Genomic DNA, 57,671 nt, shown 5'->3' with positions numbered 1-57,671 from the left:
TCGGACCAGACCGTTCGCCTGAAAAGACGCCGATCATGAGCAGCACCAGTGCACCGACCGCGAGGATGAGCTCCGGGATGGAAAGATGCAGGCTTGCGAGAATTGTGTCAGCAGTCATGTCGAATAAGTCCCGTCATCAATTCATCGACAGCGCAACATTCTGCGCGGCGTGCAGGGCTGCGGTGTAGTTGTTCACGAGCAGGTCCACCGAAGCGGCCGTCGCATCGAAGATCGGAGCCGGATAGACGCCGAAGAGGATCGTCAGTGCAATCAGCGGATAGAGGATCAGCTGTTCGCGTGGCGACAGATCCAGCAGCTTCTTCAGGTTTTCCTTTTCCAGCGCGCCGAAGATGACGCGGCGGTAAAGCCAAAGCGCGTAAGCGGCCGAAAGAATGACACCGGTGGCGGCAAACAACGCAACCCAGGTGTTGGCGCGGAAGACGCCGATCAGGGTCAGGAATTCGCCGACGAAGCCGGAGGTGCCGGGCAGACCAACATTGGCCATGGTGAAGATCATCATCGCGACCGCGTATTTCGGCATGTTGTTGACCAGGCCGCCATAGGCCGCGATTTCGCGGGTATGGGTACGGTCATAGATCACGCCGACGCAGAGGAAGAGTGCGCCCGAGACGATGCCGTGAGACAGCATCTGGAAGATCGCGCCCTGAACGCCCTGCTGGTTGGCCGCGAAGATGCCCATGGTGACATAGCCCATGTGCGCGACCGAGGAGTAGGCGATCAGCTTCTTGATGTCTTCCTGCATCAGCGCCACCAGCGAGGTGTAGATGATGGCGATGACCGACATGGCGAAGACGAGCGGTGCGAAATATTCCGACGCGTTCGGGAACATGCCGAGCGAGAAGCGGATGAGACCGTAGCCGCCGAGCTTCAGAAGAATACCGGCCAGGATGACCGAGCCCGCCGTCGGCGCCTGAACGTGTGCGTCGGGCAACCAAGTATGCACTGGCCACATCGGCATTTTCACCGCGAAAGAGGCGAAGAAGGCAAGCCATAGCCATGTCTGCATCTGCGGCGGGAACTTGTAGGCGAGCAGCGCCGGAATATCCGTGGTGCCGGCCTGCCAGTACATCGCCATGATGGCGAGCAACATCAGCACCGAGCCGAGCAGCGTATAAAGGAAGAACTTGTAGCTGGCGTAAACGCGATCCTTGCCGCCCCAGACGCCGATGATCAAGAACATCGGGATGAGGCCGGCTTCGAAGAAGACGTAGAACAACACGATATCCAGCGACACGAAGACGCCGATCATCATCGTCTCGAGGACGAGGAAGGCGATCATGTAGTCCTTCAGGCGCTTCTCGACCGAGAGCCAGCTTGCCAGCACGCAGAAGGGCATCAGGAAGGTCGACAGGATGACGAACAGCATGGAGATGCCGTCGACACCAAGGTGATAGCTGATGCCGGTGCCGAGCCAGCCATGCTTCTCGATCATCTGGAAGCCCGGATTGGCGTTGTCGAAGCCAATCCAGATGAACAGAGAAACGATGAAGGTGAAAACCGTCGTCAGCAGCGATACGTTCAGGATATTGCGCCGGCCATTGGGTCCGTCATCCCGCATGAACAGCAGGATGAGAACGCCGACCAGCGGCAGGAACGTGACCGTTGAAAGAATAGGCCAATCGGTCATCAAAGGGCACTCCCGAGCATCATCCAGGTAACGAGGGCTGCAATACCGAGCAGCATCGCGAAGGCATAGTGATAGAGGTAACCGGTCTGCAGGCGAACGACGCGGTTGGTAACATCAGTGACGCGGGCCGCAATACCGTTCGGACCATACGTATCGATGACCCCGACATCGCCCTTCTTCCAAAGGAAGCGACCTAGCGCCTTGGCGGAACGAACGAAGAGGAAGTCATAGAGCTCGTCGAAGTACCACTTGTTCAGGAGGAACTCATAGAGCGCGCGATGCTGCTTGGCGAGCGCCTTCGGCGTCTCCGGCGACTTGATGTACATGTACCAGGCGGTCACGAAACCAACCACCATTGCAATGAACGGGCTGAGCTCGACCCAATGCGGAGCATGCTCCATCTCTTCGAGGATCTTGTTGTCCGGTAGTATGAAGAGCGCGTGCTTCCAGAACTCCTCGTAGTCATGGCCAACGAAGTAGTCGTGGAAATACCAGCCGGCAAAGACGGCGCCGAGCGCCAGCAGATAGAGCGGAACCAGCATGACATTCGGCGATTCATGCACGTGATGCATGACCTCGTGCGAAGCGCGGGGCTTGCCGAAGAAGGTCATGAAAATCAAGCGCCAGGAATAGAAGCTGGTGAACAGCGCCGCGATGACCAGCAGCGTAAAGGCAAAACCGGAAGCCGCATTGTGCGACGTATACGAAGCCTCGATGATCGCATCCTTGGAGAAGAAGCCGGCAAAGCCGATCGGCGTGAAAGGAATGCCGACGCCGGTGATCGCCAGCGTGCCGATGATCATCATCCAGTAGGTCTTCTTGATGTGCGAACGAAGGCCACCCATGTGACGCATGTCCTGCTCGCCATCGACGGCATGGATAACCGAGCCGGCGCAGAGGAACAGCAGAGCCTTGAAGAAAGCATGCGTGAACAGATGGAAAATGGCAGCACCGTAGGCGCCGACGCCCAGCGCCACGAACATGTAGCCGAGCTGCGAACAGGTCGAGTAAGCGATGACGCGCTTGATATCGTTCTGCACGAGGCCGACGGTCGCCGCGAAAAAGGCGGTGATCGCGCCGATGATGGTGACAAAGGTCAGGGCATCCGGCGAGAGTTCAAAGATCGGCGACATGCGGGCGACAAGGAAGACGCCGGCGGTGACCATGGTCGCGGCATGGATGAGCGCCGACACCGGGGTCGGGCCTTCCATGGCGTCCGGCAGCCAGGTGTGCAGCAGGAACTGCGCCGACTTACCCATGGCACCCATGAAGAGCAGCAGGCAGACGCCGGTGAGTGCATGCCCACGATCAAGATGCATGCCGAAGAGGTTCAGTACGATATCGCCCGGCTGACCGCCCTGCCCCGCGGCAAAGGCCTGGGCATTGCCGAAGATGACGTCGAAATTGATCGAGCCGAAGAGAACGAAGACGCCGGCAATACCGAGCACGAAACCAAAGTCGCCAACGCGGTTGACGATGAAGGCCTTCATCGCAGCGGCAGATGCCGACGGCTTCTTGAACCAGAAGCCGATGAGCAGATAGGAGGCGAGACCGACGCCTTCCCAGCCGAAGAACATCTGGGCGAGGTTGTCGGAGGTCACCAGCATCAGCATGGCGAAGGTGAAGAGCGAGAGATAGGCGAAGAAGCGCGGACGATGCGGATCGTGATGCATGTATCCGATCGAATAGACGTGAACGAGGGTAGACACCGAGTTCACGACGATCAGCATCACCGAGGTCAGCGTATCAATGCGCAGCGCCCAGGCGACATCGATGCCGCCGGACTGGATCCAGCGCAGCACGTCGACCTTGATCGGGCCGTCGACGTGACCGAGCGCCACGGTGAAGAAGGCGACCCAGGACAGGATCGCGGCGATGATCATCAAGCCGGTAGTGACGTATTCCGACGCCTTGGCACCGATGCCGCGGCCGAACAGGCCGGCGATAACAGCGCCAATCAGGGGAAGAAAGACGATAGCCTTATATAACAACATAGCTGTATCAGCCCTTCATCACGTTGACGTCTTCGACGGCGATGGAGCCGCGGTTACGGTAGAAGACGACGAGAATTGCCAGACCGATGGCAGCCTCAGCAGCAGCGACGGTCAGAATGAACAGAGCGAAGACCTGGCCGACGATGTCGTTGAGGAACGACGAGAAGGCGACCATGTTGATGTTGACCGCGAGCAGAATGAGCTCGACCGACATCAGGATGATGATCACGTTCTTGCGGTTCAGGAAGATACCGAAGACGCCGAGCACGAAAAGAATGGCGCTGACCGTGAGGTAGTGGGAAAGTCCGATGACCATGTTCTTGTTCCTTTAACCCTCGTGCCTCGCCTCAGACGCCCTGCCCCGGCTTGACCTTGACCACCTCGACGGCGGTCGCGGGCGTGCGGGCGACCTGTTGGGAAATATTCTGGCGCTTGATGTGCGTGCGATGCCTCAGCGTCAGAACGATGGCGCCGATCATCGCGACCAGCAGCACAAGGCCGGCGATCTCGAAGAAATAAACGTAGTGAGTATAGAGTACGTCGCCGAGTGCGGCGGTGTTCGTCCGTTCCGTCAAAGCCGGGATGGGCATTGCGACCGACTTGGCGATCTCAGGCGAAATCACGCTGCCACCGACGACGACGATCAGCTCTGCGGCCAGGATGATGCCGATCAACGCGCCGATCGGGGCATATTCCAGAATGCCGGCCCTGAGCTCCGAGAAGTCGATGTCGAGCATCATGACGACGAAGAGGAAGAGAACCGCAACGGCGCCGACATACACGACCAGCAAGATCATCGCCAGGAATTCTGCCCCCAACAGGAGGAAGAGGCCAGCGGCATTAAAGAAAACCAGGATGAGGAACAGGACCGAATGGACCGGATTCCGCGCCGAGATAACCATGAACGCCGACGCCACCGCGATGAAGGCGAAGATATAGAAAAAAGAGCCTGCAGACCCATGTTGGTGCCTTTTTCGTCTTCCCCGGGCAGCCGGGAGTGTCTCTGCCCGATGGGACCTGGCCGGACACATGTCCGGCACAAAGCCCCGGTCTCTATTCAACCACGACGGCGACTATTTAAGCCGTCCGTCACGGCATATTCAAAAGTCCGCTTAGCGGTACGGCGAGTCGATCGCGATATTGCGTGCGATTTCGCGTTCCCAACGGTCGCCATTCTCCAGAAGCCGCGCCTTATCGAAATAAAGCTCTTCGCGGGTTTCGGTGGCGAATTCGAAGTTCGGCCCTTCGACGATGGCGTCGACCGGGCAGGCTTCCTGGCAGAAGCCGCAATAGATGCACTTCACCATATCGATATCGTAACGCACCGTGCGGCGCGTGCCGTCATTGCGGCGCGGCCCGGCTTCGATGGTGATGGCCTGGGCAGGACAGATCGCTTCGCAGAGCTTGCAGGCGATGCAGCGCTCTTCGCCGTTCGGATAACGGCGCAAGGCATGTTCGCCACGGAAGCGCGGGCTGACCGGTCCCTTTTCGAAGGGATAATTGATCGTCGCCTTCTGTTTGAAGAAGTAACGCATCGACAGAAAGAATGCGCCGACGAATTCCTTGAGGAACACCGAGCTGACGGCGTTGGAAAATCCGGCCATCTTCAACCTCCAAATCTGCTTGAAGCGAGGAGCGACATCATCATGCCCATCCCATCAGCTTCAGCACGAATGCAACGATAACGACCATGGCGAGCGACAGCGGCAGGAACACCTTCCAGCCGAGGCGCATGAGCTGGTCGTAGCGGTAGCGCGGCACGAAAGCCTTGACCATCGCGAACATGAAGAAGACGAGGCACGACTTCAGCATGAACCAGATGATGCCCGGAACCCAGCTCAGGATCCAGATATCGACCGGAGGCAACCAGCCGCCGAGGAAAAGGATCGTGGTCAGCGAGCACATCAGAACGACGGCGGCATATTCGCCGAGCATGAACATCATGTACGGCGCGGAACCGTATTCGACCATGAAACCGGCAACCAGTTCCGACTCCGCTTCCGGAAGGTCGAAAGGCGGACGGTTCGTTTCAGCCAGCGCCGAAATGAAGAACACGATGAACATCGGGAACAGCGACAGCCAGTGCCAGTCGAGGAACGAGGCCGGCAGGCCGAGCTTGGTGCCGAGGCCGGTCTGCTGCGACATGACGATATCCGTCATGTTGAGCGAACCGACGCAAAGCAGTACGGTGACGATGACGAGGCCGATCGAAACTTCGTAGGACACCATCTGCGCGGCGGAACGCAGCGCGCCGAGGAACGGATACTTCGAGTTCGAAGCCCAGCCGCCCATGATGATGCCGTACACTTCGAGCGACGAGATCGCCAGAATGTAGAGAATGCCGACATTGATGTTGGCGATAACCCAGCCGTTCGCCACCGGCACGACGGCCCAGGTGGAGAGCGCCAGCACCACGGAAACCAGTGGTGCCAGCAGGAACACGGCCTTGTTGGCGCCGGCCGGGATGATCGGCTCCTTGACCATGAACTTCAAAAGGTCGGCGAAGGACTGGAACAGGCCGAAGGGACCGACGACGTTCGGACCGCGACGCAGCTGAACGGCCGCCCAGATCTTGCGGTCGGCAAGAAGGATATAGGCGATGAAAACCAGCAGGCAGACCATAAGCAGCAGGGACTGACCGATCATAATCAGCGCCGGCCAAAGATAGGTCGAAACGAATGAATCCATGGTCCTCTGCCCTTACTCTGCCGCAGCCTGGAAATTGTTGCGGGCCAATGCGGAGCACTCGGCCATAACAGCCGAGGCACGCGCTATCGGGTTCGTCAAATAGAAGTCTTTGATCGGCGAAGCAAACGCGGATTTGCCCATCGCGCCGGCTTTTTTCGCAAGTGCGACAATTTGAGCGCTATCGCCTTCGGCGATCTCGTCAATACCAGCGAAATGCGGGAAAGCGGCATAGAGCTTGACGCGCAATTCTCTCAGCGAATCAAAGGGAAGCTTCTTGCCGAGTACGTCGGAAAGGGCACGGATGACGGCCCAGTCCTCACGGGCATCGCCTGGAGCGAAGCCGGCGCGGTTGCCGACCTGGACACGGCCTTCGGTGTTGACCCAGGTGCCCGACTTTTCGGTGTAGGTGGCTGCCGGCAGGATGACGTCGGCATTATGCGCACCGTTGTCGCCGTGCGAGCCGATGTAGACGGTGAACTTCGAGCCCTTGCGGCTGAAATCGAGTTCATCGGCGCCGAGCAGGAAGAGTACGTCCATCGAGGCAAGCATCTGAGCTGCGTTGACGCCCTTTTCGCCCGGCACAAAGCCGAGATCGAGGCCACCGACGCGGGAGGCTGCGGTGTGCAACACGGCGAAGCCGTTCCAGTCATCCTTGACCACGCCGACGGCAGCGGCGAGCTTGGCGGCATTCGCCAGCACAGCTGCACCATCTTCGCGGATGAGCGCGCCCTGGCCGATGATGATCATCGGCTTTTGCGCGGTCTTCAGAACTTCGGCGAAGCTGTGCGAACCGTTGACAATATCGGCAAGCGTTTCGGGGCCAGCGCCGAGATATTCGAAGGGGTAACGCAGGTCTGTATGTTCGCCGATCACACCGATCGGGAACTTGCCACGACGCCAGCGCTTGCGGATGCGCGAGTTCAGCACGGCCGCTTCGAAGCGCGGGTTGGCGCCGACGATCAGCAGCGCATCGGCGGCTTCGATGCCTTCGATGCTCGGGTTGAAGATGTAGCTTGCGCGGCCCAGCGACGGATCAAGCGCCGTCCCGTCCTGGCGACAGTCGAGATTTTCCGATCCCAGCGATTTCAGCAGTTCGGAGAGAGCATACATTTCCTCGACGGAAGCAAGATCGCCGGCAATCGCACCGATCTTGTCGCCGCTGGTGGTGGCAACCGCGGACTTGATGGCGGCGAAAGCGTCGCCCCAGGTCGAAACCTGCAGACGGCCGTCCTTACGGACATAAGGCTTGTCGAGACGCTGCGTCTTCAGGCCGTCCCAGATGAAGCGGGTCTTGTCGGAGATCCATTCTTCATTGATCTGCTCGTTGACGCGCGGCAGAACGCGCATGACTTCGCGGCCACGTGTATCGACGCGGATGGCCGAGCCGAGTGCGTCCATGACGTCGACCGATTCGGTCTTGTTCAATTCCCACGGACGAGCCGTGAAGGCGAAGGGCTTCGAGGTCAGCGCGCCGACCGGGCAAAGGTCGACGACGTTGCCCTGCAGCTCGGAGGTCATCGCCTGCTCGAGATAGGTGGTGATCTCGGCGTCTTCACCACGGCCGATCAGGCCGAGTTCGGAAATGCCGGCGACTTCGGTCGTAAAGCGGACGCAACGTGTGCAGTGGATGCAACGGTTCATCACGGTGCTGACGAGCGGGCCGATATACTTGTCTTCGACGGCGCGCTTGTCTTCCTGATAGCGCGAGCTGTCGATACCGAAGGCCATGGCCTGGTCCTGCAGGTCGCATTCGCCACCCTGGTCGCAGATCGGGCAATCCAGCGGATGGTTGATCAGCAGGAATTCCATCACGCCTTCGCGGGCCTTCTTGACCATCGGCGTATTGGTGAAGACTTCCGGAAGTTCGCCGTTCGGGCCGCCACGGATATCGCGCACGCCCATGGCGCAGGATGCCTGCGGCTTCGGCGGGCCACCCTTCACTTCGACGAGGCACATGCGGCAATTGCCGGCCACCGACAGTCGTTCATGGAAGCAGAAGCGCGGGACTTCGGCGCCGGCTTCCTCGCACGCCTGGATAAGCGTGTAGTGATCCGGGACTTCGATCTCGTTACCGTCAATCTTCAGTTTTACCATCGTCCACTCAGTCCTATGTCCCGTCTGCCGCCGAGCCTGGCCGCAGACAATTTCATGACCGCAACACCGTTTCGCCACCGGCACGGCATTTGAGCCGCGTGGCACCAGTCTTGCTCACAATCACCTTTGCCGAACCTTGTCCCCTGCCAAGATCCGCATTCCGGCGACACTATCACGGACCGCGCCCGCGCCATGTCCACCGCTCATTCTCACTCCACGGCTGGATCAGCCGTGGAAAACTCTCAAGCCCGGCCTTTCGGCTGGAGCGCCTTTGCCTGGCCGACCCAGTCGTCGCGGCGGATACGGCCATCGAAACCAAGTTCCGCGTCGATCCGCTCGACATCGGCGTCGCTCCAAGCGGCAATATCGGCAACCCGCAGAATGCCGCGTCCGTTCAGAACTTGCTCCAGCTTCGGACCGATGCCCGAAATCCGCTTCAGGTCATCCGTCTTCACCGCAACGTTGCGGCGACGCACTGGAGCCGCCGCTGGCTTTGCCTCGACCGGCGCTACGACAGCAATCTTGGCTTTGGCCTTGGCCGGAACCTTTGCTGGTGCAGCTTTCACTGCCGCCGGCTTCGGCTCGACCTTCTTCACGACAGCCGGCTTTGCAGCGGCAGGCTTGGCAGCAGGCGATGCCTTTACCGGCTTCGCTTCCCCTGCCCCGTCCTTCTTTGCTACCGGCTTTTCTTCGGTCGGCGCCACAACACGCTTGTTCGTCGCTTCGACCGCGCCCTGCAGCGCGCCGAAGAACGCACCGGCGATCTGCGACGTGAAACCGAAGCCGATGGCGGCGGCCGCGGCGAATGCCGCCGCGGGATGCGCCATCAACGGATGGATCGGCATGACAGGCGCGTTCCGCAGCATATCCGCGGCAATACGAGCGAGATCAGCCGATGCATCGGCCGCTCCGCTGTCCTGCCTGGTATCTGTGGTCTTCGCCATCGTCATCCCTACTCGGCTGCTTCCAGCACCGCGCCGTGACCGGTCGCATTGGCTGTGTACTGATCGATGCGCTTTTCGATTTCCGGACGGAAATTGCGGATCAGACCCTGTACCGGCCATGCGGCGGCATCGCCGAGCGCACAGATGGTATGGCCTTCGATCTGCTTCGTCACCTGGAACAGCATGTCGATCTCGCGCTTCTGCGCATTGCCCTTGGCCATGCGTTCCAGCACGCGCCACATCCAGCCGGTGCCTTCGCGGCACGGCGTGCACTGGCCGCAGCTTTCATGCTTGAAGAAGGCCGAGATACGGGCGATCGCCTTGATGACGTCGGTCGACTTGTCCATGACGATCGCAGCAGCCGTCCCGAAGGACGACTTGACTTCGCGCAGGCCGTCAAAATCCATCGGGCAGTCGATAATGTCAGCTGCCGGAACGATCGGGCACGACGCGCCGCCGGGAATGACTGCAAGCAGATTGTCCCAGCCGCCGCGAATGCCGCCGCCATGCTTGTCGACCAGCTCGCGGAAGGTGATGCCCATCGTTTCCTCGACCGTGCACGGACGATTGACGTGACCGGACAGCATGAACAGCTTCGTGCCGACATTGTTCGGACGGCCGAAGGAGGAGAACCAACCGGCGCCACGGCGCAGGATCGTCGGCGCAACGGCGATCGACTCGACGTTATTGACGGTGGTCGGGCAGCCGTAGAGGCCCATGTTGGCCGGGAATGGCGGCTTCAGGCGTGGCTGGCCCTTCTTGCCTTCCAGGCTTTCGAGCAGCGCGGTTTCTTCACCGCAGATATAAGCGCCGGCGCCATGATGAACGTAAACATCATAATCCCAGCCTAACTTGTTGTTTTTGCCCAGAAGTCCGGCATCATAACATTCATCGATCGCCGCCTGCAGCGCTTCGCGCTCGCGCATGTATTCGCCGCGAACGTAGATATAGGCGGTGTTGGCGCCCATGGCGAAACCGGCAATGACGCAGCCTTCGATCAGCGTATGCGGATCGTGACGCATGATGTCACGGTCCTTGCAGGTGCCCGGCTCGGACTCGTCGGCATTGACGACGAGGTAATGCGGACGGCCGTCATTTTCCTTCGGCATGAAGGACCATTTGAGACCGGTCGGGAAGCCTGCGCCGCCGCGACCGCGAAGGCCGGAAGCCTTCATCTCGTTGATGATCCAGTCACGACCCTTTTCGAGGATCTGCTTGGTGCCGTCCCAATGGCCGCGCGACATCGCGCCCTTCAGGGACTTGTCCTTGTGGCCGTAGATATTGGTAAAGATGCGATCTTGATCTTGTAACATGCTTCACCTCTTACCGCGGCTTCTTGCCGAAGACCTTGATATATTCCGCTTCGCCACCCTTAGCGAGTGCCTTGGCCTGATTGATCCAGTCGTCGCGCTCGATGCGGCCCTTGAAATTCAGATAGCCGTCGACCCATTCGCGTTCGGCCTTCTTCCACTTTGCGACCTGCGCGAAGGTAAAAATACCCAACTCGTGCAGGATGGCTTCGATCTTGGGACCGACGCCAGAAATCAGCTTCAGATCGTCCGGGGTCGCGGGCTTCTCGATGCCGGCCGGACGGTTCTTGTCGGTCAATGTCGGCTTCTGCCCGCTTTCGACATTACTGGTAGCCGGCTTGGCCGCAGCAGTTCCGGAAAGCGGCTGCGCTTCGGCTGCCTTGGCATTTTTGGCGGCGGCTGCCGGCGCTGTTGCCGGTGTCTTCAGCGCTGCGTTGGTTTCAGCGTCGGTGCTCTTTGGGCGAGCCGCTTCGGATGGCGGAACCGGAGCTGCATCGACCTTGGCGGAAGCCTTGCCGCTTGCGCTCTTTGCTTTCGGGGCCTCCGTCGTCAGCGACGTCAGGCCACCTTCCGGCGCGGAGAAGACGCGGTCGATCTGCGGACCGGTCGGGACTTTGCTGCCCTCGCCTGCGGAGAATGCATCGATGATCTCTTCGAGACGTTCAGGCGTCAGATCCTCATAGGTATCCTTGCCGATCACGACCATCGGTGCATTGACGCAGGCGCCCTGACATTCGACCTCTTCCCAGGAGAGCGTGCCGTCGGCGTTGCGTTCAAAGGCATGGCCATTGATCTTGCTCTTGCAGACCTTCACCAGCCCTTCGGCGCCGCGCAACATGCAGGGCGTCGTGCCGCAAACCTGGATATGCGCCTTCGTGCCAACCGGATTGAGCTGGAACTGCGTGTAGAAGGTCGCAACTTCAAGCGCACGGATGTGGGCCATATCCAGCATGTCGGCGATCGTCTCGATAGCCGCCCTGGTGACCCAGCCTTCCTGCTCCTGCGCACGCATCATCAGCGGGATAATCGCGGATTGCTGGCGACCCTCTGGATATTTCTTGATCGTCTTTTCCGCCCAGGTCGCATTTTCCTTGTTGAAGGCGAATGCGGCTGGCTGGAATTGATCTTCGGCTAGTCGACGAACGGACATCTTTCACGCCTTATCTCAGTTTATGGACCCACACCGCGTATCCGTCAGGGACAAGAATTCGCAGGCATAGGCCGACTGGTCTTTTTGCATAAACACAACAAACTTTCCGCCGTTCGGCACAGCGGCCTTGATTTCATACCCCTGAGACACGAGATCGGCCATGGTCGATTCCTTGCCCGGCGGGACTGCATTGTCACCCTTTGCACCATTCGCGCTTTTCGCATTCGAACCTTGCAAAGAGATGCTGGGCAACGTCTGCGTCTTGCCGGCTTGCTGGGCGGAAGCCCCGGAAGCGAAAAGAAGCACAGCAACGATGACCAGCCATTGCTGCATCAGCGATCCACCTCACCGAACACGATGTCGAGCGAACCGAGCACGGCCGCGACGTCGGCGAGCTGATGGCCGCGGCACATGAAATCCATGGCCTGCAGATGCGCATAGCCCGGGGCGCGGATCTTGCAGCGATACGGCTTGTTCGAACCGTCGGAGACGAGATAGACGCCGAACTCGCCCTTCGGCGCTTCGACGGCGCAATAAACCTCGCCGGCCGGTACGTGGTAGCCTTCGGTATAGAGCTTGAAATGGTGGATCAGCGCTTCCATCGAGCGCTTCATCTCGCCCCGCTTCGGCGGCACGACCTTGCCGTCGAGCGAAGAGACCGGACCGGTCTTGGCATCGCCGAGCAGACGGTTGACGCATTGCTTCATGATGCGGACGGATTCGCGCATCTCGATCATGCGGATCAGATACCGGTCGTAGCAATCGCCGTTCTTGCCGATCGGAATATCGAATTCCAGATCCGAATAGCATTCATAGGGTTGCGAGCGACGCAGGTCCCAGGCGGCGCCAGAGCCGCGGACCATGACGCCGGAGAAACCCCAGGCCCAACAGTCTTCCAGCGAGACGACGCCGATGTCGACGTTACGCTGCTTGAAGATGCGGTTGCCGGTCAGAAGCGAATCGATATCGTCGAGCGCCTTCAGGAAGGGATCGCACCAATCGCCGATATCCTGAACCAGCTTTTCCGGCAGATCCTGGTGAACGCCGCCCGGGCGGATATAGGCGGCATGCATGCGCGAGCCCGAGGCGCGCTCATAGAACACCATCAGCTTTTCGCGCTCTTCGAAGCCCCAGAGCGGCGGCGTCAGCGCGCCGACGTCCATGGCCTGCGTCGTGACGTTCAGGAGATGCGAAAGGATACGGCCGATTTCCGAATAGAGCACGCGGATCAGCTGGCCACGGATCGGGATATCGATGCCGAGCAGCTTTTCGACGGACAGCGCATAGGCGTGTTCCTGGTTCATCGGCGCCACGTAGTCGAGGCGATCGAAGTAAGGAACGGCCTGCAGATAGGTCTTCGTTTCGATCAGCTTTTCCGTGCCGCGATGCAGCAGGCCGATATGTGGATCGACGCGTTCCACAATTTCGCCGTCCAATTCGAGGACGAGACGCAAAACGCCGTGCGCAGCCGGGTGCTGCGGACCGAAATTGATGTTGAAGTTGCGGACGTTATGTTCTGTCATGGCGACGGGCTCGCGTTTTCAGGTATTCTCGAGAATGGCAGGCTCAACCCGCCACACACCATCAATTTACTGCTTCGCCTTTTCGTCGCCCGGCAGCACGTAGTCCGTGCCTTCCCAGGGAGACAGAAAGTCGAAGTTGCGGAATTCCTGCTTCAGCTCGACCGGCTCGTAGACGACGCGCTTGGCAGCATCGTCATAGCGAACTTCAACGAAGCCGGTGGTCGGGAAGTCCTTGCGCAGCGGGTGGCCTTCGAAACCGTAGTCGGTCAGGATGCGGCGCAGATCCGGATGGCCGGTGAAGAGAACGCCGTACATGTCCCAGGTTTCGCGCTCGAACCAGTCGGCACCCGGATAGACGCCGCAGGCCGAGGGAACAGGCTGATCTTCGGCGACCGGAACCTTGATGCGGATGCGCAGGTTCTTCTTCGGCGACAGCAGATGATAGACGACATCGAAACGATCAGGGCGCTGCGGCCAGTCGACGCCGCAAATATCCGTCATGTTGACGAAGCCGCATTTGGCGTCATCACGCAGGAAGGTCAGCAGCGCAATGATGTTTGCAGCGGTCGTCGTGACGTTCAGTTCGCCATACTTGATCTCGCTTGACGAAATCAGGGCGCCACGAACTTCCGTAAGATAGCTGGCGAGCTCATTCAGGGCTTCACTCATAATACCTTGTCCCCTGCCTTACCGTTCGATCGTGCCGGTGCGCCGGATTTTCTTCTGCAGCAGAAGCACGCCGTAAAGCAGCGCCTCTGCCGTGGGAGGACAGCCCGGTATATAGATATCGATCGGCACGATGCGGTCGCAGCCGCGCACAACCGAATAGGAATAGTGATAGTAGCCGCCGCCATTGGCGCAGGAACCCATCGAGATGACGTAACGCGGTTCCGGCATCTGGTCATAGACCTTGCGGAGCGCCGGAGCCATCTTGTTGGTCAGCGTGCCGGCAACGATCATGACGTCCGACTGGCGCGGCGAGGCGCGCGGCGCGAAACCGAAACGCTCGACGTCGTAACGCGGCATGGAAACCTGCATCATTTCGACGGCACAGCATGCAAGACCGAAAGTCATCCACATCAACGAGCCGGTACGGGCCCAGTTGATCAACTCATCGGTCGAGGTAACCAGAAAACCCTTGTCGGCGAGTTCATTGTTGATCTCGCCGAAGAACGGATCGTTGCTGCCAACCGGCTTGCCGGTCGCAGGATCAATGATCCCCTTCGGCTGCGGCGCGACAAGCGGCGTGTTGCTTTGGGCTACTCCCATTCCAGGGCTCCCTTTTTCCATTCATAAATAAAGCCGATGGTCAGCACACCCAGGAACACCATCATCGACCAGAACCCGAACCAGCCGATCGCACTAAAGGATACGGCCCACGGGAAGAGGAAGGCGACTTCCAGGTCAAAGATGATGAAGAGGATCGACACCAGGTAGAAGCGGATGTCGAATTTCATGCGGGCATCGTCGAATGCGTTGAAGCCGCATTCGTAGGCCGACAGCTTTTCCGAATCGGGCGCCTTGAAGGCGACGGCAAACGGCGTGATCAGCAATGCCACACCAATGACGATGGCAATACCAATGAAAATCGCTATCGGAATATAGGAACTGAGTAGTCCAGTCATCATGTCCATCCCTGCTTGCCATGAGCGCCGGGGCGGCGCCTCTGAGCAAATGCCCAGCAAGCGAAAGAGCGTTGCAACAAAGCCGTGGTTAGCGCAGCCAGAGCGCGGGCGCAAGCCTTTTGAATAGCTCGCTTCAAGCACTACCGAACGGGACTTATCAATGTGTTGCAACGATATCGCGACAAATAGGCGCAAAGGCGAAAAGGGCCTTTCGCACTCGCAACAAATAGATGATTGATTGTAGTCACTTGAAACGAATGGCGCGAGTGACGGGGCTCGAACCCGCGACCTCCGGCGTGACAGGCCGGCACTCTAACCGACTGAGCTACACCCGCGCATTGTTTGACCTTACGGCCCGGCAAAAGCCCGGAATTCATTCTTTGAAATGGCGCGAGTGACGGGGCTCGAACCCGCGACCTCCGGCGTGACAGGCCGGCACTCTAACCAACTGAGCTACACCCGCATTTCATTTCAAAGCGTTCCGGATGCTTTCGCACCCATCAAAGCGGCCTTGGCCGTTCGATGAGCGGCTAACTACGGGGTTCGTGTTTGGGTGTCAAGCAGGTTTGAATACAAATCCATGACAGAGCACGAATTGTTTTCGGAAGCGGCGGCGGCACGTTTCCGTTCCATCGATTTAGCATGGCAGGTTCGCGTCTCATGCATTTCAAAAACAGCCCATATGCCCCGCCCTCTCCCGGCATGCTTTCGAGAAAACACATATTGTTGATAACTTGCGCCGATACCGCGCGAGCAAAAAAATCAAAAAATCTTCACAAACACTCTTGCGGTTTTTCGTCGTTCCGCATAGATCACGGCCACCGAAACGCGGCGGGCAATTGCACCGCTTCGCTGAAGGGCGATTAGCTCAGTTGGTAGAGCGCCTCGTTTACACCGAGGATGTCGGCGGTTCGAGTCCGTCATCGCCCACCATTTTTCCAAAAAGAAGATGAATAGGCAAAGCGACTGGCTTGCCAATTGTTCGACACCCGTTCTCACTTCGGGAAGGGAACGCCTCTATGTCTTGCGCACGAATGGAACCGGGCACGCCGAGGCGTGCCGCTCAGTAGTTGCCCGTGATGACGATCGTCAAAAGTACCGCTGAAACAAGTACGAGAGCTGCGATGATCGCGAGCAGCTCCTTCAGCATAAACCGTTCCATCTTACTGCCATCCATGATGTTTGCTCCCGGCAAACCGCGTATTCGATCTTTGTCTTAACGCCGAATCGACGCGTTAAGTTTACTACGATTCCTTATGTAAGGTGCCGTTATGTCAATTTCAGGGTCGGCAGCCTCATCGGCGACTCACATAAGCAAGAGTGAGCCGTGCTGCTTTTCCGAAGCTGATCGGACCTTCTGCTCGAAAGACACCTAGGGAATATCGATCTTCACCGGCTTTTGCCGTGGTGGTGGGTCCATATAAGCCTCCGGCAAGTTGACGGTTCGTGCCAGGAGCCGGTCCACAATCGCCGCCGCTGCCGCGCGCGCACCGGCACGGGAGTAGAAATTCCCACGAACCTGGATGGAGGCGGCCAGCAATTTCAGAAATGCACCGCGAATATCGGCCGATGGCGCTGCGGGATGCACCCAGAAGAGGTCCAGCGGCTTCTGGTCGGTCAAACCTTCGATATCGTAGATGGCCGCTCCGAGAACCTTCACCGGCCTGTCGGCTTGCAGCGCCGAAAGTGCTGCCGTGGAATTGACCGTCACCATGCCACGGCTCGCCGCGATCAATTTTTCGAGATCGCCGCCGTCAATGAAATGGACGCGCAACGAAACGGCATGGGAAGCGCAGACGCCGTCGATATAGTGCTTCCAATCGACTAGCCCATTATCAAGTGGATGAAGCTTGACCACCAGATGCGTGTCGGGAGCCGCATGAGTGGCGAAGGATCGTATGATCTGCCTTATGGCATCCTGCTGCTGCTGGAAGAGAGAATGCGAGCGCAACTGATAATCCGTCTGAAGCTGCAAGGGGTAGACGAAGAAGCATGTCCCATCGGCGATCAGGCTCTCAATCGTCCGGTCGGCCTCCCTCGCGCGCCTGCCGCCCGACGGCAGGCGGCGGAGCCAACCCGCATATTCCACCAGCGGATGATAGAGCGCATGGCGCTGGTAGCCGGGATAAAGGAACCAGAGGAAGGCATTCGGGAGATTGTAGAGAAGATCATAGGCCGCCTCGGCAAGGAAGCTGTGGCTGAACCGGCGTGCCCAATCCGGCTCGGGCAGCCCCACTGCCGCTTGCAGAATATGTTGTGGATCAACGGGAAAGCGCGAATTGGACGACATTCCGTCCCGCTCAAGCGTCACCCAATCCGGCCGCAAATATCCCATCTCGACGATATTGATCTTGGCACCCCGCCTGCGCGCCTCTTCGATCGCCACCTGATGATAGGGGCGCTCCTCGCCGAGAAGAATCACGTCGGTGATCTTGTCCTCCTCGATTCGGCGGCAAACATAATCACGCCAGCCGGGGAAACCGCCGCGATAGTTGAACGTGCCGCGGCGATGCCAGAACATCCAGTCGCCGGGATTGAGGTTGATTCGGATGCAGCGGCAGCCTGCGGCCTCCAGCCCCCTCGCGATTTCGACAAAAAGCGGCGATGACGGCCCCTGCAAGAAGAGAAAGACGCGCGCCGTAGTCTCCGGCCCGTCATCAGTCCCCTGCCCGGAAGCCATCACTCCGGGACCTCCGTGCTGAGACCGGCATAGCGCAGCAAGGTGCCGATGAGGTTCCAGGGCGCCTCTTCCTGCGCCGGCATCGGCTTTTGCGAATGCGCCCGCGCCCGGCCGAGCGGAACGACGATGTAATCCGTGCGCGGATCCGGGAAGGGATCGGCGAAAGCCTTCAGCAGCGGCGCGTGATCGCCATAGAACAGCAGCCAGACAGGACGATCGAGCCTGTCGAGATGATGAGCGAGATTACCGAGCGCGTGGTCGGCGCGCATCAGCAATTCGCTATAAATCTCCACCGGATCCGTCAGATCGCCGCAGCGACCGGGCTCCCAGGGGCCATGATTCGCCATGGAGGCGACGAAGACGAAATTCTTTGCCGTGCCCTCTTCGTCGATCGCGCGAATCACGCTCTTCGTCAGCGCCAGATCGCTGACATAGGGTCCATCGCGATCAGGCCTGTGATCGAATTCGTCCAGCATTATCATCCGGTCGAAGCCGAGCTGCGGCATGGCTTTGTGGCGCAGGAAGAAGGTTCTGTCGTAGGGGTGGATGAACTGCGTCTTCCAGCCGACTTTCTTCAGCCGCGCCGGCCAGACGACATCCTTGTAGTGGCTGGCGCGCAGATAGGGATAGCTCGCGTCGATATGGACGTTTTCGGGCAACAGGCCGCTCAATACGGCGAATTCTGTGCGCAGCGTATAGCCGCCCTCGAAGACGCTGGTCATCCGCCCCCATTGCGCCGCCTGTTCCCGCAACCGGTCGAGATTGGGCAGCTTGACGCTCTCCACGCCGAAATGTCGAAGGTCGATGAAGGATTCGGATTGCCAGACGACGATCAGCGGCTCGTCGTCGCCATGCTCCCAAAGCTCGTGAAGGACGGAGATGAGGCGCTCCGACAGCTGCGTCACAATCGCCTCACGCTTGACGCCGACCCAGATGACGAAATGAAAGACGACAGATTCGAACGTGCCGAACCTGACCGTATCCTTCTTGACGTCGACCTTGCCCAGAACCTTCTGTGTGAAACGACAGACCGGATCGCTGACGATGCGGCTGAACAAGGCAAGCCAGGGACCGAAGGCGACGGCCAGCATCACGAGAACCCACAGGAAGCCGTTGCTGTCGGGCAGGATCGACGGCTCGAAATACATGTAAAGACCGCTGACACCGAACACATACGAAAGCGCGATGATCCAGAAGACGACGTTCAGGGAACTCGCGTAGAAAATTTCCTTGTATTTGAAAACGTCGACCACCAGGGCGATATCGGAAAAGACCAGGGGCTCGCGGATGAACTGGAATTTTGCGCGCGAAATGCCGGTGAAGATGACGAAAAAGCTAATCGCACCCTGCGCGCCATAAAGCGGGCGCCAGGAAATAGCGAAGAAACCAGCATAGACCAGAGCGATGACCGGAATTTTTGCAGCCCATTCAAAGGCTCGCCGCCTCAAGCTTCTCTCGGTACGATTTTGCCTGTTGATGGCGGCGGGCATCGCAAAGGGATCGGTCAGGAATATGACGACGCAGGAGAATGCGAAGCAGGCAACCGTCAGAAGAGCTGGAAAATCATGAAGTTTCAAAACTATATCGTCCAAATACCTGCCATCTGCCCCCGTTTCTTCCGAACATCGGAACGAACAAAGGCCCCAATCCAAATTTCATCATCTCTTGTGCGCCTCACGCCGGGCGCACCGCATTGTCGTATGGGTTGAGCAAACTCCGTGCTCACTTCCCGCGATCAAAGCCTCCATCGACCGCGTCTACAAGACTTACTTCTTGTCCTTGCCCAGTTATTTTTCTCATTTTGCGGGAAAACCACCACATCAGCGGCGGTTTTATCAACGGGCCGAAATAGGCGAGCGCCGTCAGTGACAATCCGAAATGGATTCGAGCCTTGCCACGATCGAGGCCTCGAACGATCCTCGCCGCCACCGCGTCGGCGCTCCAGGGTTTGACAGCGCCCATCATAAGCTCCGCTTCGGCGGGCCGCATCGACATCTCACGGCGATATTGCGGCGTAAGCGTATCCGGCGGAAAACAGATGGTGACGCGAACACCTGAGACACCCGCCTCAGCGCTCAAGGCTTCGGCAAAGCCGGCCAGCGCCGACTTGGAGGCGCAATAGGCGGTGTAGCCGTAAATGCCGATCAGCGCGGCACCCGAGGAGATCATCATGATCTTGCCGCCGCGACGCGCCTTCATGCCCTTGTAGACCGCGCGCACCACGTTCGCGGTGCCGAGGAGATTGGTCGTGATCTGTTCGTCGAAGGCCGCCGCCGGCATCGCGTCGAAAGCAGAGGGTTCGACAATCCCGGCCGAGGCGATAAGGATGTCGCAAGGGCCGAAGGTGCGTTCGCAGAGTCCGACGGCTTCCAAGGTCTGACTGGCGGATGCGACATCGACGGAGGCAATCTGGATGTGGGAAGGGTCGACGCTGGAGATGGCGGTCAGCTCGCCGCGTGCCTGGTCAAGACGCCCGGAGTGACGGGCGAGCAGGGAAACGCGTGTCCCCCTGGCAGCATAGAGCTTGGCTATCGCCAGACCGATCCCGCTTGAGCCTCCGGTGACGATAACATGCATGAAATGATCGCCTTGACGTTATGATGCGCCGGAGGTTTGGCGCGTCGGCAACAATTGCATCACCTTGTCCATGTCGATGGACCCTAGGCCGAAATTCCGATCCTGTAAATCTTTGAGTTTTCCGGTAGTTACGGCGACGGAATGACGAATTTGCTCTTCGGTGTGATCGCAGGTGATAAAGAAGCGCAGGCGCGCCATGCCCTCGGGCACGGCCGGATGAATGATGGGCAGAACATTGATGCCCTCACTCAGCAGATCGTTGGAAAGCTGTACGGCGCGCAACGAATCGCCGACGAGAACGGGAACGACCGAGAAGCCGAGGCTCAGGCCAGTATCGAGACCCGCCTGCCTGGCGCATTCCAGGAACAGATTACCGTTGTGCCGGAGCCGCGCGGCCCTCTCTGGCTCCGATTCCAGTATTTGCAGACCGGCGATAGCCGCTGCTGCCAGAACCGGTGCCAAGCCGACGCTGTAGACGAAGCCGCCCGCTTCTGCTTTCAGGACATCAGCGAGTGCGCTGCTGCCGGCGATATAGCCGCCACAGCTCGACGTCGTCTTGGAGAGCGTTCCCATCCAAATGTCGACATCGCGTGGATCGAGCCCGAAATGTTCGAAAGTGCCACGGCCGTTCGCGCCCAGGATGCCGAGCGCATGCGCTTCGTCCACCATCAGCCAGAAGCCATAACGCGCCTTCAGCTCCAGCAATGCCGGCAGGTCGGCGACATCGCCGTCCATGGAGTAGACACCTTCGACGACCACCAGGATACGACGAAAATCGGAAGACAGCGTCTTCAGGATGCTTTCGAGATTTTCGGCATCATTGTGCTTGAACAGACGCCGCGCCGCGCCGGAAAGCTTGACGCCGGCAAGCACGCTGTTGTGGATGAACTCGTCGTGAATGACGAGGTCCTGCGGGCCCATCAGGCAGCCGATCGTCGCGACATTGGTCAGGTAGCCGCTGACAAAACAGACGGCGGCATCGACGCCATAGAGCTTGGCAAGCCGCTGCTCCAACTCGATATGCACCGGCCGCTCTCCAGCGACGAGACGGCTCGCGGAAGCCGAGATGCCGAAGCGGTCGATGGCCTCCTTGGCGCCGGCCGTCACCAGCGGGTCGGTGTTGGTGCCCAGATAGTCGTAGGAGGCGAAGTTGATGAACTCGCGTCCGCCCATGCGGGTCGTAGCACCAGCGGCAACATCATGCGAGCGATAGAAGGGATTGGCGATACCCGCCATTTCGCCGGCAATCTTCTGCGTCATCACACGCTTGTATTCCGGTAAATCTTCAAAGCGCGTGGCTTGGCGCACCGGCTGCTGCGTCTGCTTGTTCAATCGTTCGGCCCGATTGCGTCCCGAGGATTCGCCGACGCGACGCATTTGCTCCAGCAGGCTGCTCTTCCGGTCGCCCGCGGGAGTATCGTCGTTGGCATCCTGCGTCATGACTGCGCGGCCTTCTTCTGTTGCGGAGAATGGCTCTGCACCAGACGGCTGACCACCTGATCCTCACCCACCGCTGAATTTGTCGCCTCCTCGCCGCTACGGTTCATGACGCGATCGCACAAGCGGCTGACGACATCACTCACCGTTGTCCCCTCCCCGACACCGCTCAAGGGAATGTCGAAGCCGGTCTTCTGCTGGAAGCTCATTCCAAGCTCCATCGCCATCAAACTGTCGAGGCCGATGTCCTTCAACACCTTGTCAGGCGTGATCGTATCTTCCGTCACCCGCAGGATCGCGGCGATTTCAGAGGCGACGAGCGTGTGGAGAGCGGCCTGCGCCTCGTCCTCGGACTTGCCTTTGATCAGTTCCCTGAGATCGATCGTATCGCCGTCGTTCAGGGTTTGATGGCTGCCCGCATGGCGCATCAGCGGCTCAAATAGTGACCGACCGGCGATCGGCAGCATACGGGCGGCGCTCCAATCGATTTCAGCGATCATGACGGCGGCGGCCTCGACCTTGCCGGTATCGGCAAGCATGTAGCGCTCGACCTGCTCCAGTGCAGTGCGTGCCTTCAAGGCGGCCTTGCCGATACGCTTGGACAGGAGTTCATTGACCTCGCCGTTGCGGGCCAGGAATCCCTTGTCGGCAATAGCGCCGAAGCCGACAGCGAGCGCCGGTAGCCCGGCAGCGCGGCGCGCGCGCGCCAAGCCTTCGAGATAGCCGTTCGCGGCAACATAATTCGCCTGCCCCGGATTACCGAGCATGGTCGTCGCCGAGGAAAACAGCAGGAACAGATCGAGACGGTCGTATCTGGTCAAACGATCGAGAACACCAGCGCCGCGAACCTTCACATCGATGACAGGCCTGTTGCGCTCCGGCGTCAGGTTGGCGAGCAGCGCATCGTCCAGAACCATCGCGGCATGAACAACACCCCTCAGCGCACCTTCGGAGCGAAGCAGGCCAAGCAGGGATTCGACGGCCGCCTCATTGGTGATGTCGCAGGCATGCAGCGTTGTCACCGCGCCTTTCTTTTCCCATTCACCAACAGCTTTCAGCGTCTCCTCATCGGCTACGCCCCGGCGCGAGCACAGCGCGATGCGGCGCGCACCCTTGGAGACCAGCCAATCGGCGGCGGCGAGACCGAAGCCGCCAATGCCGCCTGCTACGAGGAAAATACCATCAGAGTCGAGCCGCAGCGATTTGGCGGGAGCCGGCAAGACACGGTCGATACCCAGAACAGGCGGGCGGACGACAATCTTGCCGATATGACCGGCGTTCTGCATCAGCCGGAAAGCACTGCCGATCTCGTCGTAGCCAAAGGCACGATAGGGCAGCGGCGTCAGCTTGCCGGCGGCAAAGAGTTCACCAATCTCGGCAAAAATCCGCTTCGTGAGGGCCGGAGCGCTGACCAGCAACTGGTCGGCGTCGATGCCGAAATAGCTGATGTTGCGGCGGAAGGGACGTAGGCCGATCTTGCGGTCGGAGTAATAGTCGCGCTTGCCCAATTCCAGGAAGCGTCCGAACGGCTTGACCAGCTCGATGCTGCGCTCCATCGCTTCGGAAAACAGAGAATTCAGTACGAGATCGACACCTTCGCCGCGCGTGAGATGGCGCACGCCCGCAACAAAATCCAATGAGCGGGAATCAAGCACATGGTCAGCTCCCAGCATATCCAGGAAACGGCGCTTCTCGACCGTGCCCGCGGTGGCGATCACCTTGGCGCCCTTGAGCTTGGCAATCTGAAGCGCAGCGAGGCCGACACCGCCGGCCGCGCCATGGATCAGGATCGTCTCGCCAGGTTGAATACGCCCGAGCTCGACCATTGCATAATAAGCAGTCAGGAAGGCGACAGGCACCGTAGCCGCGGCAACGGTCTCCATCTTTTCCGGCAGCTTGGTCACGCCATCGCGGCGCACCCGCACATGGGTTGAAAACGCAGCAGGGCCGATCCCCATAACCTTGTCGCCCGGCTGGATATCATCGACGGCGGATCCAGTCGCGAGAACCCGGCCGGCGAATTCCATGCCGATCGTGGCGCCGGCAAACCCGTCCTCCAGCGCCTCTTCCGGAAGCAGGCCCATTGCCCACATGACATCGCGAAAATTGAGGCCGGTGGCTTCGACCGCGACAATCAACTCACCATCAGACGGCAACGGTGGGTTCGTCTCCTCCCAAGCAACGCTATCGACGCGGCCGCTCGTATGCTGCCGGATGGTGGCTGCCGAGACATCACGACGGCTCATATCGGTCGAGGCAAAAGGACCGGCCGCAGCGCGAATCTCGCGGACTTCGCCGGTCGCCCGATCCAGCACCCATTCCCTGTTGTCGGTCTTGGCGACAAGGATGGTCTCCACGGCCGCGATCGCCCGCTTGTCATCCGTTTCGGCATCCAGGAGATGCACATCAAAGACGTCGTATTCGTTCTGCAGCACGCGCGCGAAGGCCCAAAGGCCGGCATTGGCACTATCAATCCGCTCCTTGGCCAGCGGCGAGCCGCCCGGAGCGATAATCACCAGTCGTGGCCTGTCGCCATCAGCGCGACGCGCCAAGGCATCCGCCAGTTTCGCAAACGTCCGCAGCCGTATCAGCGTCAGGTCGGACGCGTCACGATCGCCCTCCCGTTCCGCCGCGTAGAGAACGCGAACCGGATGATGTTCGAGCGACGTTACGACATCGCCGAGATCCAGAAGCGTGGTTCCGACGTCGATTACGGTGGTCTGCGTATTGGAGATCCCAATAGAAGGAGCCCCACACTCGGACAGAACGAGGAGCGGTGCATCCACATCTGGCAAGGTGGCAGCGTCGACCGCTTGATGTTCAGACACGGCCCTTGCCGTGATCAGCACGCCTTCCGGAAAGACCTTCTCTTCGATTTCCGCCTTGCCGAAACCAAGCGCTGCGAAGATATCCTCGACCTGTTGCGGCGTGCCGAGCTGGTCAACGGGAAATTCCGGCGACTGACTGCCGGCAAACCATCCGTCCGACAGACCGAAGGCAAAATCATTAAAGGCGCTTGGAGCGCGATCGGCGAACAGGAACTGCGCATTGCGCAACGCAGCGGCACGGATGGCGGCTTTCAACCCTTCATCGCGAGACAGCAGATACTGGCTCTGATCGCCGGAAGCGACAATGATATCCGCAAGCGGCTGATCTGCAAGCTTAGCAGGCTCCGTGACGATGACATGCGCATCCCGCTCGAAGGCGATTTCAAGCGCGCGGCGCACCTGCTCCCGTGGCTCGGCAATGATCAGACCGGCACCGGCCTTGGCGGCAATCGCGGCCAGCCGTTGGCTGAAAGCCGCGGATGTCGAACCTGCCTCCAGAATATGGCCGATGATACCAGGATTGGCCTCCATGGATGCTGTCAGCGCTTCTTCGATGATCAAAAGTCGCTTGCCGCTCAGAGGAGCGTGAATGAGCACATGCTCCAGAGTCGCCCCGCCCACCGCATGAACGGCTGTCTTGGTTGGTGACTGGCCAAGGACATGTTTATGGATTGTGGCGAGACGCTCCAACGCCTCACGATAGGCATTGTTGACGAGAACGGCTTCGGCAACCCGCCCTGCATCCTCATGGTAAAGCTCCCGCAGGACTTCGCTTACTGGCGGAAAGGTAAAATCGAGCGGCACGCGCCACTCGTCGTCCCCTGCCGAGGCAATACCGGCATCCTCCAGAATATAGAGGCAGTTGACCAGGAACGACCGGAACTCAGCTTCGTCAGAAAGGTCGGAAAGCGAGACTACGCCCCCTTTGCCCGCAACCGCCAGCGCGATCTCATGGCATGCCCGATAGATGGCCGCATCGAGAAGCAGTGTCGCATTGTTGAGCGGATGCGTCCCCGAAGAGTTTTGCAGCACCGAGGCATCCGGCAGCGCCATGTCCGAACCAGGCCGACGTCCGAAGATTGCCGATGGCACGGTCTCATAGTGGAACGCGACAGAGGCAAGCGTTGTATGACGGCGCAGATAGGTGCGGCGGAAGCGGCAGTCGTCAAAAACGGCGATCTGACCGCCTTCGGCATCCAGCATGCGGAAACGGGCCTTGATCGAATTACGGCTGAACCGATCGATCTCTATGACAGCTTTGGCGATCCGCCTTCCCTTGCCCGAAACACGCACGGTGCCGAAGCGAACCGGAATATAGGGAGCGCCGGCCTCATCGCCGGACAGTTGTTCGAACAGCGCGACGAGACCATGGAACGCCGCATCGACCGACATCGGATTGAGATTGTAGCTCGCGAAAGGGTGACTGGGAGCAGCGGCCCGCTTTAGGTCTACTTCGATGACGTCATGGCCGAAAGCGACAGCCTTCGACAGAAGCTGGAAATGTGGGCCGTATTGCAGACCGAAACGCTCCGCTGTGTCGTAAGTCTTCTCGGAGGTCAGGATGGACTTCCGACCCTCGGACCGACGCTGGGCTCGCTCCTCGATCACGCCGAGGTCGATCGGCTTGCGGCCGCGTGCGACGGCATGGACGGTCCAGTCGTCATTGCTCAGCCGCTCGCGCGAGCGGATCTCGATGTTGCCGGTCTCAGGCGACAGGATGGTCGACAGCTCCACCATGCGGTCCTGGCGCAGTTCCAGGGGCCTCAGGATCTCGAGGTTGCCGATCTCGACCTCATCGGCCTCGTAATATTGCTGAATGGCGGTAACGGCGATCTCGATGAAGCCACTGCCCGGCAGGATCGCCTTGCCATCAACGACATGCTCGGCAAGATCGGCGAACAGATGCGCGTCCAGATGGTTCTTCCAGCTGGAGCCGTTGGGGTCCGTGCGCCAGCCGAGCAAGGTGTAGGGGCTCTTGCCGTCGCGACCGAAAATGTCGATCTCATCAGTTGTCGGCTGCGAACGCAGCTCGACCGGTTCGAACGGCAAGGGCGGCAGCTTGACGAAGGCATTGCGCGTCGCACTTCCGCGCGAACGCAGTGCCGGCGCACCATGGGCGACAGCGCGCGCGAAGGACTGCGAAACGGGATCTCGGCCAGGGACCGGCGCCTCGCGCAGCAGTGTCGGTATCGCAACCACCTGGACGGACGCCTGCTTGGCGATCTCCATCACATAGTTCGAGAGGATTGGACGCGGTGCGATCTCAATGAACAGGTTGCATCCCATGGCCATCGCCGCCTGACAGGCAACCTTGAAAAGCACGGGATCACGAACGTTGCGCCACCAATATTGGGTATCCAGCAGACGACCGTCATGGAGCTCACCGGTCACCGTTGAAATGAACGAACCCGCACCAGCGTCCGGCGCGACATCCGGCAGATCCGCCAGGAATGCGTCCTTCGCCCGGTCGATGATCGGATGATGAAAGGGGTAATTGATATCGAGTATATGCGCGACGATATGCGCTTTGCGGGCGGCATCCTTGAACGCCTCGATCTCGTGGACAGGACCGGAAATCGTGACCGAATTCGGCGCATTGATCGCTGCGATGCAGATTTCGTCGAGACCATTCGACTTAGCGAAAGCGAGTGCGGCGTCCTCGTTGAGAACGACAGCAGCCATTTTGCCCGCGCCGGCAAGGAGATCCTGATGCAACGAGCGCTTGGCGACGATCGCGACCGCTTCGGCAGCCGTCAGTGCCTTGGCCGCATAAGCGGCGGCGATTTCGCCGACCGAGTGGCCGAAGACAACATCGGGCTTCACGCCAAGCGCCGCCAGGCAATCCGACAGCGAAGCCTGAACGGCAAACAGCAGGGGCTGCGCGATCTTGGTATCGGCAAGCCGCAAGCTCAGGCCGTCCGAAACCAGAATGTCCGTCAGCTTCTCGCCAATATAATACTCGAAGAGCGCGCTGAATGATTGGAAACATTGCCGGAAATGGCGGTTTTCCTGATAGGCTTCGACGCCCATTCCCGCCCATTGCGAGCCGTTTCCGGAAAAGACGAAGGCGATCTTGACGGTCTGGCCCGGTACTTCCCCGGTTTCACCGATGGAAGCCTCGCCGGACAAATGCGCATCGATCGCCGTTAGTACCGCCGCACTATCCTTCGCTTTGGCCGCAAAACGGTGGCGCAAGGGCTCGCGATTGGCCGCGGCGGACGCGACGATCTGCCGGGCCTCCTTGGGCTCCGCATAGGTCAGGCTGGTCTTATAGTCCTCAAGCAGCCTCGAAAGTGCCGAGGCCGTGTGTGCGCTCGCGACGAAAATGGTGCCGTCGCCCCGCATCTGCGGCTCGGGTGGAGCAATCGGGTCGGGATCGCTGATGACGACATGGGCATTGGTGCCGCCGAAGCCGAAAGAATTGATGCCCGCAAAGCGCGGGCGTTTCGCCGGAAGAAGCTCGATGGCCGATGTGTTGACCCGAACGTTCAATCCTTCGAAATCGATCGTCTCATTCGGCTGGTCGAAATGCAGCGACGCCGGCAGAAAATTGTTCTCCAGCGCGATCATTGCCTTCAGCAGGCCGAAAAGGCCGGAGGCAGGTTCGGTGTGGCCGATATTGGATTTGATCGAGCCGACCGGCACGGGCGCCCGTCGGTTTCGGCCAATGACTTCGCCGATCGCCCAGACTTCGGCGGGATCACCGACCTTGGTCCCTGTGCCATGACCTTCGATGAAGGCGATACGGTTGACGTCGATATTCTTGCCTTCGTAGATCGAGCGCAGCAGAGCGGCTTGCGCCTCCCGCGACGGCAGCGAGATACCATTCGTGCGGCCGGAGGAGTTGACCCCGACCGCGTGAATGCGGGCGTAACTGCGATCCTTTTCGCGTAGGGCGCGATCGGTCCTGCGCAGAATGATGGCCGCGCCGCCTTCCGCACGGACGTAGCCACGGCCATTATCGTCGTAGGCCCGACAAAGGCCTTCCGGCGATAGCATACGCGCTTGGGCAAAGCCGACGAAGGAAAGCGGGTGGAGCAGAAGGTTGATGCCGCCGACGATCGCAGTGTCGATGTCACCGCTCTCCAAAGCCCTCACCGCCTGATCGAGCGCCACAAGCGACGACGAACAAGCCGTGTCGATCGTCATGCTCGGCCCCTGCAGGCCGAAAATATGTGAAATGCGGTTGGCAACGATCGAAAGCGTGTTACCGGTCATGAAATAAGGGCTGCCAGACGCCGGATCTTCGGCCGTCAAATTGCCATGGTCGAGCGACGATGCGCCGACATAGACACCGACCCGTTCACCCTCAAAGCCATCGACAGGCAGGTTCGCATCTTCCAAAGCCCGCCAGACGAGGTTGAGAAGGATACGCTGCTGCGGATCCATCTGCATCGCCTCGCGCTGCGAAAGGCCGAAGACTGTCGGGTCGAAAGAGTAGATGTCCGCCATGATTCCGGCGGCGTAGCTATAGGTTTTTCCTTGAGTGCCGACGACCGGATGCCAGAAACGGGCTAGATCCCAGCGTTCATCGGGAATGCGGCCAACCGTGCAACGCCCTTCCTTGAGAACGAGCTGCAGCTCTTCAATCGAACCCGCCCCCGGGGCGATACTCGCCCGTCCGATAATTTCAATCGTCATGATCTCTCGGCGTTATTTTTTAAACTGCCCCAGGATGAAAGTAGCCAACATCATCTAATAAACGTTCTCATCATAATTATCTCCAGTTGTCACCCGTAAAAAGATCAAGTGCGGAACGCCGCGTTGAGTAACAGATAACAAAGATGACGCTTTCGACAAAAAGTGTCGGCGCGCATTCGCTTTCAAATCATCGAGGAGCAACACTTGGAAAAATGCAGGCAGCGCCTTGCCGGCTCCTGTAAATCTTCGCGATCTCTTATGAATTCTGATCCTTCGACAACACAACAACCTGCCGAAATCATGCGGATGCCGGTGTCCGAACGGTGATCAACGCGCGAAGCATGCGGAGTCAGGCGTCCCCCACCCACAGGATTTACTGCCCTAGGTTAGCTGCCGTCGAGGCACCCTGGGAGGCGATCCCAAGAGGGGAGCCGACGAGCGTCAGGAACTTCCGGATGTCGACCGAGGGATGACGCGATACATAGATGACGTCACGGCTCTTGACCGGGAATGTTTGCCCAACGATGAGACTGTCGGGATGCGACATGTCAAATCGATAGACGATCGGATAACGGCCCTTGGAATCCGGCGCCATTCCCTTTTGCAGAAGCGCCTGGAAACGGGCGGGGCCGAGCAGGCTCCTGACGATATCCGGCTCTTCATAGCGGAACAGGAAGAACCCCTGGGCATTGCTCGATTCATCGGTCGCGCCGTGACCCAAAGCGACAGCTTCGAGAAGATTGAGGTCATTGGCGCCGAATTCCAAACGGCCGTCACCCTTGACGGAGCCCATAAGGGTAAAGGTTCGCGGGTCGCGGACGAGGAAAACCTGATCACCGGGCTGGACATAGATGTCCTCGGACGGGTGCTCGACGATCGACTTCAGAAGTGCAGTGCCGATCTTGTTGCCGCGAACCAGCGTGACAGACGTTTCATAAGGCTGAGTGACCGGTCCGCCCGCCTTGGCGATCACCTGCGTGATCTTTTCGCTGGTCAGGTCTAGGGGAACCAGCGAGGGACGACCGACAGCCCCGGAAACGGTCACTGTGCGCGATGCCGTACCAGTGCTCGTGACAATCACATCAGGCTCGACCGCCTTGGTCGCCAACGCGGCCAGAACCGCCTTGCGCGCCTGCTCCAGCGTCTTGCCCGCGAACCTCACAGAGCCAGCATAGGGAATAGCCGCCGTTCCATCCGGCTGGACGACGATGTCCAAAGACACCTGCTTCGATTGAGCCGTCGAAAACAACCCGTCGGAGCCTGCCTCGAAAATGGTCACCCGCAGTGCATCGCCGACACCGATGACCACACGTCCGACACCGCCGCCGATGCCGAACCGGCGGTTGAGCGCGGTGGAGACATAGTCGGAAACGAGACGCGCCGAGCGGCTATCAATATCGACGAGATCGAAAACAGCCGCATTCTTGCGCCCGAGCTCAGCACTGGACCGCCCCGCGTCGCCATCAATAGCACCGGCCAAAGGCCCTTCGCTCGATACGGAATTACATCCCGCCAGAACTACGCAAACTAACAACGCGGCTACGCGATTCAATTGAATAACCTCAAATTAACATCAGCCGTCACAACCGACTCGGTCAGAGCAGCGCATTATTCACAAATCCGTTGACACCTTGAAAAGCATAATGAACGCTCCTCAACAAGCCCATCCAAGACACACGCCCCCAAAAAATGTGCGCTATCTCGTGAACACACTTTAATCGCGAACGGCCGCACAACCCTATGCCCCATAGGCTGAAAACATCACTAACGCAATTTATCTCAGTAGTTTTGTATAAATTTAAATTAATATTTACTGAATGATAAAAGTATCCGTTAAGAAATGACCGCAGGCAAAGCCCAACTGTAGTCGAATTGAATGACGTTACCTTACCGCCTCCTTTTCATAAGCAAGCTCTTGCCTATCGTAGTTGCGAACTCTAAACCGTGACGGATACATGGGTGCCGACCATGACAATCAGGAACGAGTAAAACTTCGGCATCGTTCTTCGCAGGATTTGCCACGGCAAAAGCGATCGAACGAAATGGAATCATTAGAGTGGTTACGGGGCGCAACACATACTGCGCGATGTAGCGGCTCGATCCGGTCTGGAGGTGCCTCGAAACCGGGATGAAGTGCTAATGAGAATGAAGGTTTTGCCAATGTTCGGCTTTCCAAAGCGATCCAAGAATAAGACCCAGGAGAACTCTCTCGGAGCGATATTCGATCAATACGAACAAGGTAAACCCGATCATCAGAATGCAATCGATGCTCTTCCGGGCTGGAGTTGCGCCTTTCCTGCCGCCCTCAAGCTAAAAGCTGGAAATCTCCCTCTTTATGCGGATGACCGCATCAACTGGGCCTTGAAAACCTTCGGTTCCATCAAGGGAAAGAAGATTCTCGAGGTCGGGCCGCTGGAAGGTATGCACACCTATATGCTGGATCGCCAGCAGCCGGCTCGAATCGACGCCATCGAAGCAAATCGGCTCTGTTTTCTGAGATGCCTGCTAACGAGGCAAATTCTCAATATCAATAGTGCTTCATTCTTATTGGGCGACATACAGGCATGGCTTGCCGAGCACGACGAAGTCTATGATTTCGCCCTCGCCTCCGGCGTGCTCTACCATATGGCCGACCCTGGGGAATTCTTGCGACGACTGGCGAGCCGCACCAACGCCGTCTTCATCTGGACGCATTTTTTCCTCGATGAGGCCATGCCCGAAAGCGACGTGCGGCGACGTCCTTTCAGCGGCAAAATCGAAACGAAGACGATCGCGGGTGTTCCCGTGCGCTATTATGAGCGCAGCTACCAGCTCGCCAACTCCAATGCATCCTTTTGCGGCGGCATGAAGGATCGGCATTTCTGGATGCATCGCGACGACATATTGATGCTGTTGGAAAAGCTTGGATACAACGATATCGTGATCAGGGATGAGAATTTGGACCATCCCGGCGGTCCATCTTTCTCTCTCCTGGCGCGCAAGGCGTCTGCTGCTTCGTGACAAGAGAACACGCATGCCGGCATCGAGCGCCAGGGCATTTGGGACGATCTTAACGTGTTTGAAGACACAGACGACAATTTGATGGTTCTTGAAGGCCAACGCGCCCTCCCCGCCGAACGGGCCAGGACGCCTGGAGGCATTCGTGCTGTTTAATCTCGAATATGATCGCGGCACGGTTCTCGAGGGTTATCTTATCCCGGACGGGTTCTCCGATATGCCGCACATCAGGGTGTCGGATGCGAACGGCGACCTGATGGTTCTGCCCTGCGATCAGCTCAAGCAGGCCGTCATTGATTCGGGCCGCCACGAGAACGGCCGGGTTGGCTTCAAACTCGATACGAAGATCATTCCTGATCTCGCCGAGCGCAGTACACTCATGATTCACGACGCCAAGTCGGGATTGCTGATCTATCGGCGACCGCAAGTATCACAACTGGTCCCCCAGAAGATCTTGCGGCTGGAAACGCAACTCCTGCCGATGGTCAAATTCGATTATCACTGCGGTCGTCATTTTCAGTATGAGCTGTCGTCGGTGGAACGCTTCGGCCATGAGACGGCTCTTCAGGCCTTTCATCTCAATGCCATCAAGTCGATTTACATCAGCGGACGCTTGCTGTTGCGGAACTATGAGGAGTTCCTCGACAAGGGCTTCAAGGCAATCGTCCTGCTGACCGATCCCTATTACGAGCTGGCCCTGCGTATCTTTCTCCTGAAGCGCATGGCGAAAACCCAGATCTCCTTCTTCGGCGACCGCGACAAGATCATCCTGGCGCCCGCGGCGGAACACTTCGCGGAAGTCGATCTCGAAAGCGATGCGTCGCTTAAAACCGCACTGAAGAAAGCGCCGCAGAACGTCACGAATGTTCTGGTCTCGCCCGTCACCCGCCAACTCGTCACAACCACGCCGGAGCAACTGGCAACCCGCGGCGATGTCGCAGCCGCGATCGACCTGCTTTCCCGCTTCACCGTGGTCGGACACGATACCAACAGCATTCATTTTCAAGACGCGATAGGTGAACTATTTGGCATTTCGATCGGCGACCTTCCGTTACTGTCAAGGCATACCGCTCTTGAAGACGTTGCTACGAGATTGCGTTCGTTGCATATTGCCGAACTAATGCTCGAAGAAGATTTGATCTTTGATCATTATGTGCGTGAGGCGATGAAACCAACCGCGCCGAAATTGCTGAACACGAGTGCAAGCCGACATGCCCAAAACAGTCATTGAAGAGACGGTCGATCAGCAGTATCCGCAAGTAAAGCCGGCTCGTCATGTTCTGCCGTCATTGTTTCGGCGATGGGTCCCGGAGCGTCGCGAACGTACCGATCTGGAAGAGATCGAGTATGTACCGGCGCCTGGCATGCAGGACCCGGAGCTTCAGACCGGTGGAAAACCACCGATCAGGCTCATCACCTTCTTACTGTTCGCGATCCTGCCGTTTCTGGTGTGCTCGGTCTATTACATCTTCATTGCTTCGGATCAGTATGTCGCCGAAGCTCGCTTCGCCGTTCGCTCGCTTTCCAGCACCGGTTCGAGCGACAAGGGCGATGGTACATCATCCGACAATAGCTCCGGGCCCTCTGGCCTTCTCAACATGCGCTCCGCCTCGCAAGACGCCTACGTCGTTACGAGCTTTATTCACTCGACGGAAATCCTCAAGCGGATTGGCGAGAAGCTCGACTACCGATCCATGTTTGTGCGGCATGATGCGGATTTTCTCTCTCGATTTCGCGCTTCGCAATCCGACGAGGAATTTCTGGACTATTGGGCAAATCACGTCAGCGCCTACATCGACGTCTCCTCAGGCATCATTACCCTGAAGGTGCGCGCATTCACGCCCGATGATTCCGTCAAGCTCTCCCTGGCCATCATCCAGGAGAGCGAGTTGCTGATCAACCAGCTTTCGCAGCGCGCGCGCGACGACATCGTGCAGAGCATGCGGGGCGACGTCGAGAAAAACGGAAAAGCCTATAGCGACACCTTGACCGCGCTCAACCTGTTTCAGCATCAATCCGGACTTCTCAGTCCGGAGACGCAGGCCACCAGCAGCAGCACGCTTCTGACGGGACTGCTTACGCAGAAGCTCGAATTCGAAACGCGCCTGTTCGTGATGCGGCAGTCAAATGCGGATAGTTCGCCGGCCTATCAGCAACTGACCCTTGCTCAGCAAAGTCTCCAGGATCAGATCGACAAGATGAAACTGGAGTTGACGGGCCCGGAAAATGCAAGCCTTTCCAAGGCATTGCTGGAATACTCCCAGCTGGACACGAACCGGATGATCGCGGAGAAGCTCTATGAGGCTTCTCAAAGGAATTACGACACGGTGCTTGCCGAGGCGCTTCGAAAGACGCTTTATCTCGCCGTTTTCGTCAATCCGACGCTTCCGGATGAGGCCATCTTTCCACATCGGTTCACTACCCCGTTGATGATACTGCTTGCCCTTTCCGTTATCTGGATGACCCTTTCGCTGATTTGGGCGTCCGTGGAGGATCACCGGATATAGTGAGAGACGACCGATGATCCGCTTCAAGAACGTGTCGAAACACTTCAAGACACAAAATGGCAAGAAAGTAATCCTGGATCGCGTGAGCTGCGAATTCATGTCGGGCTATTCCTATGGCCTTCTCGGCGTCAACGGCGCGGGAAAGTCGACGACTATGCGGATGATCGCCGGCACGATGCTGGCAAATTCAGGCAAGATAACCAAGGACGTACGGGTGTCCTGGCCCCTGGGTTTCGCCAGCGGCTTCAACCCCTTCATGACGGGCAAGGCAAATCTCCACTTTGTCGCCCGCGCCTATGGAGAGGACGTCAGGCGGGTCTCGCGTTTCGTCGAAGAATTCGCGGAGTTGGGTGACTATATCAATGCGCCGGTGCGCACCTATTCCTCCGGCATGAGCGCGCGATTAGCCTTCGGGCTTTCCATGGCCATCGAATTCGAGTGCTATCTGGTCGACGAAGTTCTCTCCGTAGGCGATGCCCGCTTTCAGGAACGCTGCCGCGCTGCCTTCGAGAGCCGCCGAAAATATTCGGATATCATCATGATCTCGCATAGTATGGGCATGATCAAAAAGCACTGCGATAAGGGTATGGTGCTCGTCGACGGCAGACTTATGGTTTTCGACAAGGTCGAGCAGGCGATTGAAGCCTATTATAGATTGAACAGGTAAGATGCGGCAGAGTGGCAACAAGGTCCCATATGGCTCACGATAGCGGAAAGACGTCTGACTCTGTTCAGCTCAGCGCGATTCAGCACAGCCGCGATGTTGCCGCGAAGCTGTCCGTGACCGCGCGCAAGTTGCGTTTCTCGACATCGAAGCGAAGCCAGCTTTTCAAAGCAGTCGGACTGCGTCCCCGTCCGTTGGAGCAAATCATCGGACGGCTGATACTGGCTGCCGCGGTGCTGATTATTGTCATTCCGAATATCGTTTCGGTCTACTACTTCATGTGCATCGCCGTGGATCAATATCAATCCGAAACGCGTTTTACCGTCCGTTCCTCGACGCCGGCGCTTGGTAAGGATCAACTCGCCAAGGTCACGGGCCTGCCGTCAGCGCAAATCGCCCAGGATACGCAGATCGTCACGAATTTCATTGCCAGCAAGGACATGGTGGCCGCCCTCCAGTCCAAGGTCGATTTCCAGAAGCTCTATGGAAACTCGGACATCGATCCGCTGGCGAGGCTCAGACGCGATGCCTCGACGGAAAAGCTGCTCGATTATTGGGAGGACATGGTCGCCATCAAGACCGACGCGACCAGTGGTATCGTGACGGTCAAGGTTCGTGCCTTTTCGGCCACCGACGCGCAGAAGGTATTGCAGGAGGTGGTCGCCGCGTCCGAAATCGTGGTCAACGATGTCAACAACCGTATCTGGCGCGATGTCATCACCACCGCTCAGGCCAATCTGGACAATGCAAAAAACCAATTGCAGAAAACCCGGGAACAGCTTCAACTCGCTCGCAATCAAACCGGCGTCCTCAGCGTTGCGGGATCATCGGCGATCTTTACGAGCCTGATCACAACCGTGCAGACGGACAGGATCAATCTCCAGCAGCGATACGATGCGCTGCTAGGCAACGTATCGCCCACGGCACCACAGATGCGGGTGCTGAAGCGCGAGATCGAAAGCAAGCAAAAGCAATTGGACGATCTGAACAGGCAGGTGGCCGGACAGGGAAAATCCGAGCAAAACCTGGCCGACGTGTCGGTCGACATGTCTCAGCGAGAGCTGGAGCAGACCCTGGCCGAACAACAGTTTGCGGCCAGTATGAAAACACTGGAGCAAGTGCAGTTCGTCAGTAAGCAGCAACTGCTTTATCTCGATACGTTCCTGGCTCCGAACCTGCCCGACGAGGCTAAATATCCCAAGCGCGCGCTGTGGATCGGCGCTGTTCTGGCTGCAACCATTGCCATCTGGGGCATTGTCGTCGGCCTGCTGACGGCCCTGCGAAATCGTCTCTCGTGATTTCTCCCGGTCGGTCCTCCATGCAAATCCTGCGTAACATCATCTACGGATTGCTTCCACGGCCACGGCTTTCCCCGGCACCGGCTGATGTTGCGCCTACCGCTGCCAAGCGGCTTCTCGTATTGTCGCGATACCCTAATCCAAGCGTCAGCTATTATCTGGACGAACGAACCAAGGCCCTCACCGATATCCCCATCATCATGAAGGGGCTCGACGAAGGATTGGAAGACCTTGATAGCGAAGGGCTCTTCGTCATTATCTGCCGCTATATCAAGGAACCGCAACTGCGCTGGCTGGAAGACAGGCGTCGTAGCTTGGCGGGGGTAGCCTATTTCATTGACGATGATATCCCTGCGGTCGTTGCGGGAGACGAGGCGACCTGGCCTTACAAATTCACCCTGCTCAATCTCGCCGTCCGGCCGCTTCCGCGCGTCAACCGCTTGCTCACGCATCTGTGGACATCGACGGAGACCCTGGCGGACACGCTGGCAAATAAACATAAAAAGATCGAGATTCTTGCGCCGATGCCAGCGGATCCGGGCCGGAGATCGTCCGAAATCGCCGGTGAAGCCTCCGCGCCGCTGAAGATGATCTATCATGGGACGGGTGTTCATCGCCGAGAGCACGAGTTCCTGATGCCCATCGTCAAGATGGCAATGGACAAGCACAGGAATTTGCATTTCGAGGTTTTCGCCGAGGGCAGCCTTGCGCGCCAATGGAGCCGCCAGGACATCGACCCGGCGCGAACGACCATAAGCCTTCCATTGCCCTGGGCGTCCTATCTCGCAAAAACCACTGATCAAGGCGCGGATATCGCCCTGGCGCCGCTCCTGGTCGGCAAGACCAATGATAGTCGGTCGGACACCAAGCGGATCGATATCAGCCGCATGGGTGCCGCCGCAATATTTTCCCGATGCCCGACATTCGCCCGCTGCGCCGTCGCTGGAGAAATCCACATCGGCAACACAGCGGAGGAATGGCTGGCGGCGATCGACCAGCTCGTGAGCGATCGCGATCGACGGTTGATCGCGCGCAATGCCACGATGAAATCCATAGAAAAAATGCGGCAAAGCGCGACGACGGCGTTTCCCGGCATACGTTTCGATGCGCTTGGCAGCATAGCATGAATCGACCATGCAAGCGCTCTTTACTGCCGGCTGTTTGGATACCCAGGGATCAATGACACTCAAGATTTTACCGAACGCCGACCTTGAACGCGAGATTTCGCCGGAAGCGAATTCCAATTTATGGAAGTCGCTTGGGGACGATCCTGCCTTCGAGATCAGATTTGCGCCCGTCAGAAAAAAGCATGTCGTCATTCATATCGCCGCCACCGATGAGGCCGTAGATCCGAAATTCTATATCAATCGTGGTCGTGGTTTCCGCGAGAAGGATACGGTCACGCTGCCGGCCGGGAGCCGCTTCGTTGTCACGGCTGACGTTGGGACTATAGGCACCATCTGCGCCCTGCGCGCCGACCCGGCGACGTTTCCCACAACGCTCGGCTTCGAGGTCAAGGCGTTTTCCTCAGCGAAATCAGCCGAGAAGCACATCGCCGCCTTGCTTGGCGCCCATGGGCCGGCCGAGCGCGTGGATCTCGGAAAACTGCCGCAATACTGGACGAAAATGCCGAAGATGGCATTCGGAAAACGTTCGCCAAGCAGGACGATACAATATGCGGAAGCGAGCTATCGGCTGGCCGCAGACCTCGCCCCTTCGCCCGTTTCCGCAACGTCCGGAATCTGGCTCAGCGTCGTCGTGCCGGTTTATAATGCCCCGCCCCGCTACCTCGACGATCTCGTCCGATCGTTCGAATCGCAAAACGAACAGGGCACGGAACTCATTCTCAGCGACGACGGATCGACCTCGCCGGAAACAAAGCAATGGTATGAGACGCAGAAATCGAAGGACAATATCCGGTTCGTTGTGAACGGCAGCAATGGCGGCATAGCGGCTGCCACCAATGCCGGGTTGTCTCAGGCCCGTGGCCTATGGGTCGCCTTTCTGGACCACGACGACATGATCGCGCCGCATGCGTTCAAGGTTATGCGGCATGTCTTCGAGCAAAACCCGAATACCAATTTTCTCTACACCGACGAACTGGTGGTCGACGACACGCTGAGGCCCACAGGACTGATGCTGAAGCCGGCTTACGATCCCGTGCTCCTGACGGGTGTCAACTACATCAATCATTTCTCCATCTATCGCCGGAGCCGGCTCCAGGAGATCGGTTATCTGCGCATAGGCTATGATGGCTCACAGGATTATGACCTGTTGCTGCGTTATCTGGAAGGATTGCCGGACGATACCGTCCTACACCTGCCCTACCCGGCCTATTGGTGGCGGCGCAACGGCCGCACCTATTCGCGCAAGTTCATGGACGCGGCAACTGCCAATGCCCGCAAGGCGCTCTCCGAACGGTTCGCGCTCCGCCAGCAGCCCATTCGCGTGGAAGAGGCGCTGACAGACACCCTGCATCGCGTCATGTTCGACCGGCCGGAGGCTTCCTGGCCCAAGATTTCGATCATCATTCCCAGCAAGGATAGCCTCGATCTGATTTCCCGCGTGTTGAAGGATATCTTCGAACGCACGGACTATGCGAATTTCGAAGTGTTGGTCGTCGACAACGGCTCCTCGGACCAGGCCGTCCTCGATCTCTACGATCATTACCGCCAGACCTACCCGCAGTTCTCCGCCTCGATCATGCCGGAACAGTTCAATTTCTCCCGCTCGGTCAATCGTGGCCTCAGCACCGCCACGGGCGAGCACCGTCTGATCCTCAACAACGACGTCGAAATCATCGAGCCGGGCTGGCTGAAAGAGATGGTGACCTGCCTCGCCTATGAGGGAACCGGCATTGTCGGCGCCAAGCTGCTCTACGGTAACAACAAGCTACAGCATGCCGGCGTCGTCGTCGGCTTCGGTGGGCTCGCGGGTCATTGGTATATGAGCAAGCCCAGGGAATTCGGCGGCCCGATGAACAGGCTGCATGTCCGCAATTCGATGACCTGCGTGACCGGTGCGGTCATGTTGATTTCCGGCGACTGCGCCCGCGCCATCGGCTTGTTCGACGAAGAGAATTTCGCGGTCGCCTATAACGACGTCGACTATTGCCTGCGCGCCCACAAGGCCGGGTTCCGCATCATATGGACACCCTTTGCCTGCCTCTATCACCATGAATCCCTGTCGCGGGGATCGGATAAATCCGGTGAGCGAAGGAAACGCTTCGAACAGGAGAAGAATAACTTGCGCAGGCTGCATGGGACGCTGACCTTTGCGGACCGCGCCCTCAATCCTGCCTATAGCCGGGACAAATCGGACCCCAAAATCCTGATCCCGACGAAATTGCATACGCCACAGTGAGTTTGTGGCGATCCAGCCGGATCGCCGCTTATCATTATGCGCGATACTGCTCCTCGGTCACATATTCCATCCAGTCCGCGGCCTTGCCGTCCTGCGTCTCCTGAATGGCGATATGGGTGAGCGCGGTCTCCGGTCCGGCGCCGTGCCAGTGCTTTTCGCCGGGCTCGAACCAAAGGACATCGCCGGCATTGATCTCCCGGATGTCGCCGCCCCAGCTTTGCGCAAGTCCCTTGCCAGCGGTCACCACCAAGGTCTGGCCGAAAGGATGCGTGTGCCAGGCGGTGCGGGCTCCCGGTTCGAAACTGACACTGAAGACCTGGGCGCGAGCTGGCGCCGGAGCCTGCATCAATGGCTCCTGACGCACCTCGCCAGTAAAATACTCGGCCGGCGCCTTCAGCACCGGGCGTGATCCATTGGGCTTGATTTCCAAGGCTTATCTCCTGCTACGAACGGCGCTCGCCGCGCCTCGTTCCTACAGCCAACCTATGCCATTCGATGACGCCATCCAAGCGAGAAGGTCGGCATTCCACCGGGCACTCAAAGCTGGATCAGATCCAGATCTGCACCGATCTCCCGTTTGGCAATCTCGACGACGCTCATCTCATGGGTGAAAAGAATGGTCTGGAAGCGCTCCGCCGTGCCGGCAAGCGCCTTCAGTCCGGCGCTGGCGCGCTCGTCGTCGAAGGTCTGGAAGATATCGTCGACGATCAGCGGCGCCGGCTCATTGCGGGCGGAATAGTCTTCGAGGAAGGCAAGCCGAAGGGCAAGATAAAGCTGATCGCCGGTGCCCTCGCTCAAGCCTGCGAGCGGCACCCGTTCGCCGCCGGAGCGTTCGGCCAGCAATTGCAGCGCGTCGGCATCGTCGTGTTCTTCGACCAGCCGCGTGAAGCCATGGCCGGTCAGCAGTGAGAAGAGTTCTCCTGCCCGCGTGATCACCGGATCGGCCTGCTGTTCGCGATAGGCTTCCATCGAGCTTGCCAGCATCTGTGCGGCAAGCTTCAGCACCACCCATTGCCGCGCCAGATCCTTGGCTTCCTGCTCGGCGGAGAGCTTTTCGAAGACGGCGTATTCGGCGCTGACGCCGGTTTCGAGGGCGCTCCGCTGGCGCTGGTTTTCCGCCAGGCGGGCTGCGAGTGCACCGTTCGCGGTGAATTGCCTTTGATCCTCTGCGGATAGCCGCTCAATCTCCAGCCCGGCGGCAACGCGTTCGAAGCCGGCGAGCTCGGCGCGGATCGTCTCCTCGCCATCGCCTTCCGATTGCTGGCGCAAGCGGTCGCGGCTTTCCGCCAGCCGGGCATGCAAGCGGGCACGATCGCGCAGGCGCGAGAGCAGAGCCGGCAGATCGGTGTCCTGCGGCAAATCTGCGGTTAACACGCCAAGGGCGGCCTCGACCGTCGCAAGCGCCTCGCCACAACGGGTGGCCTGCGCCTCCGCACGTTGGCGCTCCTCCTCGAGCCGGTCGTACTTCTTCTGTTCGCCGCGCACGGCGCTGACGCGGGCGTGCAATGCCTCCGCTGCGGTGTCCGATGGCAGATGATCGAGCTCTAAGCCGACGGTTGCGGTAAGACTCGCGAGCCGCCGCTCGAAATCGGCCATGTCGCGGCGCATGCCGCTGACGCGGCGTTGGCGATTGTCATGCTCCGCCAGAGCGTCCGGCAGCTCTGTCCATGCCTTCAAGGCGATGGAGGCCATCTCCAGCGTTGCATCGGCGGAAAGGCCGAGTGACAGCACAGCCTTGCCGAACGCATCGCGCCAACCAGTCTGACGTCGCTCGATATCCTGCTGCTGCTCACCAAGCCGCGTCAACCGACCCCGAGCAGCGACGACCTCGCCCTCGCGCGTGCGGCTCTCGCTCCAACGCTCCGAAAGCAGGCGAAGATGTTTTCGCAAGCCTTCCGCCATAGCACCTGGCGGCAGGCGGCCGCTCTTGTAACCGGTGGCCTCGGCAATATCCTTCAGCGCCGGCGAGACACGCGTCTCTGCCAGACTGGCTTCGTTTCGCTGATCCAGTAGATCGCGGAGAGCCCGGCGCTCGCGGAACAGGGCTTCGACCCCACGCCGCCATTCCAGCATGGCTGCCGGATCGAGGGCTGAAACACCGGATGCATCAAAGAGCGTGGAGAAACCAGCCAGCACTTTTGCCAAGGCCTCTTCGCGCTGTTGCAATCGCTTTGCGGCCGCCTCGCGCTCCTGCAACAGTCGAGCCTGACGCAAGCGATTATCAGCATGGCGCGAGACGCGATCCGCGTCGCTCAGCGCCGCATCGGCCAGTCGATCGGCCTCAGCGACGGTAGTCGCAAAAATGGCGATCGTTTTGCCATCTGGAGCTGAGCCCGCATCCGTCAACCCGTCGCGGATCGATCGCCATTGAGCATCGCGAGCCTCACGCGCGTCGGCGATCTGTTCACGGGTGACGATCAGGCCGGTGCGCTGCGCATCTTCCAGCGCCTGCTCGATCTCGGCCAGTTGTTCATCATAGCCACGCAGCTTGTCGGATGCTTCGCGTACGCTAGCGCGGGCCGTATCGACGGTTCCGCGATGCGCGGCAATCTCGGCAGCGTCCGGCAGCGGCGCAGCAAAGAGCGCATCGATGTCGGCGACCGGCGGGCGCAGGCGGCCAGCGGCTTCGCGAAGATCCGCCTCGATGCGGCTGATCTGCGTCTCCAACCCATCGAGTCGGGCAAGGCTGGCGAGATCATCACCCAAGGCTTCCAGCTGATCAGTATAGGGTCGAGGATCGATCAGGCGGCCCTCGCGACCATCCTTCTCCAGCGACGCGAGCTGTCTGCGCTCGCTGTCCAATTGCTCGGCATTTCCCTGCGCCTGCAGCAACAGGCGTCTGCCCTCCTCAACTAATTCTGAGAGGCGGACGCGATCGGCATCACTTGGCTGCTGCTTTTCCAACTGTGATGCATCGGCAAAGCCAAGACGGCGGCTCAGTTGGGCAAGCGTCGCGTCATAGCCGGCCAGTTCCTGATCGACGCGGGGCAGATCCTGGCGCTGGCTGCGATAATTGCCGGTATCGGCAAAGAGCAGGGTGATATCGTCCGATATTTGCAGCACGGTTTCGTCGATGCGGATCATCGACAGTTCTTCGCCGGCGCGCGCGGCCAGCTGCTGAGCGCGGCGCAGTTCGTCTTCGGCGGCTCGCTTGTCGTTCAGGCCCTGTTCCAGCCGATTGGCGAAACTGTCCGGTATCGCCGTGAGATCAGCAAGGTCGTCAAGGGCGGCTCTCTCGCCGTCGATTTCAGCCAGCAGCGGCTGCAGCATCTTCAGCTTCTGCAGTCGATCGAGCGCTTGGCGCGTCTGGCGGCGCTGGTCTTGCAGGCGCTCCAGCTCGGCTTCCAGCTCCGCAGCTTCGGCCAGCAGCTTTTTCCAATCACCGGATTTGAGCTCGTTGTCGCGTTCAGCCTTGCGGGCCTCGTCATGGCGGTCCAGCGCCTGATAGAAACTGCGATCCTTGGAGCGGCGCTGCGCATAGATGGCCTCGGCTTCGCCGTCCAGCGACTGGCGCAGGCGAGAGAGGCCGGTGAGACCGGAGGCAGCAGAAAACAGCAGGCTGCCGATCTCGCCGCCGCTCCGCAACATCGCCGTCGCCCCTTGACGCAGACGCAGCGAATCCAAGCCGAAGGCGCGCTCGAAGACGTCACGGCTCAGATTGCCGAGAAATGGCGCCAAGGCGTCTTCGGCAAGCGGTGTTTCCTTATCGTCGGGCGCAAGCAACGTGTTCTTGCGCCCGCGACGGCGGCGAAAGGCGAGCGTTGCGCCATCGCGCGTGGCGATCGATGCGCCGACGCGCAGGGTCGTCGGCTCGTGCAGAAAGCTCTGCTCGGCAGCAGTCGGAAAGCCGAACAACAGGTCGGAAATCGCGCTCAGCGCCGAGGACTTGCCCGCTTCGTTCGGCCCGTAAATGACATGCAGCCTGGCGCCTGCACGAAAGTCGAGCGTGCGGTCGGTCAGCGCGCCGTAGCGGAGAATGTCGAGCCGGTTAAAGCGCATGGGTCAGCCTGCCCCCTGCCCGCGCGCCAGCAGCAATTGCCGCGCCTCCTCGATCAAGGCCTCGACCGTATCGTCCAGCGGCAGCTCTGCCGCGCCCAGTCCTCCTGGCAGACGAACCGCAATCTCGCCGACGAGCCGGCCCGCTTCAGCCACGATGTCCGCATCGCCGGCATGCTCGGAGAGCAATTGCCCGAGATCGAGCGTGCCATTGGCCTCGACAGCCGCCGCTGTGGGTGCTTCCAGCCGCAGTTCCAGCTTTTCCAGCCAGATATCCTCATGGACGCGATGACACGCTGCCTCGACTTCGTCACGCCATTGCTGGCGATTGGCTGCAATGGCGCCCTGTAGCGGTGTGATACCCGAGAGCCGGACGCGCAGCGCTGTCATCCGCCCCGCCATGTCATCGGTGAGCTGCTGTACAGCCTGCTCCACACGGCGTAGGATCGCGGCCTGATCGTCCTCGGGGTCGACCGTTATATCGACCTGAGCAAACCGCGCTTCGTCGACGATCAGTCGTTCGTGGCTGATACGGCCATCCTCGACGGTGACGAGCACGGCTCCCTTGGCGCCACGCTCGCGAATGCTGCGCCCCTGTAGATTGCCGGGAAAGATCACCAGTGGATCAGTTGCCACCACTTCATAGTCATGGACATGGCCGAGCGCCCAATAGTCGTAACCGCGCGACCGCAGATCATCCACCGAGCACGGTGCATAGGGCGCATGCGGCTCGCGGCCGGTGAGCGACGTGTGGAGAACACCGATATTGAACCAGCCGGATACGGGTGCCGGATAGTTTATCGCCAGGTTGTCGTTGGCCGAGCGCTCGGCGAAGCCCTGCCCATGCAGCGCCACCTGCAAGGCCTCCAGTCGGACGGAACCGGGCTTGCCGGTCGGGAATTCATGGACGTTCTCAGGCAGCGTGATGGTCTTGGTGATGACGCTCGCCGCATCGTGATTGCCGCGCAGCAGATAGACCGGGATGCCGGCTCGCTCCAGCCGCGCCATTTCGCGATTGAAGAACAGGCCGATCTTGTTGTCCTTCCAATCGCCGTCATAGACATCGCCGGCGATAAGGAAGAAATCGACCTGTTTCTCGATCGCCAATCCCACCAGCGTCGAAAAGGCCTTGCGGCTGGCCTCCACGAAAATTGCGGCGACAGCGGCATCCTTCAGGGCAAGTCCCTGGAAAGGACTGCCGAGATGCAGGTCGGCGGCGTGGATGAAACTGAAAGAGGCCATAGGCTCCGGTCGATGTCAGATATCTGGCATTCCTTTTAGGCAAATACAGGGGCAATGAATACCTGCCGATAGCGCTCATCCCATGCTTTCGTGGATTGCCGAACGCTGTCATATTCCTATGTCACGGGATTGCGATGCTGCACCACCCTCACGCGCTTGCCGCTGCTTCAGACGGCTGCTACTGCGCTAGACTTTCAGTACGAACGGAGAGATTTTCATGAGACACCATGCTTTCGGCCGCACACCCTTCACCGTCACGAATGTCGGCTTCGGCGCCTGGCAAATCGGCGGCGCCTGGGGCGATGTCAGCGAGGCCGATGGCCGCGCGGCACTGAACGCAGCACTCGACGCCGGCATGACCTTTATCGACACTGCCGACGTCTATGGCGACGGCCGCTCCGAAAAGATCATCGCCGACGTGCTGAAGGCCCGTGGCGGCGAACATCCCATGGTCGCGAGCAAGGCCGGCCGCCGGCTGAACCCGCATGTGGCTGACGGCTACACCAAGGCCAATCTCGAAGGCTTCATCGACCGCAGCCTGAAGAACCTCGGCGTCGACAGCCTCGACCTGGTACAGCTGCATTGCCCGCCGACGGAAGTCCTCTATCGCCCCGAAGTCTTCGCAGGTCTCGACGACCTGCAGAAGACCGGCAAGATCAAGGGATACGGCGCCAGCGTCGAGAAGGTCGAGGAAGCGCTGAAAGCGATCGAGTATCCTGGCGTCGTCAGCATCCAGATCATCTACAATATCTTCCGCCAGCGTCCTGACCACCTGTTCTTCCAGGAAGCCAAGCGGAAGCAAGTCGCGGTCATCGCTCGCGTGCCGCTGGCCTCCGGCCTGCTCTCCGGCAAGATCACCCGCGACACCCAATTCGCCAGCGACGATCACCGCAATTTCAATCGCAACGGTGAAGCCTTCGATGTCGGCGAGACCTTTGCCGGTGTACCCTTCGAGGTCGGCCTGCAGGCGGTGGAAGAGGTCCGCAAGCTGGTCCCGGCCGGCGCCAGCATGGCGGCGTTCGCATTGCGCTGGATACTGATGAGCGATGCGGTCACCGTCGTCATCCCCGGCGCCCGCAATGCCGAGCAGGCCAAGGCCAATGCGGCCGCCGCCGACCTCGCGCCACTATCGGCTGACGTCATGGCGGCAACGCGCGAAATCTACGAGCGCCTGATCGCCCCGCACGTCCATCATCGTTGGTAAAAGCAATAACCTTTGAGGCAACAGGTGGCCGGGTGTAGATCCGGCCACGAACGGAGACGCAGGAGGAGGATTCAATGAAAGTGGCGTTGGTAACCGGCGCATCCCGCGGACTTGGCGCGGTCATCGCGCGTGGATTGGCGGAGGACGGTTGGGCAGTCGCAGTCAATTATGCGAACGATACGCCTGGAGCAGAAGCGGTGGTTGACGCGATCCGGCAACGGGGCGGCCACGCCTATGCGGCAAAATTCAGCGTGATCGACAAGACTCAGCTGACTGAGGGACTGGATGCAATCAGGGACGCGCTCGGCCCCGTCGACCTGATCATCAACAACGCAACGGGCTCACAACCGAGCATGCCATTGATGGAGCAATCCTGGCAAACCTATCTCGATCAGCTTGAGTTCTTCGTCAAAGCGCCCCTCGAACTGCTTCAGGCGGTATTGCCGGATTGGCGCGCGCGCAAGTCGGGACGCATTATCAATATCGGCTCGGAAATAGCGGAGCTCGGCAACCCCAATGTCGGAAACTATGCGTCAGCAAAAGGCGCCATGCTTTCCATGACACGCTCCTGGGCCCGGGAACTGGCGCCCGAAGGGATCACGGTCAATCTTGTCGCTCCCGGCTGGATTCCCGTCGAACGCCATGTCGGATCGTCTCAGCAGTCGATCGATGACTATCTCACCCAAACCCCGCTTGGACACTTCGGAACGCCGGAGGACATCGCCAACATGGTGGTATTCCTCGCCTCGAACAAAGCAGACTTCCTGACGGGTCAGAAATTTGCGGTCAACGGCGGACGGACGCTTCTCTGATCGCCGCACGACAAAACTTCGTGGCTGCCGGGTATCGCCGCATGCCAACAAAAAAGGGGTCCGAAATACTTCGAACCCCTCATATCGTCCACCATGGAGCAACCGCTCCGACGGCGGGTGAAAACGGATCAGCTGTTAACAGCGTCCTTCAGGCCCTTGCCGGGCGTGAACTTCGGCACGTTACGGGCCGCGATATCAACTTCAGCGCCGGTCGACGGGTTACGACCCTTGGACGCTGCACGGTGAGAAACGGTGAAGCTACCGAAACCTGCGAGACGAATGTCGCCGCCCTTCTTCAGTTCAGCCTGCACAGCATCGAAAACAGCGTCAACAGCGGAAGCAGCGTCGGCCTTCGTAATACCGGCCTTCTCGGCCACTGCGGACACGAGCTCATTCTTATTCATGTTTCCACCCCTTTCTACTGGTATGAAACGACTAGTCTGTTAGCGGGGCGCAGAATACGTATGCTCCGGCCCGCCGCAACCCCAAAAGCCCTGCAAATCAAGGAAAAGCAAGCGTTGCCAAAAGCTTTTCACCAAAAAAGACCGGCAGAATCGCCGGTCTTTTCACCTTTTGTGACAATTTGGCAGAAATCAGGCGCAACCGCACTTAATGCGCGATTGTCGCTCCGACATCGTCCACACCCTCTACCGTTGCGATCACGGGCGTCTCGACGGTTCCGTCCCATTCGATTGGCTCGGGCCGGCGTACCAGTGCATGCTTGATCACCTCGCCCATGCGGGATACGGGGATGATCTCCATGTTGTTCTTCACGTTGTCCGGAATCTCCGCCAGGTCCTTGGCGTTTTCCTCCGGAATCAGCACCTTCTTGATGCCGCCGCGAAGCGCTGCCAGCAGCTTTTCCTTCAAGCCGCCGATCGGCAGGACACGGCCACGCAGCGTGATTTCACCGGTCATGGCAACATCCTTCGAAACCGGGATGCCGGTCATGATCGAGACGATGGCGGTTGCCATGGCAACGCCAGCTGACGGACCATCCTTCGGCGTAGCACCTTCCGGTACGTGGACGTGGATGTCGCTCTTGTCGAAGCGCGGCGGCTCGATGCCGAAGTCGACGGCGCGCGAGCGGACGTAGGAGGCCGCTGCGGAAATCGATTCCTTCATCACTTCCTTCAGATTGCCGGTAACGGTCATGCGACCCTTGCCCGGCATCAACACGCCTTCGATCGTCAGCAACTCACCACCGACTTCCGTCCAGGCGAGACCGGTGACGACACCGACCTGATCCTCGCCCTCGGCTTCGCCGTGGCGGTAGCGCGGAACGCCAAGATACTGGTCGATGTTCGTAGCGGTGACCGCAACGGACTTGGTCTTGCCCTTGATGATCTCGGTGACCGCCTTGCGGGCGAGCTTCATCAATTCGCGCTCGAAGTTACGCACACCGGCTTCGCGGGTATACTGCTGGCTGATTGCCATCAGGGCATCGTCGCTGACCGAGAATTCCTGCGGCTGCAACGCATGTTCCTTGATGGCCTTCGGCAGCAGGTGCCGCTTGGCGATCTCGCGCTTTTCATCTTCGGTGTAGCCGGCGATACGGATGACTTCCATGCGGTCCATCAGCGGCGCAGGGATGTTCAGCGTGTTCGCCGTCGTGATGAACATCACGTCCGACAGATCGTATTCGACTTCCAGGTAGTGATCCATGAAGGTCGAGTTCTGCGCCGGGTCCAGCACTTCCAAAAGAGCCGAAGACGGATCGCCGCGATAGTCCATGCCGAGCTTGTCGATTTCGTCGAGCAGGAAGAGCGGGTTCGACTTCTTGGCCTTCTTCATCGACTGGATGACCTTGCCGGGCATCGAGCCGATATAGGTGCGGCGGTGACCACGAATTTCGGCTTCGTCACGAACGCCGCCAAGCGCCATGCGGACATACTCACGGCCGGTCGCCTTGGCGATCGACTGGGCGAGCGAGGTCTTGCCGACACCCGGAGGGCCGACGAGGCACAGGATCGGGCCTTTGATCTTGGTGGCACGCGCCTGGACGGCCAGATATTCGACGATACGCTCCTTGACCTTGTCCAGACCGAAATGATCCAGCTCAAGGACCTTCTCGGCATTGTTCAAATCGGTCTTGATCTTCGACTTCTTGTTCCAGGGGATACCCAGCAGCCAGTCGAGATAGTTGCGCACGACGGTGGCTTCCGCCGACATCGGGCTCATCTGGCGCAGCTTCTTCAGCTCCGCATCGGCCTTTTCCTTGGCTTCCTTGGACAGCTTGGTCTTGGAGATGCGCTCTTCCAGTTCGGCCATCTCGTCGCGGCCTTCCTCGCCGTCGCCAAGCTCCTTCTGGATCGCCTTCATCTGCTCATTCAGGTAGTATTCGCGCTGGGTCTTCTCCATCTGGCGCTTGACGCGCGAGCGGATACGCTTTTCTACCTGCAGGACCGAAATCTCGCCTTCCATGAAGCCGAGCGCCTTTTCGAGGCGGCCCTTGACGCTGGTGGTTTCCAGCATCTCCTGCTTCTCGGTGATCTTGATCGACAGGTGCGAAGCAACCGTATCGGCGAGCTTCGAATAGTCCTCAATCTGGCTGGCAGCGCCGACCACTTCCGGCGAAATCTTCTTGTTGAGCTTCACATAGCTCTCGAATTCCGAAACGACCGAGCGGCTCAACGCCTCCAGTTCGACCGGATCTTCCTTCGCCTCATGCAAGACGTGGCCGAGGGCCTCGTAGAAATCCTCGCGCGCCGTATAGGTGTCGACCTCCGCGCGTGCCTTGCCTTCGACCAACACCTTGACGGTGCCGTCTGGAAGCTTCAGGAGCTGCAGCACATTCGCCACGGTGCCGACCTTATGGATCGCATCCGGGGCAGGATCGTCATCGCTGGCATTGATCTGGGTCAGCAGCATGATCTGCTTGTCGGACCCCATGACCTCTTCCAGCGCGCGGATGGACTTTTCCCGTCCGACGAACAGCGGCACGATCATGTGGGGGAAAACCACGATGTCGCGCAACGGCAATACCGGATAGGCAATGCTCTCATTTGCCGCAGACGTTTTCTTACTCATGTCATTTCCTTTCCGTCGTCCCGTTCCCGGGCTCTCTACCGGCTTTAGGGGATTAGCCGGCTCTCTCACTTGGGTTAGAAGTGGAGCTTCACATTATCTATTTCAAGTCGTGCAGGACGCGCGCGCCGTGGGGCAGCGAAACACGTCTTCACGAAGAGGAACGCAACAACAAACACCGGACCCCGGCGACTAGAACACTGCCGGCAACGCGGCCCTCGGAGGACCAAAGTTGGGCGTGAACCCAATCCACCGACGATTCCGGAATCATGCCATCATGGCTGCGGCGGGCGCGCTTCACAACCGGTTTGGACGGCGTTCCCATAAGCTTATCCCGGACTTTATCAGGAAACTGTACGATTTTTCAAATAGAAAGGGGCCCGTCAACGACGAGCCCCTGGATTTAAGCCGCAGATCTGTCGATCAGGCGGTGGCGTTGGCCTTTTCTTCCTGCCGATCGGCATAGATGTAGAGCGGGCGGGCAGAGCCGCGAACCACTTCCTCGGAAATGACCACTTCGCGAACGCCTTCCAGCGCCGGCAGATCGAACATCGTGTCGAGCAGGATCTTTTCCATGATCGAGCGCAGGCCGCGAGCACCGGTCTTGCGCACGATCGCCCTCTTGGCGATTTCGCGCAATGCGTCCTCGTGGAAGTTCAGTTCGACATCTTCCATCTCGAACAGGCGCTGATACTGCTTGACGAGCGCGTTCTTCGGCTCGGACAGGATCTGGATCAGTGCGTCCTCGTCCAGGTCTTCCAGCGTCGCCAAGACCGGCAGACGACCGATGAATTCCGGGATCAGGCCGAACTTGATCAGGTCTTCCGGCTCCAGTTCGCGCAGCACTTCGCCAACGCGGCGGTCATCCGGGCCCTTGACGGCCGCACCGAAGCCGATCGAGGTCTTCTCGCCACGGGCGGAGATGATCTTGTCGAGACCGGCAAAAGCGCCGCCGCAGATGAACAGGATGTTCGTCGTGTCGACCTGCAGGAATTCCTGCTGCGGATGCTTGCGTCCACCCTGGGGAGGAACGGAAGCGACCGTGCCTTCCATGATCTTCAGAAGCGCCTGCTGCACGCCTTCGCCCGAGACATCGCGGGTGATCGACGGATTGTCCGACTTGCGGGAAATCTTGTCGACTTCGTCGATGTAGACGATGCCGCGCTGGGCGCGCTCGACGTTGTAGTCGGCAGCTTGCAGCAGCTTCAGAATGATGTTTTCGACGTCTTCACCGACGTAACCGGCTTCGGTCAGCGTCGTGGCATCAGCCATGGTGAAGGGCACATCGATGATGCGGGCCAGCGTCTGCGCAAGATAGGTCTTGCCGCAGCCGGTCGGGCCGACGAGCATGATGTTCGACTTCGCCAGTTCGACATCGCCGTTCTTGGACGCGTGAGCGAGACGCTTGTAGTGGTTATGAACCGCTACCGACAGGATCTTCTTCGCCTGTCTCTGACCAATCACGTATTCGTCGAGAACCTTGATGATGTCCTGCGGCGTCGGCACGCCGTCACGGGACTTGACCATCGAGGATTTGTTTTCCTCGCGGATGATGTCCATGCACAATTCGACGCATTCATCGCAGATGAAGACGGTCGGCCCGGCAATCAGCTTCCGGACTTCATGCTGGCTCTTGCCGCAGAATGAACAATACAGAGTATTCTTGGAGTCGCCGCCGTTGCTGCCGCTGACTTTGCTCATATCCTTTTCCTTCCAGCACGCCGCAGATTTCCAAATCGAAATCGCGGTCCACTCAATGCGCCCGCCGGACCTGCTCCTCGTTTCATCAGCAGGTCGCGGCGCTCTTCGGGGTACTGAACGCTACCAGGCAACTATAGCCGGGCCACGCTGGCAACGAATCCCCCTTCGAATGCCGAATGCCATGTCATAAAAACGCTACATAGCATGAATGCTTACTATTACCGTGTTCCGCTCCACATTAAACCCCTATTCGATCACAAATGGGATAGAACTGTGGCGTAGAAGTCACCGCTGCGTGGATAACTCACTAGCGGCTTCGCCTTCCATTTCGGTACGCGACGTCAGCACCTTGTCGATCAGACCCCAATCCTTGGCCTCGTCGGAGGACATGAAATGGTCACGATCGAGCGTCTGCTCGACCTCTTCATAGGCCCGACCGCAATGCTTGACGTAAATTTCGTTCAAACGACGCTTCATCTTGATGATGTCGCGCGCATGGCGTTCGATGTCCGAAGCCTGCCCCTGGAAACCGCCTGACGGCTGATGAACCATGATGCGGGAATTCGGCGTTGCGAAACGCATGCCCTTGTCGCCAGCAGCAAGCAGCAGCGAGCCCATCGAAGCCGCCTGGCCGATGCAAAGCGTCGAAATGGCCGGCTTGATGAACTGCATCGTATCATAGATCGCCATGCCGGCGGTTACGACGCCACCGGGCGAATTGATATAGAGCGCGATTTCCTTCTTCGGGTTTTCGGCCTCGAGGAAGAGAAGCTGGGCGCAGACCAGCGTCGCCATATGATCTTCGACCGGGCCGGTCAGGAAGATGATGCGTTCCTTCAGCAGGCGGGAATAGATATCGTAAGACCGTTCCCCGCGGTTGGTCTGCTCAACAACCATCGGCACCAGAGCCATAGCTGTATCGACTGGATTTCTCATGTGCGTCCTTTACCAAGCTTGCCCCGGCGGCGAAAACGCCGGGAATCGAATAAATTCTTTATCCCTACATAGAGTGTCACCGCCCTGCACTTCAAGACGCCCGAAGGGATAACGTCAAAAAGGCCTGGTGCTCATTAGATGTTGAACAAGCGTTTCCAACCGCCGATGCCAATAGAACCAATGACGTGGTACGAGTACTCCACCGCATTTCCCAACCAAAAGGTGAAGGAAGGGTGAAATCCAATCGATGTTGGCACAGCGCGCGCCGCATGCGCAGCTAAAATTTACCAAACGGCTTAAGAAACTCACCATCTTATTCAGCGACGATGCGTCGATTGCATGCGTTGCCGTGTCCCCTTACACCGACGCGTTCCGCGCCGCGGAAAGGGAGAAACGCCGACCGTGCTCAATATCACCACGGGACTGATCATCTGGTGCTCTGAAGCGACCACACTCGCCGCCGTGCTTTTTCTTGCCTGGCGGCACGATCGCCGGTCGCCGGCCTATCTGATGTGGGCGCTGGGCTTCGCCTTCAGCGCCGTCGGTCTTGGCCTCGTGGCAGCGCGTGGCCTCATTCCGGATACTCTATCGATGGAGTTCGGCAATGGCATGGCTCTCCTCGGCGAAAGCGCCTGGATTGCTGGTTTCCATCGGATAGACAAACGCAGGCTCCAATGGTCGGCGCTACTGCCGCCGGCGATCTGGATCGTTGGCATCAAGCTGCCATGGATCCACGAGAGCTATGCCAACCGCGTCTTCCTGTATGATCTCGCGGGCGCTGTCGGCGCCAACCTGCTCGCTTCCGCGGTGCGCCCGGCGGAGGGCCGGCGTGAAACAACGCGCTCCCAGCTCGCCTTCGTGTTCATGGCGCTCGCCGGCGTCTGCCTTGCGTCTTCCGTGTCGATGATCGTTCTGAGGCCGAGCCTCGAAGAAGCGTTGACCTATCGCGGCTATTCCGCCCTCGGCTGTGCGCTGCTGATCACCACGGCCATTGCGCTCAGCGGCCGACTGCTGATGGAACGCGCGGAGCGGCGCTGGCGGGCGATTTCGATCACGGACATCCTGACGGGCGTCCTGAACCGGCGCGGCCTGCAGGACTACTTTCCACTTGTCGCCGAAAAAGCCACCAGAGGCTCAGCCAAGATTGCAGCGCTGCTGTTCGATCTCGATCACTTCAAGGCGATCAACGATCGTTATGGCCATCAGAGCGGCGATACCGTGCTTGCCGAATTTGCCCGTATCGGTCGGCAATTCGTGCCGGGCAGCGCCGCGTTCGGACGCATGGGCGGCGAGGAATTCATCGCCTTCATCCCCGTTGTCGATCAGGCCGAAGCCGAGGCGATCGCCGAAACGGTCCGGGCGGATTTCTGTCGTGTGCCGCTGCTTGCCGGCCAATCGCTGGTATCGGCGACGGTCAGTGTCGGCCTGGCGATCATGCCTTGCGATATCGCCAATTGGGACCGGCTCGTTTCCGCCGCCGATCGGGCGCTTTATGCAGCCAAACGCGCCGGCCGCAACTGCACCATCGTCTTCAACGAGGCGGAAGCAGCCTTGACGACCGACGCGCCGCCCGATCCGAACGGTGGCGAGCTTGTGCCGACACTCGACGATCAAATACACGCCTTGCGACGCCTCGGCACGCTGGCGCAGATGTAACGGTCTTTTCCCATTCGATTTATTCCGATAGTCCTCTCGTCATGACCAAATCATCCGTTTTCTCCATCGATCCCGTCGCGCGCCGCCTCTCCCTCAACGGCCGCGATGCCGCCTTCTACAGCAACCCGAATGCGGTCTACGCCGCCTTGCATGCCGAATGTCCCACTTTCTATTGGGAAGAGCAGAAGCAATGGTATTTCACCGGCTACGACCACGTGAACGGCCTGCTGCGCGACCGCCGATTCGGCCGGCAGATCCTGCATATCGCCAGCCGCGAAGAGCTCGGCATGCCCGCGCCGCTGTCGCATCTGAAAAACTTCGACCTGGCCGAGCAGCATTCGCTGCTCGAAATCGAGCCGCCGGAACACACGCGGCTTAGAACCCTCGTCAACCGCGCCTTCGTCTCCCGCCATGTCGAGAAGATGAAGCCGGAGCTGGCTGAACTCGCCAACCGGCTGATCGACAAGTTCGAGAAGAAGGGCGAAGTGGAACTGCTGTCGGCCTTTGCCGATATCATTCCCGTCACCATGATCGCCGGGATGATCGGCATCCCGGAGGAGATGGGGCCGCAACTGTTGAAATGGTCGCATGACTACGTGCGCATGTACATGTTCGGCCGCACGCGTGCCGACGAAGATGCAGCGGATCAGGCGGCCAAAGAATTCGCCGACTACGTGAAATCCGTCATCCACGAGCGCCGCGCCAATCCGCGCGAGGATCTCCTCACGCATATGATCACCACCGAGCAAAAGGGCCAGTATCTGACCGAAGACGAGCTAGTGTCGACGACGATCGTGCTGCTCAATGCCGGGCACGAGGCGACGGTGCATCAGATCGGCAACTCCGTCCGCGTCATCCTGGAAAGCGGCCATGCACCTGCTGCCATTTTCAAGGACGAGGCGACCACGGAGCGCACGGTGGAGGAGACACTGCGCATCTGCGCGCCGGTGCATATCTTCCAGCGCTGGTGCCTGGAGCCCGCGGAGATCGACGGGATCGCCTTCCAGCGCGGCGACAAGGTGGCGATGATTCTCGCCGCCGCCAATCTGGACCCTGCCAAATTCTCCGATCCCCTCACCTTCAAGCCTGACCGCAATGAAGCGCCGAACCTCTCCTTCGGCGCCGGCATCCATTTCTGCATCGGCGCGCCGCTGGCGCGACTGGAGCTGAACGTGGTGCTGCCGATCCTGTTCGAACGCCTGCCCGGCCTGAAGCTCACCAAGACGCCCGAGGTCAAGGATGTCTATCACTTCCACGGTCTCGACAAGCTCGAGCTGAGCTGGTGAGCTGAGGGACAGCAGACCGAGCCGCTCCATCATCCACCCAAAACGCAAAATGGCGCGCCAAGCGGGCGCGCCATCGTAAGATTCTCGGCTGCGGGCGCCGCCCGCTTTTGCCAAATCAGCCGTACCGGCCGGTGATGTAGTCTTCCGTGCGCTTAACCTTCGGCGCCTGGAAGATCTCTTCGGTCGGACCGTATTCGATCAGGTCGCCCAGATACATGAAGGCGGTGCTGTCGGAGATACGGCTTGCCTGCTGCATATTGTGCGTCACGATGACGATGGTGAACTCGCCCTTCAGCTGCGATACCAGCTCCTCGATCTTGGCGGTCGAGATCGGGTCGAGAGCCGAGGTCGGCTCGTCGAGAAGCAGGACTTCAGGACGCAAGGCGATGGCGCGGGCGATGCAGAGGCGCTGCTGCTGGCCACCGGAAAGGCCAAGTCCGCTCTGGTGCAGCTTTTCCTTCACCTCGCTCCAAAGCGCTGTTTCCGTCAGCGCCGCTTCGACGCGGACGTCCATTTCCGCCTTGGAAATCTTCTCATAAAGCCGGATGCCGAAAGCGACGTTTTCATAGATCGACATCGGGAACGGCGTGGGCTTCTGAAACACCATGCCGACCTTGGCGCGCAAATCGTTCAGATCGACGTCCTTGGCGAGAATATTGCGGCCGTCCAGCAGGATCTCGCCCCCAACCGTCTGACCCGGATAGAGATCATACATTCGGTTGAAGGTGCGCAGCAGCGTGGACTTACCGCAACCCGAAGGGCCGATGAAGGCGGTAACCGCATTTTTGCGGATGTTCATATTCACACCCTTCAGAACGCGATGGCCGTTCTGATAGGTGAAATCGAGATTCTTCACCTCAATTTTCGCGAGCATGCCGAGATCCGACTGAGAAACGGCGTCCTTTCCCGGCTGTGCGTTGACGCTCTGGAAACTGTTGTCGCTCATGTTCATGGTTTGATTCCTATCGTTCGGCGGCTGCGTCATTGGCGACGCCCACTCAAGACACGGGCAAGGATATTGAGGGCAAGGATGGCAACGGTGATGATCAGTGCGCCGGCCCAGGCCAGTTGTTTGAGATCCTCGCCTGCGTCAGCGGCGAGCGTATTGATGGCAACCGGCAGCGTGGCGATTGGACCGGTCAGGCTTGCATTCATGAATTTGCTGTAGCCGGCCGTGAAGAGAAGCGGCGCGGTTTCACCGCTGATACGGGCGACGGCCAACAGGATACCGGTGAGGATACCCGTCCAGGCAGAACGGTAGATCACCATCGTCATGGACTTCCAGCGCGGCGCGCCGAGTGCTGCGGTCGCCTCACGAAGCTCGTTTGGCACCAGCAACAGCATGTCCTGCGTCGTGCGGTTGACGACCGGAAGGGCGATCAGCGCCAGCGCGAGGATGCCAGCGAAGGCAGAGTTGCCGTGCATGGGCACGACCACGGCGCCGTAAACGAACACGCCGATGATGATCGAGGGTGCGGACAGCAAGATGTCGTTAAGGAACTTGGCGGCCTCGGTAAGTTTGGTGCCGTTGGCATATTCCACCAGATAGGTGGCGGCGAGAATGCCTATCGGCGCGGCGATCAGGATGGCGCACCCCGTGACCAGTGCTGTGCCGTACATTGCGTTGATCAGGCCACCGCGCGACCCTTGAGCCGGGATCGACATGGTGAACACGTCAAGATTGAGCGCCGATACACCGCGATAAAGCAGGGTTCCAAGGATCACGCTGAGAAAGAATATGCCGAGAATGGCCGCGATGAGGCACAAGACCATCATCACCCGGTTCTTCCCATAACGCCTCGACACGAGGTTCTGACGAATTGCATTGTCCATGGGTTTTTTC

The 57,671-nt window shown here is 59.3% G+C and carries 41 protein-coding genes, 3 tRNA genes and 1 pseudogene (1 of these 45 running past the window's edge); 12 read left to right on the top strand and 33 right to left on the bottom strand.

The genetic code is table 11. The annotated features are described in order from the left end of the window. From nuoN to HB780_RS32495, 18 genes and pseudogenes are all read right to left on the bottom strand, one after another. Nucleotides 1–118 carry the start of an NADH-quinone oxidoreductase subunit NuoN gene (gene nuoN, locus HB780_RS32580; protein WP_183692619.1) on the bottom strand. 1,325 nt of this gene lie to the left of the window's left edge, so the window shows 118 of its 1,443 coding nt (coding positions 1–118); the start codon lies at nt 116–118; the stop codon falls past the left edge of the window. A gap of 18 nt (nt 119–136) precedes the next feature. Beyond that, nucleotides 137–1,648, bottom strand: a complete 1,512-nt coding sequence (locus HB780_RS32575; protein ID WP_183692617.1) for an NADH-quinone oxidoreductase subunit M — start codon at nt 1,646–1,648, stop codon at nt 137–139. Further along, the gene (gene nuoL / locus HB780_RS32570) at nt 1,648–3,642 is read right to left on the bottom strand and encodes an NADH-quinone oxidoreductase subunit L (RefSeq protein WP_183692615.1); all 1,995 of its coding nucleotides are present in this window, start codon (nt 3,640–3,642) and stop codon (nt 1,648–1,650) included. Before nuoL ends, HB780_RS32575 begins: the two co-directional genes overlap by 1 nt. 7 nt (nt 3,643–3,649) lie before the next feature. Then, nucleotides 3,650–3,958, bottom strand: coding sequence for an NADH-quinone oxidoreductase subunit NuoK (gene nuoK / locus HB780_RS32565; RefSeq protein ID WP_007689961.1), 309 nt, complete (start codon nt 3,956–3,958; stop codon nt 3,650–3,652). A gap of 31 nt (nt 3,959–3,989) precedes the next feature. Next, nucleotides 3,990–4,603 (bottom strand): annotated as a pseudogene (locus HB780_RS32560) (NADH-quinone oxidoreductase subunit J). Nucleotides 4,604–4,754: 151 nt separating this feature from the next. Beyond that, nucleotides 4,755–5,246, bottom strand: coding sequence for an NADH-quinone oxidoreductase subunit NuoI (nuoI, locus tag HB780_RS32555; protein WP_007689957.1), 492 nt, complete (start codon nt 5,244–5,246; stop codon nt 4,755–4,757). Nucleotides 5,247–5,286: 40 nt separating this feature from the next. Then, nucleotides 5,287–6,330 (bottom strand): NADH-quinone oxidoreductase subunit NuoH, encoded by a 1,044-nt coding sequence (gene nuoH / locus HB780_RS32550; RefSeq protein WP_183692610.1) that lies wholly within the window; start codon nt 6,328–6,330, stop codon nt 5,287–5,289. A gap of 12 nt (nt 6,331–6,342) precedes the next feature. Beyond that, nucleotides 6,343–8,424 carry an NADH-quinone oxidoreductase subunit NuoG gene (nuoG, locus tag HB780_RS32545; protein ID WP_183692608.1) on the bottom strand — a complete coding sequence of 694 codons (2,082 nt, stop codon included), beginning with the start codon at nt 8,422–8,424 and terminating at the stop codon, nt 6,343–6,345. A gap of 242 nt (nt 8,425–8,666) precedes the next feature. After that, complete coding sequence (locus HB780_RS32540) at nt 8,667–9,368, bottom strand: 5' DNA nuclease (protein ID WP_183692605.1); 702 nt, start codon at nt 9,366–9,368, stop codon at nt 8,667–8,669. 8 nt (nt 9,369–9,376) lie between these two features. After that, nucleotides 9,377–10,681 (bottom strand): NADH-quinone oxidoreductase subunit NuoF, encoded by a 1,305-nt coding sequence (gene nuoF / locus HB780_RS32535; RefSeq protein WP_183692603.1) that lies wholly within the window; start codon nt 10,679–10,681, stop codon nt 9,377–9,379. Nucleotides 10,682–10,691: 10 nt separating this feature from the next. Further along, on the bottom strand, nt 10,692–11,828 hold the full coding sequence (locus HB780_RS32530; RefSeq protein WP_183692601.1) for an NADH-quinone oxidoreductase subunit E: 1,137 nt from the start codon (nt 11,826–11,828) through the stop codon (nt 10,692–10,694). A 15-nt stretch (nt 11,829–11,843) separates the two neighbouring features. Beyond that, entirely contained in the window at nt 11,844–12,161 is a 318-nt protein-coding gene (locus HB780_RS32525) for a hypothetical protein (RefSeq protein ID WP_183692599.1), read from the bottom strand. Further along, a complete protein-coding gene (locus tag HB780_RS32520; RefSeq protein WP_183692597.1) occupies nt 12,161–13,351 on the bottom strand; it encodes an NADH-quinone oxidoreductase subunit D in 1,191 nt (396 codons plus the stop codon). The genes HB780_RS32525 and HB780_RS32520 overlap by 1 nt, the downstream gene beginning before the upstream one ends. A gap of 66 nt (nt 13,352–13,417) precedes the next feature. After that, a complete protein-coding gene (locus HB780_RS32515) occupies nt 13,418–14,020 on the bottom strand; it encodes an NADH-quinone oxidoreductase subunit C (protein WP_183692595.1) in 603 nt (200 codons plus the stop codon). 18 nt (nt 14,021–14,038) lie between these two features. Next, nucleotides 14,039–14,620: a NuoB/complex I 20 kDa subunit family protein gene (locus tag HB780_RS32510; RefSeq protein WP_183692593.1), complete on the bottom strand. Its 582-nt coding sequence runs from the start codon at nt 14,618–14,620 to the stop codon at nt 14,039–14,041. Beyond that, nucleotides 14,611–14,976: an NADH-quinone oxidoreductase subunit A gene (locus tag HB780_RS32505; RefSeq protein WP_183697687.1), complete on the bottom strand. Its 366-nt coding sequence runs from the start codon at nt 14,974–14,976 to the stop codon at nt 14,611–14,613. The genes HB780_RS32510 and HB780_RS32505 overlap by 10 nt, the downstream gene beginning before the upstream one ends. 258 nt (nt 14,977–15,234) lie before the next feature. Then, a tRNA-Asp gene (locus HB780_RS32500) sits at nt 15,235–15,311 on the bottom strand. Between the two features lie 51 nt (nt 15,312–15,362). Then, nucleotides 15,363–15,439, bottom strand: a tRNA-Asp gene (locus HB780_RS32495). Between the two features lie 394 nt (nt 15,440–15,833). Here HB780_RS32495 and HB780_RS32490 point away from each other — a divergent pair. Then, nucleotides 15,834–15,909: transfer RNA gene (locus HB780_RS32490), tRNA-Val, on the top strand. A 439-nt stretch (nt 15,910–16,348) separates the two neighbouring features. Here HB780_RS32490 and HB780_RS32485 read toward each other — a convergent pair. From HB780_RS32485 to HB780_RS32460, 6 genes are all read right to left on the bottom strand, one after another. Then, on the bottom strand, nt 16,349–17,656 hold the full coding sequence (locus HB780_RS32485) for a capsule biosynthesis protein (protein ID WP_183692591.1): 1,308 nt from the start codon (nt 17,654–17,656) through the stop codon (nt 16,349–16,351). Further along, nucleotides 17,656–19,233, bottom strand: a complete 1,578-nt coding sequence (locus HB780_RS32480) for an LTA synthase family protein (protein WP_286203104.1) — start codon at nt 19,231–19,233, stop codon at nt 17,656–17,658. The genes HB780_RS32485 and HB780_RS32480 overlap by 1 nt, the downstream gene beginning before the upstream one ends. 145 nt (nt 19,234–19,378) lie before the next feature. Then, on the bottom strand, nt 19,379–20,233 hold the full coding sequence (locus HB780_RS32475) for an SDR family oxidoreductase (RefSeq protein ID WP_183692587.1): 855 nt from the start codon (nt 20,231–20,233) through the stop codon (nt 19,379–19,381). Between the two features lie 18 nt (nt 20,234–20,251). Then, complete coding sequence (locus tag HB780_RS32470) at nt 20,252–21,673, bottom strand: aminotransferase class I/II-fold pyridoxal phosphate-dependent enzyme (RefSeq protein ID WP_183692585.1); 1,422 nt, start codon at nt 21,671–21,673, stop codon at nt 20,252–20,254. Further along, nucleotides 21,670–29,139: a type I polyketide synthase gene (locus tag HB780_RS32465; protein WP_183692583.1), complete on the bottom strand. Its 7,470-nt coding sequence runs from the start codon at nt 29,137–29,139 to the stop codon at nt 21,670–21,672. Before HB780_RS32465 ends, HB780_RS32470 begins: the two co-directional genes overlap by 4 nt. 373 nt (nt 29,140–29,512) lie before the next feature. Beyond that, complete coding sequence (locus HB780_RS32460) at nt 29,513–30,691, bottom strand: polysaccharide biosynthesis/export family protein (RefSeq protein WP_183692581.1); 1,179 nt, start codon at nt 30,689–30,691, stop codon at nt 29,513–29,515. Between the two features lie 587 nt (nt 30,692–31,278). Between HB780_RS32460 and HB780_RS32455 the strand changes: the two genes are divergently transcribed. The 7 genes from HB780_RS32455 (at nt 31,279) to HB780_RS32425 (ending at nt 39,968) form a co-directional block, all read left to right on the top strand. Further along, nucleotides 31,279–32,139 (top strand): class I SAM-dependent methyltransferase, encoded by an 861-nt coding sequence (locus HB780_RS32455; RefSeq protein ID WP_286203103.1) that lies wholly within the window; start codon nt 31,279–31,281, stop codon nt 32,137–32,139. A gap of 142 nt (nt 32,140–32,281) precedes the next feature. Next, nucleotides 32,282–33,367: a hypothetical protein gene (locus HB780_RS32450; protein ID WP_183692579.1), complete on the top strand. Its 1,086-nt coding sequence runs from the start codon at nt 32,282–32,284 to the stop codon at nt 33,365–33,367. After that, nucleotides 33,348–34,643, top strand: a complete 1,296-nt coding sequence (locus HB780_RS32445) for a KpsE/RkpR family capsule polysaccharide export protein (RefSeq protein WP_183692577.1) — start codon at nt 33,348–33,350, stop codon at nt 34,641–34,643. Before HB780_RS32450 ends, HB780_RS32445 begins: the two co-directional genes overlap by 20 nt. 13 nt (nt 34,644–34,656) lie before the next feature. Next, entirely contained in the window at nt 34,657–35,310 is a 654-nt protein-coding gene (locus HB780_RS32440) for an ABC transporter ATP-binding protein (protein WP_183692575.1), read from the top strand. A gap of 113 nt (nt 35,311–35,423) precedes the next feature. Next, a complete protein-coding gene (locus tag HB780_RS32435) occupies nt 35,424–36,605 on the top strand; it encodes a KpsE/RkpR family capsule polysaccharide export protein (protein WP_286203102.1) in 1,182 nt (393 codons plus the stop codon). 20 nt (nt 36,606–36,625) lie between these two features. Then, entirely contained in the window at nt 36,626–37,732 is a 1,107-nt protein-coding gene (locus tag HB780_RS32430) for a hypothetical protein (RefSeq protein ID WP_183692572.1), read from the top strand. A 52-nt stretch (nt 37,733–37,784) separates the two neighbouring features. Beyond that, complete coding sequence (locus HB780_RS32425) at nt 37,785–39,968, top strand: glycosyltransferase family 2 protein (protein ID WP_183692570.1); 2,184 nt, start codon at nt 37,785–37,787, stop codon at nt 39,966–39,968. A gap of 34 nt (nt 39,969–40,002) precedes the next feature. On the opposite strand, the gene HB780_RS32420 is transcribed toward HB780_RS32425, so the two are convergent. From HB780_RS32420 to HB780_RS32410, 3 genes are all read right to left on the bottom strand, one after another. Next, nucleotides 40,003–40,398 (bottom strand): (R)-mandelonitrile lyase, encoded by a 396-nt coding sequence (locus HB780_RS32420; protein ID WP_183692568.1) that lies wholly within the window; start codon nt 40,396–40,398, stop codon nt 40,003–40,005. Between the two features lie 107 nt (nt 40,399–40,505). Next, on the bottom strand, nt 40,506–43,967 hold the full coding sequence (locus tag HB780_RS32415) for an ATP-binding protein (protein ID WP_183692566.1): 3,462 nt from the start codon (nt 43,965–43,967) through the stop codon (nt 40,506–40,508). A 3-nt stretch (nt 43,968–43,970) separates the two neighbouring features. After that, complete coding sequence (locus HB780_RS32410; RefSeq protein WP_183692564.1) at nt 43,971–45,206, bottom strand: metallophosphoesterase family protein; 1,236 nt, start codon at nt 45,204–45,206, stop codon at nt 43,971–43,973. Nucleotides 45,207–45,423: 217 nt separating this feature from the next. Here HB780_RS32410 and HB780_RS32405 point away from each other — a divergent pair, with 217 nt between their 5' ends. Together HB780_RS32405 and HB780_RS32400 are read left to right on the top strand one after the other, a co-directional pair. After that, nucleotides 45,424–46,410, top strand: a complete 987-nt coding sequence (locus HB780_RS32405) for an aldo/keto reductase (RefSeq protein ID WP_183692562.1) — start codon at nt 45,424–45,426, stop codon at nt 46,408–46,410. Between the two features lie 74 nt (nt 46,411–46,484). Further along, nucleotides 46,485–47,222 (top strand): SDR family oxidoreductase, encoded by a 738-nt coding sequence (locus tag HB780_RS32400; RefSeq protein ID WP_183692560.1) that lies wholly within the window; start codon nt 46,485–46,487, stop codon nt 47,220–47,222. Nucleotides 47,223–47,350: 128 nt separating this feature from the next. On the opposite strand, the gene hupB is transcribed toward HB780_RS32400, so the two are convergent. The 4 genes from hupB to clpP form a co-directional block, all read right to left on the bottom strand. Next, nucleotides 47,351–47,626 carry a DNA-binding protein HupB gene (gene hupB, locus HB780_RS32395; protein WP_007692705.1) on the bottom strand — a complete coding sequence of 92 codons (276 nt, stop codon included), beginning with the start codon at nt 47,624–47,626 and terminating at the stop codon, nt 47,351–47,353. A gap of 205 nt (nt 47,627–47,831) precedes the next feature. Next, nucleotides 47,832–50,252, bottom strand: coding sequence for an endopeptidase La (lon, locus tag HB780_RS32390; protein ID WP_183692558.1), 2,421 nt, complete (start codon nt 50,250–50,252; stop codon nt 47,832–47,834). A gap of 420 nt (nt 50,253–50,672) precedes the next feature. After that, nucleotides 50,673–51,950 carry an ATP-dependent Clp protease ATP-binding subunit ClpX gene (clpX, locus tag HB780_RS32385; protein WP_183692557.1) on the bottom strand — a complete coding sequence of 426 codons (1,278 nt, stop codon included), beginning with the start codon at nt 51,948–51,950 and terminating at the stop codon, nt 50,673–50,675. A gap of 285 nt (nt 51,951–52,235) precedes the next feature. Beyond that, nucleotides 52,236–52,886: an ATP-dependent Clp endopeptidase proteolytic subunit ClpP gene (clpP, locus tag HB780_RS32380; protein WP_183692555.1), complete on the bottom strand. Its 651-nt coding sequence runs from the start codon at nt 52,884–52,886 to the stop codon at nt 52,236–52,238. Nucleotides 52,887–53,288: 402 nt separating this feature from the next. Here clpP and HB780_RS32375 point away from each other — a divergent pair, with 402 nt between their 5' ends. Both HB780_RS32375 and HB780_RS32370 read left to right on the top strand, forming a co-directional pair. After that, on the top strand, nt 53,289–54,542 hold the full coding sequence (locus HB780_RS32375) for a GGDEF domain-containing protein (RefSeq protein ID WP_183692553.1): 1,254 nt from the start codon (nt 53,289–53,291) through the stop codon (nt 54,540–54,542). A 41-nt stretch (nt 54,543–54,583) separates the two neighbouring features. Next, nucleotides 54,584–55,828: a cytochrome P450 gene (locus tag HB780_RS32370; RefSeq protein ID WP_183692551.1), complete on the top strand. Its 1,245-nt coding sequence runs from the start codon at nt 54,584–54,586 to the stop codon at nt 55,826–55,828. A gap of 115 nt (nt 55,829–55,943) precedes the next feature. Here the strand turns inward: HB780_RS32370 and pstB are convergent, their stop codons facing one another. Both pstB and pstA read right to left on the bottom strand, forming a co-directional pair. Then, the gene (gene pstB / locus HB780_RS32365; RefSeq protein ID WP_210334181.1) at nt 55,944–56,780 is read right to left on the bottom strand and encodes a phosphate ABC transporter ATP-binding protein PstB; all 837 of its coding nucleotides are present in this window, start codon (nt 56,778–56,780) and stop codon (nt 55,944–55,946) included. A gap of 29 nt (nt 56,781–56,809) precedes the next feature. Continuing rightward, entirely contained in the window at nt 56,810–57,661 is an 852-nt protein-coding gene (gene pstA, locus HB780_RS32360) for a phosphate ABC transporter permease PstA (protein WP_183692549.1), read from the bottom strand. Between the last annotated feature and the right edge of the window lie 10 nt (nt 57,662–57,671).

The sequence above is a fragment of the Rhizobium lusitanum genome, assembly GCF_014189535.1.
Classification (GTDB): Bacteria; Pseudomonadota; Alphaproteobacteria; order Rhizobiales; family Rhizobiaceae; genus Rhizobium; species Rhizobium lusitanum_C.
Note: the sequence above shows the minus strand (reverse complement) of the source record. Positions and strands in the feature narration are given on the sequence as shown.

Excerpts from the sequence above, each read along its gene's own strand:
- clpP (WP_183692555.1), bottom strand. The coding sequence starts at position 52,886 with ATGAGAAATCCAGTCGATACAGCTATGGCTCTGGTGCCGATGGTTGTT.
- HB780_RS32525 (WP_183692599.1), bottom strand. The coding sequence starts at position 12,161 with ATGCAGCAATGGCTGGTCATCGTTGCTGTGCTTCTTTTCGCTTCCGGG.
- HB780_RS32475 (WP_183692587.1), bottom strand. The coding sequence starts at position 20,233 with ATGCATGTTATCGTCACCGGAGGCTCAAGCGGGATCGGTCTGGCGATA.
- nuoL (WP_183692615.1), bottom strand. The coding sequence starts at position 3,642 with ATGTTGTTATATAAGGCTATCGTCTTTCTTCCCCTGATTGGCGCTGTT.
- nuoG (WP_183692608.1), bottom strand. The coding sequence starts at position 8,424 with ATGGTAAAACTGAAGATTGACGGTAACGAGATCGAAGTCCCGGATCAC.
- HB780_RS32425 (WP_183692570.1), top strand. The coding sequence starts at position 37,785 with ATGACACTCAAGATTTTACCGAACGCCGACCTTGAACGCGAGATTTCG.
- HB780_RS32400 (WP_183692560.1), top strand. The coding sequence starts at position 46,485 with ATGAAAGTGGCGTTGGTAACCGGCGCATCCCGCGGACTTGGCGCGGTC.
- HB780_RS32455 (WP_286203103.1), top strand. The coding sequence starts at position 31,279 with ATGAGAATGAAGGTTTTGCCAATGTTCGGCTTTCCAAAGCGATCCAAG.
- HB780_RS32575 (WP_183692617.1), bottom strand. The coding sequence starts at position 1,648 with ATGACCGATTGGCCTATTCTTTCAACGGTCACGTTCCTGCCGCTGGTC.
- HB780_RS32510 (WP_183692593.1), bottom strand. The coding sequence starts at position 14,620 with ATGGGAGTAGCCCAAAGCAACACGCCGCTTGTCGCGCCGCAGCCGAAG.
- nuoI (WP_007689957.1), bottom strand. The coding sequence starts at position 5,246 with ATGGCCGGATTTTCCAACGCCGTCAGCTCGGTGTTCCTCAAGGAATTC.
- HB780_RS32485 (WP_183692591.1), bottom strand. The coding sequence starts at position 17,656 with ATGGCTTCCGGGCAGGGGACTGATGACGGGCCGGAGACTACGGCGCGC.
- nuoK (WP_007689961.1), bottom strand. The coding sequence starts at position 3,958 with ATGGTCATCGGACTTTCCCACTACCTCACGGTCAGCGCCATTCTTTTC.
- HB780_RS32405 (WP_183692562.1), top strand. The coding sequence starts at position 45,424 with ATGAGACACCATGCTTTCGGCCGCACACCCTTCACCGTCACGAATGTC.
- HB780_RS32540 (WP_183692605.1), bottom strand. The coding sequence starts at position 9,368 with ATGGCGAAGACCACAGATACCAGGCAGGACAGCGGAGCGGCCGATGCA.
- HB780_RS32470 (WP_183692585.1), bottom strand. The coding sequence starts at position 21,673 with ATGACGCAGGATGCCAACGACGATACTCCCGCGGGCGACCGGAAGAGC.
- HB780_RS32520 (WP_183692597.1), bottom strand. The coding sequence starts at position 13,351 with ATGACAGAACATAACGTCCGCAACTTCAACATCAATTTCGGTCCGCAG.
- HB780_RS32465 (WP_183692583.1), bottom strand. The coding sequence starts at position 29,139 with ATGACGATTGAAATTATCGGACGGGCGAGTATCGCCCCGGGGGCGGGT.
- clpX (WP_183692557.1), bottom strand. The coding sequence starts at position 51,950 with ATGAGCAAAGTCAGCGGCAGCAACGGCGGCGACTCCAAGAATACTCTG.
- nuoF (WP_183692603.1), bottom strand. The coding sequence starts at position 10,681 with ATGTTACAAGATCAAGATCGCATCTTTACCAATATCTACGGCCACAAG.
- lon (WP_183692558.1), bottom strand. The coding sequence starts at position 50,252 with ATGAGTAAGAAAACGTCTGCGGCAAATGAGAGCATTGCCTATCCGGTA.
- HB780_RS32415 (WP_183692566.1), bottom strand. The coding sequence starts at position 43,967 with ATGCGCTTTAACCGGCTCGACATTCTCCGCTACGGCGCGCTGACCGAC.
- HB780_RS32430 (WP_183692572.1), top strand. The coding sequence starts at position 36,626 with ATGCAAATCCTGCGTAACATCATCTACGGATTGCTTCCACGGCCACGG.
- HB780_RS32440 (WP_183692575.1), top strand. The coding sequence starts at position 34,657 with ATGATCCGCTTCAAGAACGTGTCGAAACACTTCAAGACACAAAATGGC.
- pstA (WP_183692549.1), bottom strand. The coding sequence starts at position 57,661 with ATGGACAATGCAATTCGTCAGAACCTCGTGTCGAGGCGTTATGGGAAG.
- HB780_RS32445 (WP_183692577.1), top strand. The coding sequence starts at position 33,348 with ATGCCCAAAACAGTCATTGAAGAGACGGTCGATCAGCAGTATCCGCAA.
- HB780_RS32370 (WP_183692551.1), top strand. The coding sequence starts at position 54,584 with ATGACCAAATCATCCGTTTTCTCCATCGATCCCGTCGCGCGCCGCCTC.
- HB780_RS32530 (WP_183692601.1), bottom strand. The coding sequence starts at position 11,828 with ATGTCCGTTCGTCGACTAGCCGAAGATCAATTCCAGCCAGCCGCATTC.
- hupB (WP_007692705.1), bottom strand. The coding sequence starts at position 47,626 with ATGAATAAGAATGAGCTCGTGTCCGCAGTGGCCGAGAAGGCCGGTATT.
- nuoH (WP_183692610.1), bottom strand. The coding sequence starts at position 6,330 with ATGGATTCATTCGTTTCGACCTATCTTTGGCCGGCGCTGATTATGATC.
- HB780_RS32505 (WP_183697687.1), bottom strand. The coding sequence starts at position 14,976 with ATGACTGGACTACTCAGTTCCTATATTCCGATAGCGATTTTCATTGGT.
- pstB (WP_210334181.1), bottom strand. The coding sequence starts at position 56,780 with ATGAACATGAGCGACAACAGTTTCCAGAGCGTCAACGCACAGCCGGGA.
- HB780_RS32410 (WP_183692564.1), bottom strand. The coding sequence starts at position 45,206 with ATGGCCTCTTTCAGTTTCATCCACGCCGCCGACCTGCATCTCGGCAGT.
- HB780_RS32515 (WP_183692595.1), bottom strand. The coding sequence starts at position 14,020 with ATGAGTGAAGCCCTGAATGAGCTCGCCAGCTATCTTACGGAAGTTCGT.